Consider the following 53,843-nt stretch of genomic DNA (forward strand, 5'->3'; position numbering starts at 1 on the left):
GACCTTCCTGCGGGGCAGGATGAGTGACGAAGAAGGCGGGCCGAAGGGCCTCGACATCGACCGCTCGAACAGTGTCGTGGCGGTGACCTGCGAAGAGCAGGCACTGGCGTTTTGTTCGCTGGCATCGATCGTCGGGCGGCAGGGCAGCGGCTTGAGCCGGAGTTGACGCGCCTCTAAGGGTAAGTATTTGAAGTGATTGGGACGAGTACCGCCCCGACAGCCTGAACATCAGCAACGCCGACTTTTGGTTGGTCGTGAGGGCTTGGGCCTGGCGCCGAGTTCGACGCCCACCGAACTATCTCCTGGACGCGGGCCACCACGACATCAAGAGGTATATCCTCGGTTTTCATTGATCCGAACTCGCGTGCTTCCACTAGCCAATGATACGGGGTGAGCGGGCGCCAGAGGCGGGCTTTCGACGGGCCTGCCAAAGTAAGCAGTGCACCCTGCCGAGTGGCCGCCAGATGTCCAAGCCCGCTCTCCGCGGCAACAATGCAGATCGCACGATCGGCGAGAGCGTGGAACAGCCAAGGAAGCAACGCCGAATCCTGGATCGAACCGACATCGACAATCTTCGACACGCCGTCCTTTTCAATCCAGTTGCGCTGCTCGGTTTCTTGAGGCCCGAGCAGGAAAGCAGGAATGATGCCATCGCTGGCGATGTGTCTGGCCAGGTCCGTCCATTTTTGCCGATGCCAGAACTTATTCATGGTCGGGCCGGGAGACAGGCCTATGAAGCGCTCGCCCGACGGAATGAGACGCAAAGCCTCGTCGCGCGCCTTTTCGAACACGGGCAGTTTGGCGTCGAAAGGCAAGAGGCGGCCAGTGGCCAGTTCGACCATTCGATGCCATCGCAGGGCGTTGGTAGGGGGGCGAGGCTCAAAAAAGCCGGCAATATTGCGTCGCAGAGCGAAGCCTACCGAATTGGCAATGTAGCGCGCAGGCAGTCCTGCCGCTGCAACATAGCTCCGGGGCGTCTCCTTGCTTGAGCGAAGATCCAACACGAGGTCCACGGTGCCAAGTCGGCGTATCAGCGCACGCATCTGCGAAATGCTGGACAGGCGCTGATCGACTAGAATTTCATCGATAAGCTCCGGTTGAATGGGGGCCAATGTTGTGCGCCACACCGTGTCCAAATCCGATGCGCAGACGATCCGATGCGTGGGTAAAGCCAGCCTCAGCGCGCGGTAAACTGGAATCCGCAAAATCGCGTCCCCAAGCTTTTCATTGCGCGTCAGCACCAGGACTACTGGCTTTTTTGAAATCTTCATGTTCGCAGCGCCAAACCCCCGAAAATCTTCGCGCTAATGCAAGATGATGCAGAAGGCAAGCAGTGACCGCGCCACAAGCCAGGCATGTGGCGAATACTTTTTCCCTCGCGAATTCACATTGCGCGGCCAAGGGAACCCCTCAGAAGTAACCTCGGTCAAGATTTAGCCGCGCCGCGCAAGCCAGGGCGAAAGGCTTATGTCGGCATGAAAGAGCCTATTTTCGTGCGGGAAAGCATCGGTAACGACAGCGACAGCGGGCGGTAACGGGTTTCGAAATTTCCAAGGCAATTCAACGGGCTGTGAATCCGCCGCTTTAACGCGCCTTTAAACCGCCGCATCTACTCTGCAACCCGAGCGCCATAGGCACGGGACAAACAGCACAGCGCATGGCGAACCGCAGAGACAGTCGCATCGAACCCAGCTTCGAGGGGCCGTCACAGGCAAAAACCTCGGCCGGGTTTTCGGTGAGCGAGGAGGATCGCGTCGTGCCGGGCAATCGCAAATCCTCCACAGGGCGCAAGACCGCCAAGTCGAAATCATCGCGGCGTGGACGCGGCAGAAGCCGGCGCGGCCTGTTTGGCGTGCTTGGCCGCCTGGTCTACTGGTGCTTCGTGCTCTGCATCTGGGGCGGCATCGCGGCGGCCGGCATCGTCGTCTATTACGGCGCGAAAATGCCGGCGGCCACGACCTGGTCGATCCCCGACCGCGCGCCCAACATCAAGATCGTCTCGGCCGACGGACAATTGCTCGCCAATCGCGGCATGAGCGGTGGCGAGGCGGTCGGCCTGCACGAAATGTCGCCCTACATTCCCGAAGCCGTCATCGCCATCGAGGACCGCCGCTTCTATTCGCATTTCGGCATCGACCCGATCGGCCTGTCGCGCGCCATGGTCACCAATGTGCTCGGCGGGCATTTCTCGCAGGGCGGCTCGACGCTGACCCAGCAGCTGGCCAAGAACCTGTTCCTGACGCCGGACCGCACGCTTGAGCGCAAGGTGCAGGAAGTGCTGCTGGCGCTGTGGCTCGAGCACAAGCATACCAAGGACCAGATCCTCGAAATGTACCTCAACCGGGTCTATTTCGGTTCCGGCGCCTATGGTGTCGAAGCGGCGTCGCGGCGCTATTTCGGCAAGAGCGCGCGCGACGTCACCTTGTCCGAGGCAGCGCTTCTAGCCGGCCTGTTGAAAGCGCCGTCGCGGCTGTCGCCGGCGCGCGACCCGAAGGCAGCCGAGGACCGGGCGCAGCTCGTGCTCGCCGCCATGCGCGACGAAGGCAAGATCAGCGCCAAGGAACTGACCTCGGCGATGAGCGCGCCGGCAACGCGTGCGCCGTCTTACTGGACCGGCTCTGAAAACTATGTCGCCGACACCATCATGGAAGAATTGCCCGACCTGATCGGCGACGTGCGTGGCGATATCGTCATCGACAGCACCGTCGACCTGACGCTGCAGAAGCTCGCCGAACAGTCGATCCGGCGGCTGATCGACGAGAGCGGCAAGAAGCTCAATGTCAGCCAGGGCGCGCTGGTGTCGATCGACGATTCCGGCGCCGTGCGCGCCATGGTTGGCGGCTACGACTATTCGACCAGCCAGTTCGACCGCGCCTCCGAAGCACGCCGGCAGCCCGGCTCGGCCTTCAAGCCGTTCGTCTACATGGCAGCACTTGAAGCCGGGCGCACGCCCGACAGCGTGCGCAACGATGCGCCGATCAAGATCGGCAAATGGACGCCGGACAATTACGGCGGCAAGTATTTCGGCAAGGTGACGCTGGCGACGGCACTGGCGAAGTCGCTGAACTCGGTCGCGGCACAGCTGACGATGGAGGTCGGGCCCGACGCGGTGGTCGAGGCGGCGCACCGCATGGGCATCCAGTCCGAGCTGCAATCCAACACCTCTATCGCGCTCGGCACTTCCGAAGTGACGCCGCTGGAGCTGACGTCGGCCTATGTTCCCTTCGCCAATGGCGGCTATAAGCCGGACATCCATTTCATCCGCCGTATCACCACGACCGAAGGCAAGGTGCTCTATGACGCCAGCGGCGGCGGCGCGCCGCGCGTCGTCAAACCCGAGATCGTCGGCATGATGAACTCGATGATGACCGGCACGGTCGAGATCGGCACGGCCAAGAAGGCGGCCTTTGCCTGGCCGTCGGCCGGCAAGACCGGCACCAGCCAGAATTCGCGCGACGCCTGGTTCGTCGGCTACACCGCCAACCTGACCACCGGCGTGTGGTTCGGCAATGACGACGGCAGCGCGATGAAGAAGGTCACCGGCGGCGCGCTGCCGGCGCAAGCCTGGCACGAGTTCATGGTCGCGGCACATGAAGGCGTGCCGGTGCGGCCATTGCCCGGAACCTGGAAGTCGACGCCATCGGACACGATCGTGCCGGACGACATACCGTCTGCCGATGCCGGACCGGCGGCGGTGCCGCCGGCGTCGGTCGGCCAGTCCCAGCCGGCTGCCCATGCGCCTGCTCGCCCTGCACGGCCCGCCGAAACGGTCGATGCCGACGGTTTCGGCATGCCGGGCGACGGTGGAACCACCGCTTCGGTCGGGCATCCCGTGCCGCCCGGCAATGTCGGCGGCCCGACCAAGAAGCGGCAGACGTCGATCCTCGACATCCTCACCGGGGGGTAAAGTCTGATCCGAAAACCGGATTCCACTTTTCGGGATCATGGTCTAAGCGGCAACTCGCCCCTCGCCACGGCATCGGCGTTCCGCTAAATGTCCGGCTGGAGACCGCGACATGGCTGAACTCGACACCAGAAAGACCATCGTGCTGACCGGCGCCAGCCGCGGCATCGGTCATGCCACTGTCAAGCGTTTCTCGCGCGAGGGCTGGCGCGTCATCACCTGCTCTCGCCAGGCTTTTGCCGAGGACTGTCCGTGGCCGGCCGGGCCGGAGGACCACATCAAGGTCGATCTGGCCGACCAGGAAGATGTCGGCATCGCCGTTTCGGAAATCCGTCACCGGCTCGAGGCGCATGGCGGACACCTCAATGCGCTGGTCAACAATGCCGGCATTTCGCCCAAGCTTCAGGATGGCAACAGCCGCATGAACTCGATCGACACGCCGATGCATGTCTGGCGCGATGTGTTCCAGGTCAATTTCTTCGCGCCGATCATGCTGGCCAGAGGTCTGTTCAAGGAATTGGCGTCGGCCAAGGGCTCGATCGTCAACGTCACATCGATCGCTGGCACGCGCGTCCATCCCTTTGCCGGCACCGCCTATGCGACCTCGAAGGCCGCGCTCGGTTCGCTGACGCGCGAAATGGCGCATGATTTCGGTCCGCACGGCATTCGCGTCAATGCCATTGCGCCGGGCGAGATCGACACGGCGATCCTGTCGCCGGGCACCGACAAGATCGTCGAGACCATCCCGCTGAGAAGGCTCGGCACTACGGCTGAGGTCGCCGACATCATCTTCTTCCTGTGCTCGCAGCAGGCGTCCTATGTGACGGGTTCGGAAATCCATATCAATGGCGGCCAGCACGTGTGAGGCTTCAGGCTCTCATCCGGTCATGGTGAGAACAGCCTTGCCGCTGAAGCTGCGCTGTCGCAGTGCGTCCAGGGCTTGGGCGATGTCTGTCCACCGCACGGTCAAGGCCACGCGGGTTTCCAGCCGGCCAGCCGCGACCAGAGCGAGCAGCGATGCGATGTCCGCGCCAATGCCGGAGCCGGAAGTGTAGTACGCGAAAGTCTCAAGCCTCGCCCCCTCGTGACCCGGAACGAACTGGCGGAATCCAACGGGGGTGAGTTCGCCACTGCTCGAACCGAACATGACGATGGTCCCGCCAGGTGCGACGCGTTCGATCGCGTGTGCGAGGCTTTCACCGCCGACGGACTCAGTGATCAGCGAAAACGGGCCCCCAGCCAGCTCGATCGACTCGACAACCTGCTCGGCGCCCAGGCGGCGGAGATCCTCGCCGTGCCGGGAGGCGGCGACTGCGATCACGCATCCGCCCTGCTGGCGGGCGATCTGGATCTGGAAACGACCGACCGCGCCGCTAGCGCCGGTGATCAGGACCTGCTGGCCGGCCAGGTCGCCGCCATGGCGCAAAGTCCTCAGCGCCGTCGTGCCCGCGACTGGAAGCGTGGCTGCGGAAACGAAGCTGACGTCATCCGGCAGGACGGCGAGACGGTCGGTTGAAACGGCGACACGTTCGGCCCAGCCGGCCTGGTCGACCAAAGCCGCAACCCGAGCGCCCACGGCTGGCCCGGAGCCATTGGCTGCTGCCCGTTCGACAACCCCAACGATATCCTGGCCGGGTATCCAGCCGTTCGGACGTATGGTGAGCAGGCGCAGTTCGCCGCGGTTCAACGAGGTTGCATGGACCGAGACAAGCGCCTCGTTCGAGGCCGCTTGAGGCTCAGCGAGCTCCGCGATCCTCAGTCCGGTCGCGCTATCGGAAGAGATGACGAGGGCGAGCATAGTTCATACCTCATTGCTGCGCGGTGGACGCAAAGCCCTTCGGGCAGTTGCTATGCCCGGTTCTGCTGGTTCGACTTTGGAGCGCCGGCGGCCGCCGGCCGAAGAAAAGTTCGCCAGCTCCACACGCTCCAGACTTGTTCATTCGCAAGCGGAACCTAGCGATTTTCTCCATCGAATAATCTAGATATTGAAGCATTTGATCGCTAAAAACAGTCAATCATGAGACAACCGCTCCGCTACCCTTGGCTTGATCTCGATGTGGATGACCCTTCCGCGCCGGCGATTGCCGTGCGCGTTGACGTCCCCGATACCAGAGCGGAGGTCCCCGCCCATCGACACCGCAAAGGCCAACTCGTCTTCGCGCTCGGAGGCGGCGTCACATGCCACGTCCCCAGCGGCCTGTGGATGGTACCGCCTCATTGCGGGGTCTGGATTCCCGGCGACATGGAGCACAGCAATGTTGCGACGGCCAACGCCCGGATATTCTTCGTATACATCGAGCCGGGCTCTGCCGATCTGCCGGACCGGTGCTGCACACTTTCGATCTCGCCGCTGCTACGCGAACTGATCATCGAGCTGTCCGATGGCGTGCAGGACGATCAGGCGAGGGATGAGCTTTTGACCAAGACCCTGCTTATCGAATTGCCGCGCATGCCTGTTCAACAGCTACATCTGCCGATCTCGTCCGAGCCACGCTTGAGGAGGATCGCCGAAGCGTTGGCGCAAGACCCTGCCGACCGCAGCACCCTCGCACAATGGGCCAGTCGCGTTGCGCTCAGCGAGAGCAGTCTCGCCCGCCTCGTGGTCAAGGAGACAGGACTGAGCTTCGGGCGCTGGCGCTAGCAATTGCACTTGATCGTCGCAATTCGAGAACTGGCCTCCGGTGCGAGCGTGCAGCAAGTTTCGGGCGATCTCGGCTATGGTTCCGTCACCGCCTTCATCACCATGTTCAAGAAGGCGCTTGGGAAGCCGCCGGCAAAATACCTCAGCAGTGTCGCGCAAAACGGCGGCTCTGCATTCGTCGCTTGAACCGCATGCGAACGCAGTCGAGACGAATGCATTGACAGCACATGTGACGGCCTGGGCTTGTTCAGGCTGCGGACGGTTCAGCCGCCTCTGGCTTGTGGCCAAGCACCTCTTCCACGATGCCGCGGGCGATCTCGCGTTCGCCCATGATGACGGTGTCGGCGCCGAGCCCCTTGAGATGCTCGACTTCGGCATCGGAATGAGCCCGGGCGATGACGCTTATCGCGGGGTTGGCGGCTCGTGCGCGCAGCACGACCTGGCCAGCCTCGAATGCATTGGGGATGGCGAGGATCAGCCGCTTTGCGCTTTCCGGATTGGCGGCGGCAAACACATCGGCATTGGCCGCGTTGCCGGAGATGGTTTCAATGCCGTCGGCCTTGAGCTTGGCCAGCGTCTTGTCGGCGTCCTCGATCACGAGGAAGGGCATGGCGGCGTCCTTCAGCGCGGTGCCGACGAGGCTGCCGACGCGGCCGTAGCCGATCAGGATGGCGTGGCCGGTCAGCTTTGTCTTCGGCGGCGGCCCGTCCTCCGGCTCCGGCATCGCGACTGAGGCCACTTCTCCCGATGCCGTCGCCGGGCCGATCGGCTTTGCCTCGGCCGGCGGCGCTGCCTTGGCGGCGCGCGCCTCCAGCCATGGCTTCATCCAGTCGATGGCGAGGAACATCAGCGGATTGAGCACGATCGACAGGATGGCGCCGGCCAGGATCAGGTCGCGTCCCTGTTCGGGCAGCAGGCCCAGCCCGACGCCGAGTTCGGCCAGGATGAAGGAGAATTCGCCGATCTGGGCAAGGCTGGCCGAAATCATCAGTGCCGTCGCGATCGGATAGCCGAAGGCGATGACGATGACGAAGGCGGCGAGCGACTTGCCGATGACGATGATGGCCAGCGTCGCCAGGATCGGGAGACCATTGTTCATCAGGCTGAACGGGTCGAACAGCATGCCGACTGAAACGAAGAACAGCACCGAGAAGGCGTCGCGCAGCGGCAGCGATTCCTCGGCAGCGCGGTGGCTGAGCTCGGACTCGCTCATGATCATGCCGGCAAAGAAGGCGCCCAGCGCCAGCGAGACGCCGAACAGTTTTGCCGCACCGAAGGCGACGCCCAACGCGATGGCAAGCACAGCCAGCCGGAACAGTTCGCGCGAGCCGGTATGGGCGACATAGTGCAGGATCCAGGGAATGACCCGGCGGCCGACCACCAGCATGACGACGACGAAGGCGGCGACCTTGGCCAGGGTGATGCCGACGACGCCCCAGATGCCGTAGCTGGCGGGCAACGCCAGCAGACCGCTTGCGTGGCTGTCCACCTGTGGCTCGCCGCCAAGAACGCCGGCCAGCGCCGGCAGCAGCACCAGCGCCAGCACCATGGCGAGGTCCTCGACGATCAGCCAGCCGACGGCGATGCGGCCGCGCTCTGTCTCGATCAGCCGGCGCTCCTGCAAGGCGCGCAGCAGAACCACGGTGGAGGCGACGGAAAGCGCCAGGCCGAAGACCAGCCCGGCGCCCATCGACCAGCCGAGCAACCAGGCAAGTCCGGCGCCGAGGGCCGTGGCAAAGCCGATCTGCACGACGGCGCCGGGCACGGCGATGGCGCGGACCGACAAAAGGTCCTTCAGCGAAAAATGCAGGCCGACGCCGAACATCAAGAGGATGACACCGATTTCGGCGAGCTCGTTGGCGAGGCCGGCATCGGCAACGAAGCCGGGCGTGTTAGGCCCGACCAGCACGCCGGCAATCAGGTAGCCGACGAGCGGCGGCACGCGAAAACGGTTGGCGAGCGCTCCGAAGACGAAAGCCAGCCCCAGACCGGCGACGATGGTGGCGATAAGGGGCGTGTCATGCGGCATTGTCTATGGAGCGCCTTTCGAAAATCACGATGTCGGATAGGGCCGCCCGAGGCCGCCACCTTTTGCAATATGGGGGCTGTCATGGGCGCGAGGCAACCCGGGCTGCCGCGAAATGGCCGGCAGCGCCGACAAGAGCGAATAGAGGGCCGAATTGCGCGCGGGTCAGGCTGCCTGCAGAAGGCTCTCGATCTCGAAAATGGTGTGGTTGGTCAGCGTCTTCGGAATCTCCGCCTGCACCCTGTCGCCGACCTCCTTGTGCAGCTTCCGGCGCATCTCGCCCAGCACCTGCGGCGGCGCGATCAGCACGATCTCCTCGAAGGCGCCGCGATGCGCCAACCCGTAGAGCCGCTCGGCGATATCGTCGGCGAAGCGCTCCTTGCCGATACGGTGCCAATCGGTGTCCTGAACAGCGCTGCGATGGACGGACGGGCCGTCATTGTAGCGGCCCGGGCGGTCGCTACCCTGATCGCGGGTGGCGGGATTTTTCTGCTCCATTTCCTGCACCACTTGCAGGTCGGGGAATCGCGTGTCGCCCCGGTTGCGCAGGAACAGCGCCTTCTCACCGTCGGCGACCACAACCCATAGTCCGTGCTTCAGCTTAATGTCGCTCATATCGGCTCCTCCGTTTCCAGACCGACCCCGCGTGAGGCTGCATGGCCTGATGCCTTGCAGCCAGGGGCTTGCATGGCAAACGCCGGCTCCGGCAAATTCGTTCCGGGACGATGGCTCATCGCTGGTCAAAGACCGCCGTCAACGCCTTGCGACATTAATCTACTAATTTGGTAGAATTTAGAAAAAACTGTTTTGTGACGCCGAGCGCCGGTGGCTAAAAGGCCCGGAGACCAGGGCCCGCAACAGCATCTTGAATCCGCCCTTCTCCTGGGTGTGGAATAATTTTCTCCTGCCCTTCGCAGTTGCGAAAAAGCGATTGCCTGCCATCGCAGGATGCGCGAGTGCTTTCCTTCTGGTTTTTCGCGCCGCCGCGTAAAACTGGCAAACTGTTCCAGGATTGCGTTTCGTCATGCCGCAGGCCAATGCCAAGCTCAACGCGTTCCCCGTTTTCATGCGGGTCGAGGGCGAAGCTGTGGCCATCGTCGGCGGTGGCGAGGAGGCGTTGGCCAAGGCGCGGCTGCTCGACCAGTCAAGCGCGGTGCTGCGCATCATCACCAATGCCGCCGAAGCCGAGTTGCTGAGCTTCATCGCTGCCACCGGCGCTGTCCATATCGATGCCGCCTATGAGGCGGCGCATCTGGAAGGCGCGACCCTGGTGTTTGCCGCCAGCGGCGAGGAGGCACTGGACCGCCGCGTCGCCGCCGACGCACGCCGGCTGGGCATTCCGGTCAATGCCGTCGATCGGCCCGAGCTTTGCGATTTCTTTACGCCGGCGCTGGTCAACCGCGCCCCGGTTGCCATTGCCATCGGCACCGAAGGGGCAGGCCCGGTGTTGGCTCAAATCCTGCGCAGCCGCATCGACCGCATGCTGTCGCCGTCGCTCGGTGCGCTGGCGACGCTCGCCGCTTCGTTCCGAGGTGCTGCCGAGCGGCTGCCGAAGGGCAATGGTCGCCGCCGCTTCTGGAGCGATTTCTTCGCCGGCGCGCCGGCGCGTGCCGTGGAAGCCGGTGAGCTTTCGCAAGCGCATGATGCCGCCGTCGACTTGCTTGTCTCCAACGCACCGGCCGCTGGCCATATTGCACTGGTCGGCGCGGGGCCGGGCGCGGAAGACCTTTTGACGCTGCGGGCGCATCGGCTTTTGATGGAAGCTGACGTCATCGTCTATGACGCGCTGGTGCCGGAAGCGATCGTCGCCATGGGCCGCCGCGATGCCGAGCGCCTGCCGGTCGGCAAGCGTAAGGGCTGTCATTCGAAGAGCCAGGCCGAGATCAACGCGCTGCTGGTCGAGCTTGGCCATGCCGGCAAGCGCGTCGTGCGGCTGAAGTCGGGCGACCCGCTCGTGTTCGGCCGGGCCGGCGAGGAAATAGCCGCACTTCGCGACGCAGGCATCGCCTATGAAGTGGTTCCCGGCGTCACTGCGGCCTTCGCCGCCGCCGCCGATTTCGAGCTGCCGCTGACGTTGCGCGGCGTGTCCTCGTCGATGGTGTTCACGACAGGCCACGATCTCAAGGGCAATTCGCTGCCCGACTGGGCCAAGCTTGCCATCTCCGGCGCCACGGTCGCCGTCTATATGGGCCGCTCGGTCGCGGCCGAAGTTGCGGGACGGCTGATCGAAGCCGGCCTGTCGCCGGACACGGCGGTCGCCGTGGTCGAGAATGCCAGCCTCGGCAACCGCCGCCGCTTCCATGGCACGCTTGCCGATTTGCCGTCGCTGGAGGCACGCGCCGACCTCACCGGCCCGGTGATGACCATCATCGGCGACGCGGTCGCCGGCGCCAATTTTGAACGTTCCGAGCCGCTTGCGGCACACAGGCATGAGGGCGTTGCGAGTACCGCCGCCGACGGAGTTGAACAATGAAGGTGCTAACCGCAAACAGGCTCACGGACGGCATCGCCGTCTGGTACGCCGATGGCGGCTGGGCCGAGACGATCGGCAATGCCGACCTCGCCCATGACAAGGCGGCCGAGGACCGGCTGGAGGCGATCGGTGCCGCGGCCTACGCCAACAATGAGGTTGTCGACGTCAACCTGATTGACGTCACCGTGGCCGACGGCGTGGTCGAAGCGGTGCGGCTGCGCGAAAAGATCCGCGCCGCCGGCCCGACAATCCGTGGCGATCTCGGCAAGCAGGCCCATCCGGAAGCGATCCGGGCATAATGTGAAAGCGGGCGGACGCGCCCTGAAAGACGAAGTATGTATCGTTACGATGAGTTCGACCAAGATTTCGTCCAGGCCCGCGTCGCCGAGTTCAGCGACCAGGTGCAGAGGCGGCTTGCCGGCGAGATCACCGAGGACCAGTTCCGGCCGCTCAGGCTGATGAACGGCGTCTACCTGCAGCTGCACGCCTATATGCTGCGCATCGCGGTGCCCTACGGCACGCTGAACAGCCAGCAGCTGCGCATGCTCGGCCACATCGCCCGCAAATACGACAAGGGCTATGGCCATTTCACGACGCGCCAGAACATCCAGTTCAACTGGCCGGCGCTGTCGGACATCCCGGCGATCCTGGCGGATCTGGCCAGCGTCGAAATGCACGCCATCCAGACCAGCGGCAACTGCATCCGCAACGTCACAGCGGACCATTTCGCCGGTGCCGCCGCCGACGAGGTCGCCGATCCGCGCCCCTATGCCGAAATCCTGCGGCAATGGTCGTCGGTGCATCCGGAGTTTTCGTTCCTGCCGCGCAAGTTCAAGATCGCGGTGACCGGGGCCGAGCGCGACCGCGCCGCCATCCAGACGCATGATATCGGCCTGCATCTGAAGAAGAACGAAGCCGGCGAGCTCGGCTTCGCCGTCTATGTCGGTGGTGGCCAGGGCCGCACGCCTATGGTCGCCAAGAGGATCCGCGACTTCCTGCCGGAAGCCGACCTTCTGTCCTACTGCACCGCGATCCTGCGCGTTTACAACCTCTATGGCCGCCGCGACAACAAGTACAAGGCGCGCATCAAGATCCTCGTCCACGAGACCGGGGTCGAGGAGATCACCCGCCAGATCGAGGCCGAATGGCAGGAGCTGAAGGACGCCGAACTGAAGCTGCCGGAAGCCGACATCCGCGCCATCGACGCCTATTTCGCGCCGCCGCAGCTGACCGCGCGGCCGGAAGGCGACGCAGCGGTGAAGCTGGCACGGCTCGATTCCAAAAGCTTCTCCGAATGGCTTGACCAGAATGTCGTGACGCACCGCCACCCCGACTATGCGGCGGTGACGATCTCGCTCAAGGGCATCGGCGAGGTGCCGGGCGACGCATCCGACAGCCAGATGGAAGCGGTCGCAGACATCGCCGAGAAATACGCCTTCGACGAGCTGCGCGTCAGCCATGAGCAGAACCTGATCCTGCCGCATGTCGCGCGCGCCGATCTCAAGGCGGTCTATGACGCGCTGGTCGACATCGGCCTGGCGACGGCCAATTCCAACCTGATCAGCGACATCATCTCGTGCCCCGGCCTCGACTATTGCGCGTTGGCCACGGCGCGCTCCATTCCGGTGGCGCAGGAAATCTCGCAGCGCTTCGCCTCGCTCGAGCGGCAGCGCGAGATCGGTGAGCTGAAGCTCAAGATCTCCGGCTGCATCAATGCCTGCGGCCATCACCATGTCGGCCATATCGGCATTCTCGGTGTCGAGAAGAAGGGCGCCGAGCTCTACCAGGTCACGCTCGGCGGCTCGGCCGACGAGAACACCTCGGTCGGCGAGATCATCGGCCGCGGCTTCTCGTCGGAAGAGATCACCGACGCCATCGAGCAGATCGTCGAAACCTATCTCGGCCTTCGCCTCGATCCCTCAGAACGATTCATCGACGCCTACCGCAGAGTCGGTCCCGCGCCGTTCAAGGAGGCGCTTTATGCTGGCGAAACCAAGGCCGCTTGACCGTATCGTCGACGTCGAGGCCGGCATCGCCGCCGAGGCGGCGGGGCTCGACGCGCTGTATGGTCACCTCAATCCGCTCCAGATCATCGAGCGCTCGACGAGGGAGATCTTTCGCGGCGGTATCGCTGCGGTGTCCTCCTTCGGCGCCGATTCGGCTGTGCTCCTGCACATGATCGCCGAGATCGACCGCACGCTGCCGGTGATTTTCCTCGATACCGGCAAGCATTTCGAAGAGACGCTCGGCTATCGCGACGCGCTCGCCGCCGATTTCGGCCTGACCGACGTCAGGGTGATCAAGCCCGATGGGGCCGCACTCGAGCGGGTCGATCCGACCGGCAACCTCAACGAGACCGACACCGACGCCTGCTGCAATGTGCGCAAGGTCGAGCCGCTGGCGCGCGGCGTCGAACCGTTCCGCGCCTGGCTCACCGGACGCAAGCGCTTCCAGGCCTCGACGCGGGCGGCGCTTCCCGTCTTCGAGGCGGTCGGCTCGCGCATCCGCATCAACCCGCTGGCGCACTGGACGACGTCGGACCAGGCCGCCTACATGCGCGCGCATGCGCTGCGTGAAAATCCGCTGGTCGCCTATGGCTATCTGTCGATCGGTTGCTTCCCGTGCACGCAGCCGGTACAGCCGGGCGAGGATGCGCGCAGCGGCCGCTGGGCCGGCCATGCCAAGACCGAGTGCGGCATCCATCTGTCGGGACTGGAGAAGTCGCTGACCGACGCATCGCTTTAGGGTATGTTGGTGTTCAGCCGGCCTGCAAACGGTGGTTTCCTGCGCTTCCGGTGCTCACGTACCAAAAGCCGCTGACCGGCGCGCCGCTCCAGAAATTTTGTGCTTTAGGAACTTTTGATGACTGAATCGACGACGGAGACCCGCCTCTGGACCCCGACGGGTTTCCGCGAGGACGAGTGGATTCATGCCGAAAGCGCCGATGCACTTACCGGCAATGGCCGCTTCATCCTGCCGCTGCTGGCGTTTCTGGGGCTCGACGCGGACGTGCGCCGATCGGCGAAGGAGCGCCTCGGCGTCCAGCTTATGCCGGGCGACGAACTGGACAAGATCGCCGGGCTGCTCGACCAGCTGTCGCTGGTGGCGCTGGCCTTTCCGGCGTTCAATGACGGGCGGTCCTTCTCCAAGGGCGAATTGCTGCGCGCGCGCTATCATTTCCAGGGTGCCGTCCGCGCCACCGGCCAGGTTCTGGTCGACCAGCTGCCGCATATGCTGCGGCTCGGTTTCGACGAGTTCGAAGTGTCGAACCCGGTGCTGTTGAAGCGGCTCGAGGAAGGCCGTACCGGTGGCCTGCCGCTCTATTATCAGCCGGCCGCCGAGCCGGAGGCGAAGGGGCCGAAATATTCCTGGCGGCGCAAACGCACGGGCTGACCCTGCGGCAACGCGCTGACGTCTTTACAATGCTCGCAAGCAAGCCTTCTCTTGGGCATCCGGACGGAAACATCCGCCGGATGATCGGGAGGAGATCATGCGCTACGACTATGTCATCGCCGGTGGCGGTTCCGCCGGCTGCACGCTGGCTGCAAGGCTCTCTGAAGATCCCTCGAAGACGGTCTGCCTGATCGAAGCCGGCGGCGCCGGCAAGGACCTGTTCATCCGCGCGCCGGCGGGCGTCATTGCGCTGCTGCCGGGGCGGCCGAAGATCAACAACTGGGCCTTCGAGACGGTGCCGCAGCAAGGGCTTGGCGGCCGCAAGGGCTACCAGCCGCGCGGCAAGACGCTTGGCGGGTCCAGCGCCATCAACGCCATGCTCTATGTTCGCGGGCATCGCAGCGACTACGACGGATGGGCCGACCTTGGTTGCGACGGCTGGTCATGGGACGAGGTGCTGCCCTATTTCCGGCGCGCCGAAGGCAATCAGCGCGGCACCGACGCGTTGCATGGCGGGGATGGGCCGTTGCGGGTTGGCGAGCAGCAGGAGCCGCGTCCTGTCGCCCGGGCCTTTGTCGAGGCCTGCGGCGAAAACCAGATCCGGCGCAACGACGACTTCAACGGAGCCGAGCAGGAGGGGGCGGGGCTCTATCAGGTGACGCAATTCTGGGGTGAGCGCCGCAATGGCGAACGCTGCTCGGCCGCTGCCGCCTATCTGCATCCGGCCATGGACCGGCCGAACCTGACTGTTGTCACCGGGGCGCATGCGACACGGATCGTCCTCGACGGCAAGCGCGCCACGGGCCTGCGCTACCGTGCCGGCAAAACCGAGACCGTCGCGGAGGCAAAGCGCGAGGTCGTCGTCTGCGGCGGCGCCTTTGGCTCGCCGCAGCTGCTGCTGTTGTCCGGCATCGGCCCGGCGGCCGAACTGGCGATGCACGGCATTCCGGTCGTCCATGAGGTGCCAGGCGTCGGCAAGAACCTGCAGGACCATCTCGATTTCATCATGGCCTGGACGTCGGGGGATGCCGACATGATGGGCATCGGCCTGCGCGGCACGCCCGGATTGCTCGGGCATATGCTGCGCTGGCGCAAGAACGGCACCGGCATGATCGCCACGCCCTATGCGGAAGCCGGCGCCTTCCTCAAATCCGATCCGGCGATTGGAAGGCCCGACCTGCAACTGCATTTCTGCATCGCCATCGTCGACGACCACGGCCGCAAGCTGCATATGGGTTACGGCTTTTCCTGCCATGTCTGCGTGCTCCGGCCCTATTCGCGCGGCGAGGTCGGCCTGTCGTCGCCGGACCCGCTGGGGCCGCCGCGCATCGATCCGCGCTTTCTCGAGGACGAGCGCGATGCCGCCCTTCTGCTCAAGGGGGTCAAGACGATGCGCGGCATATTGGAGGCGCCGGCGCTGGCGAAATACCGCCGCAAGGAAATCTACACCGCCGGCGTTTCAAGCGATGCCGAACTGATGGCGCATATCAGGGCCCGCGCCGACACGATCTACCACCCGGCCGGCACCTGCAGGATGGGGGTCGACGACATGGCCGTCGTTGACCCGCAACTCAAGGTGAGGGGGATGCAGGGGCTGCGCGTCGTCGATGCCTCGGTGATGCCGACCCTGATCGGCGGCAACACCAATGCGCCGACAATCATGATTGCCGAGAAGGCGGCGGACATGATCCGCGCGGCCGCCTGATCGGTTTTGTTGGTCGGACCAGGATTGCCGTTCGGACGCCGGGAGCAAGGGCTTGGCCGGTTTCTTAACAAAGGCAACACAATCTGGTCAGACCAAATGCGCGATTTGCGCTTTTCCTTTCGCTGTCTTGCCCTTAGGATAGGTCCATTATTTCGAGATCCGAAATAAATGTCCAGCAAGGGAGGAACCGGAATGGCAGGCAAGAAGATATTGATGCTCGTTGGCGAGTTCAGCGAGGAGTACGAGATTTTCGTCTTCGAACAGGCCATGCACGCGGTTGGCCATACGGTGCATGTCGTGTGCCCGGACAAGAAGGCAGGCGACATATTGAAGACGTCGCTGCACGATTTCGAAGGCCATCAGACCTATACGGAAAAGCTCGGCCACGACTACATCCTCAACAAGACCTTTGCCGAGGTGAATCCGGCCGATTACGACGCCGTCTATGCGGCCGGCGGGCGCGGGCCGGAATATATCCGCATCGACAAGCGGGTGCAGGCGCTGGTCAGGCATTTCCATGAGACCGGCAAGCCGATCTTCACCATCTGCCACGGCGTACAGATCCTGATCGCGGTCGACGGCGTGGTGCGCGGCAGGGAAGTCGCGGCGCTGCAATATTGTGAGCCGGAGGTCACGCTGGCCGGCGGCATCTACATCGACGTCGCGCCGACCGGCGCCCATGTTGACGGCAATCTGGTGTCGGCCAAGGGCTGGCCGGGCCTCGCCGCCTTCATGCGGGAATGCCTGAAAGTGCTCGGCACCGAAATCCGCGACGGCAAGGCCCTGATGCGCGACGAGCGCAAGGCGGCCTGAACGGACCAAAGGGAGATACCCGCCGCACCGCTGGTGCGGCGGTCAATTCTACGCGGCCATCCGCGCTTCGCGGAACGACACCAGCTTGCGGCGGTTTTCATCCCACAGCGCCAGCTTGACGCAGCGCAGGCTGTCGAGGAGCGTGACGCGGCCGATGCCGCGCAGTTCCGGATAATCCCGCAGCACTTCCGGAAGCCGGTAGCAGGGCACCTTGGCCGAGAGATGGTGGACGTGGTGGACGCCGATATTGCCGGTGAACCAGTTCAGCACGGCCGGCAGGTCGTAGTAGGACGATCCATGCAGCGCGGCATGCTGGAATTCCCATTCGGAATCCTTCGCCCACTCGGTCTCCTCGAACTGGTGCTGGACGTAGAACAGCCAGACGCCGGCCGAACCGGCGAGGATGACGATCGGCAAGTGGACGACCAGGAATGCGCCTAGTCCGACGAACCAGATGAGGATCGCGGCGGCAAGCGCGATGCCGAGATTGGTCGTCATCGACGACACCCAGGGCGTCAGGCCGCCCCGCATCATGCCGACCGGCAGCCTTTGCTCGAAGATGAAAAGCCATATCGGCCCGAGGCCGAACATGACCAGCGGATGACGGTAGAGGCGGTAGGCAAGCCGACCCCGCCATGACATCTGCCGGTATTCGGCGACGGTCAGGGTCTTGATGTCGCCCATGCCGCGCTCGTCGAGATTGCCGGCGCTGGCGTGATGGGTGGCGTGGGCGCGCCGCCAGCAATCATAGGGCGTCAGCGTCAGGACGCCGAGCGCGCGGCCGATCCAGTCGTCCGCATAGCGATTGGCGAAGAAGGAGCCATGGCCGCAGTCATGCTGGATCATGAAGATGCGCACCAGAAACCCGGCAGCGGGAAGAATGAGGATCAAACCCCACCAGTGGCCGTAGGAATAGGCGGCCGAAGAGAGCGCCCAGAGTGTGACGAACGGAATGAGGGTGATGGCAAGTTCGAGGGCGCTACGCCGCCGGTCAGGCTTCTTGTAGCGCGCTAGTATCTTCAGCCAGGCGCGCTTGCTGTTGGCAACCGCCTCGGGGGAAATCATGTTCATCAGGAAGCATAAGCATCAGGCTCCGCCGCCGCAAGGCAAAGCTCACGCAAAATTACTGCGCGTAATTGTCGCGCGATGGCAGGCCATGACGGCTGCGACCGATGTTCCCGTCTTCAGGAATCCACGCCTAATGGCGCTCGCTGGCGGCGACGCTGGCCTCCGCCCCGTCAAGACGGTCGAGCAACTCCCTGAGATGCTCGGGCAGGTCGGCCTGCAGGCGGAATGCCGGCAGGGTGCGCAGGAACCGCTTCGTCGTCTCGGTGCCGACCTGGCGCTTGATATCGGCGGCGAGTTCCTCGCGCCTGTTGCGCTTGTTGCCTGTCATTGTCCCAAAATCCTGTGTTGGCTTCGAAACTCCTCCAGACCGGTAATGGTTCCCGCATTGCAGCGGCCTGGCAAGAAAAGCCGGCCGTTACGGTAAAATTTGAATTAATATCGAAAGACCATCGGCAGCCTCCAGTATGGCTTGCCCCTTGATTTTTGGCCGCCAAACCTCGATATCGGGCGCAAATCCAGACCATTTGAAAATGACGGGAAACGGCGATGAGCGACCAGGCAAAAGACGAACGCGCGCCCGAGGAAATCGAAGCCACTGAGGCAGCGGTGGGCGAACGGACCGAAGGCAGCGTCGACGGCGACTACGAAGCGCTTGTGCGGCTGCTGAAGGAAAACGAGGAACTGAAGGATCGCGCCCTTCGCGTTGCTGCCGAGATGGAGAATCTGCGCCGCCGCACAGCGCGCGACGTGCATGACGCGCGCACCTATGCGGTCGCCAATTTCGCCCGCGACATGCTGTCGGTGTCGGACAATCTGCGCCGCGCGCTCGATGCCGTCCCGGACGAGGCCAAGGCTGCGGGCGATGCCGGTTTCAAGGCGCTGATCGAGGGCGTCGACCTCACCGAACGTGCCATGCTGTCGGCACTGGAGCGACATGGCGTGAAAAAGCTCGCGCCGGAAGGCGAGAAGTTCGACCCCAATTTCCATCAGGCGATGTTCGAGGTGCCCAACCCCGAGGTTCCCGCCGGCACCGTCGTCCAGGTGGTGCAGCCGGGCTATTCGATCGGCGAGCGCGTGCTCAGGCCGGCGATGGTCGGCGTCGCCAAGGGCGGCCCCAAGCAGGCGGCAGGCGAAGCGCCGGTCGAGCCGGGGCCTGTCAATGAGCAGGCGGAAAAGGACGCATGAACGGGGAATAGCGCGCCATTTGGGCCGCAACCGCCATCAAAGCTGGAGGCATGATCGACCGCCCCGAAACCTGTCTGCTTCAAGGGCGATCAACCCAGTTGCCACTTCTGCTGTGCAGCGCTTGCCATGTCCTCAGCCAAGCAGTTCGCACCCATAGCGGCGGACCACATCGGGAAATGTCTCCATGTCCGGCATTCCTTCGCCGTCCGGAGGGATGCATCTGTCGCCGGCGGGCACGCTGGTCGCCCTCAAAAGGTCCTCGAAACCGCCGGGCGTGAAGAGGAACAGCATTCGGGCCGGCCCACGCTTGACCGTATAGCGGTGCGGCACATCGCGTGGCCCAAAGAGAAACGAACCGGGCCCAGCCATGATCTTCTTGCCGCCGATCTCGAACTCGATCTCGCCTTCCATCACCTGGAATGACTCGTCCTCGCGATGATGGACATGCAGCGGCGCCTCGCCTTCGTTCTCGAGCACTTCGACCAGCGTGAACTGGCCCGCCGTCTGGGCTGCCGTCGCCTTGATCACTGCCAGCGAGCCAAGCCACCAGCGCGCCTCTCCTTCCAGGGCGTGACTGCAAAAGGCGCTGGGGATTCCCCTGTCAGCTTCACCGCCAGCCACGGCCGCCACAGAGTGGTAGCCGACCTTCAGCGAGGCGATGTTGACCATCGAGCAATAGTTTTTGATGCCGGGCAGCGTGGACCAGACCTCTCTGGCCGCCTTTGCGCTGTCCATGTCCGCCCATTCGAATATTTCCGTCCAGCCTCCCTCGGATTTGAGGAGGCGACGATTGAGGAAACCCTCGAGCATCCGCACCTCATCATTCACTTCATCCTTGGTTTGCAGGAACATCTGCTCGGTGAATCCGGGCTTCAATGCAAATTCGGTGACTTCAACGACTTTCGTGTCCATGACTTCCTCCTTTGCTATCTGGCTTTCGCCCTTGTTTCGCCTCCCCCAATCTCTTCGTTCAAGACGTGCTCGTCCGGCCCTTGCCCTTGAGCCAGCAGAGCGCCATTCCCGTTGCCGTTTCGGCGGCGAGATCCATTGTCATGCCGCGTATCCGCATCGCGTTGAATGTCGGGAAGTCGAACAGGAAGCTGATTGCCTGAACGGCATCATCGCCAGGATCGTCCTTGGCGAGCGCCTCTCGCACGAAGCCGGCCACCATGTTCCGCAGATACTCTTCCCATTCCCGCATGACCGGAAGCTCCCGCTCGCGCAGGTCGCTCTCGAGATGCCGTCCGCCGCGGTGGTAGAAGGCGAACAGCGCGTTCGCGACCCGGCTTAACCGCTCTTTAGGGTCGGTCGCCCCGCCGATTATCTCCGTCACTGATTCAGGCGATGGAGGACGCAGGCGCTCCATCAGCAATTCGCCGCAGGCAGGCACCAGGTCATCCAGGGTAGGAAAGTGCTTGTAGACGGTGCCAACGGCGACATCGGCTTCCGTGGCGATGTCCTTCCAAGTCGTACCGAAGATGCCGTTCTGGGTGTGCAGCTTGATTGTCGCTTCGAGAATCCGCTGCCGCGTCTTCGCGAAGGCAGCAGTCCGGGAGCCCATGCTGTAGCGGCGAGGAGACATAGGCGTCTACCCACATAATTTGAATGAACTATTCAGTCATTTAATTTGCCCGAAGTCAATCTCATTTCGCGGGATTCGAGGAAGTTGCGGGCATCGGCAGCAATCGCCGCGAAACCCGTCCAGGAAACTTGATGGCCTTAGCGCGATGACAACTGACCGGTAGCAACCAGATGGCTTCGTGCTATTCGCCGCTCGCTATTGCCTACTCACTATTTCATTATTCACCCCATGAACCCGATCGAGCTTCTCGACTATGCCGATGTCGCCGTCTTCGCGGCGACCGGGGCGCTTGCAGCCTCGCGCAAGCAGCTCGACATTATCGGCTTCCTGTTCCTGGCCAGCGTCACCGCCATCGGCGGCGGCACGTTTCGCGACGTCATCCTCAACCTGCCGGTGTTCTGGGTCGCCAACTCCAGCTATGTGCTGATCTGCGCGGCGGTGGCGGTGCTGGTCTTCTTCAGCGCGCACCGCGTCGAGTCGCGCTGGAAACTGCTGCTTTGGCTCGACGCTATCGGCCTTGCCGCCTTTTCAGTGATGGGCGCGGCCAAGGGCCTGGCGATTACCGGTTCGCCGGTCGTCTCCGTCGTCACCGGCGTGCTGACGGCCACTTTCGGCGGAATACTGCGCGATCTGCTGGCCGGTGAGCCGTCGGTGCTTCTGCGGCCCGAGATCTACGTCACGGCCGCCCTTGCCGGCGCCACCCTCTTCACACTTGGCGATCTTGCGGGAATGCCGCCGCTGGCATCCGGTCTGGCGGGCTTTGCCGCGGCATTCCTGGTACGTGGCGGCGCGCTCAAATTCGGCTGGGCCTTCCCATCCTACAAGAGCCGGCCCGGCCGGCGGCCGGAAGATATTCCGTGAAAATCAGGGTGCTGAGCGAGATGCCTGCCAGGCCTTGAGCAGCGCCTTCGGCGCTTGCGCCACAAAGGTGCGTTCGAGCCGGTGACGCAATTCGTCGGGTGCGATCACATGCACCCTGACGAGAATCGCCGGCCAACCCTTGTAGTGATCGGTCTCGAAATAGATGTCCGGTGCTGCCTCGAGCAGCATCTCCTTCTCGTCGAGCGGACACATCAAGACGATGGTGTCGGCATCCTTGACCCTGGCCAACAGCTTCTTGCCGACCTTCAGCGCCGGCGTGCCATAGGATGTGGTTTCGATGACGTCCGGCAGGTCGCTCACGGCAAGCCGCAATGCCTGCAATGCGCCGGAAAGATCGTTGCCCAACGCCTCAGGCGGCGAAGCGCTGGGCTTCCCCGCCATAGTAGTTGACGTAGCGGGCGCCGATCTCCTTGACCGGCATGACCACGAACACGTCGACGGTCGAGAATTCGTGATCGATGACGCAGCCGTCGCCGATGCGGGCGCCGACGCGCAGATAGCCCTTGACCAGCGGCGGCATCGCCGCGATCGCCGCCTTGGCGTTGACCGCCTCGATCGGCATCAGGTCCATGGAGCAATAGCGGCCGGCGACCGCCCTGACGTCCCAGGCCGAGTCGGTGCGGCAGTGATGGGCAAGATAGGTTAGCGCCTCGGCATGCGCCGCCGGCACGATGCCGTGGAACGAAGCGCAGCCGGTCATCACGCCGATGCCGTAATGGTTGATATAGGCCCAGATGCCTTGCCACAGCGCCTCGATAGTGCGCTTGGAGCGATATTCCGGCAGGACGCAGGAGCGGCCGAGCTCGAGGAAGCGCTGGCCGGGGTGGCGCGCGATCAGCTTGGTCAGTTCGAATTCGCCTTCGGAATAGAAGCCGCCAGCCGTCGCCGCGATTTCCTGCCGCAGCAGCCGGTAGGTGCCGACGATGCGGCGGTGCTCGGGGCCGGCAAGCGAGGTGTCGAGGACGAGCAGATGATCGCAGAGCGGGTCGAAGCGGTCGGCGTCGCGACGATCCTGCGCCTGGAACAGATCCTTCCTGGCGCCAAGCTCATCATAGAATACCCGATAGCGCACTTCCTGGGCGGCGGCGATTTCGGCCGCATTGCGCGCCAGGCGCACTTCGAGGTTGCCGATGCGGCCCAGAGGTGCCCCATTTGCGACGGCGTCGGCGGTCCGCGCGGCGAGCAGGGCGCCGCCGGCGTTCGGCCGAGTGTCACATTCCGGCATAACTGTATGCACGAGTGATTCTCCTTCGAGCCATCCCTCTTGGCACGGGGATACGGTGTAGGTGCAACAGGATTGTGACAGTACCGTGATACGGCGCTACGGGCAATACTTCGTCGGCTGGCGAATACGCTCAACCGGCTACGTTTACGTGATGAGAGACAGCCGATGCGCGGTGTCAGGCCGCGACCTGACCCTCGACGGCATGGACCAGAGCGTCGGGGTCGAGAGGCTTGGTGACGAAGCCGCTGGCGCCGTGGGCGAGCACGGCGTGACGGGTCTTTTCCTGGCTATCGGCAGACAACACCATGATCGGGACCGGCGGCACGGCCATTTCCTCCTCATGGCGACGGATGGCGGCGATCGCGTCCAGCCCGTCCATGACCGGCATATGCAGGTCCATCAGCACCACGTCGAAGCGATGCTTGAGCCCTGCATCGGTGATGGCCTCGACGGCGGCCTTGCCATTGCCGACCACCTTGACGCGATGCCCTGCCTTGAGAAGCGTGGCGCGGGCAAGCATGGCGTTGATGTCGTTGTCTTCGGCGATCAGCACCGACAGGCCATGCTCGCGGCGGCCAGCGCCGGCACGCACGGGCGGGGCGCCTTGCCTGTCCGATTTCGGCTGGGGAAGGGCCGGCGCATGGCTGGTCAACAGCACGCGCAGCAGCGTCTCGCCGCGCACCGGCCTGGCCAGGAAGGTGGCATAGCCATTGGCGCGGAATTCGCCAAGCATGCCGCGATCCGTCGGCGCGATCAGCGTGATCGCCTCGCAATCGGTAAAGCCGTTTTGGCGCAAGCGCTTGAGCAGGCGCCCGTCACTGTTTTCCATCGCCGCATCGACCAGCAGCACGTCGCAGCCGGCGGCGAACGGTGTCGCCTGGGCAAGCGTCGTCGCCAGATCGACCGCGCCGCCATGGGCGCGGATGGTGCGGGCGATGGCGTCGGCCTCGATGGCGTTCTTCGAAACGATCACGGCGCGGCGGCCGGCCAAGATATTTTGCCGGTTCTGCGGCGGTTCGGTTGCCGAAGTGGCGGGGAGCTCGAAGACGAATTCTGATCCCTCGCCGAGCCGGCTCGACACCGAGATCGAGCCGCCCATGGCGTTGACCAGCCGCCTGGAGATGGCGAGGCCGAGGCCGGCGCCGCCATGCACCCGCGTCGAGGTGCCGTCAGACTGCTCGAACTCCTCGAAGATGCGCTCCATGTCCTCCTCGCGCAGGCCAGGACCGGTGTCGGAGACCGTGAAGCAGATACGGTCGGTGGTCTCGGTGCGCGCCCGCGCCACGCTCACCAGCACACCGCCGGTGTCGGTGAACTTGATGGCGTTGCCGATGAGGTTGAGCAGCACCTGCCGCACCCTGCCCGGGTCGGCGGTAATCATCTGCGGCACGTCGGGCTCGACGTGGCAACCAAGGCCGATGTTCTTGCCGAAGGCGCGCGCCGCCATGAGCTCGATGATGTTGTCGGCGATCTCGCGCAGCGATGTCGGCTGCGGTTCCGGGTCGAAACGCCCGGCCTCGATCTTGGAATAGTCGAGCAGGTCCTCGATGAGCGCCAGTAGGGCGCTGGCCGAGGTCGAGACGGCGCCGACATAGGTCCGCTGTTCGGGCGACAGGTCGGTATCGACCAGGAGCTTGGCCATGCCCATGATGCCGTTCATCGGCGTGCGGATCTCATGGCTGACCGTGGCCAGGAAGCGCGACTTGGCCTGGCTGGCATATTCGGCTCGCTCGCGGGCGGTGATCAGCGAGGATTCGGCGCGCTTGCGGGCGGTGATGTCGCGGGCGATGGCGCGATGCGAGACGGCGCCATTGTCCTTGTCGCGTACCGACAACTCGATCCAGGAAAACCAGCGCGGGCCGCTCGGCGTGCGAATGGCGACGTCGGTGGAGCTCAGGCATTCGTGATCCGAGAAGGCGGCGTCGGGAACGATGCCGACATCGATGCCAAGTTCGGATAAGGTCTTGCCGGAAAGGTGGCGCTGGTCGATCTCGACGAGATCGGCGAAAACCTTGTTGGCATAGACGATGTTGCCGTCGCGATCGCGATGGACGACGAGATCGCCGAGTGCGTCGATCAACCCGCGGAAGCGTTCCTCGCTCTCCTGCATCTCCCACATGCGGTCGGCCAGCGTCTCGATCTCGGCGCGGCTGCGCGCGGCGGTTTCATCGAGCAGGGCCGCCGCGCGGCGTTCATTGCGCTTGGCTCGCAGGTGCATGCCGAGGCCGGCCAGGCCGGTCGCCAGCAAACCGATGGTGACGAAGATCGGTGCGCCGGTCAGGTGAGCCAGCCCAGCCAGCACGGCGGTGGCGACGATCGTCAGGAAGGGCAGGCCTTCGGGATTGGCCGGCGGCGATGCCGGCACCAGCGGCGGCGCTGCGACAAGCAGCCGCTTTGGCACCTCGGGGCCGGGCCCGTCGACGCCTTTGGCACTGCCCGGGGCTCTGATGCCGGATTCCGCGATCATGCGGAAAGCCTTGCCATAGAGAGATTATGGAAGATTGCGGCGGATCGTTCGAATTTTAGCGGTCGCGCCGTTTTGCCTTGTCAGCGCTGCATATCGACCACGACACGGCCCCTGATCTTGCCGTCGACGATGTCGCGCGCGGCATCTATGATACCGTCGAATCCGATGGTCGTGGACAGCGTGGCGAGCTTCTTGTGGTCGAGATCGGTGCCGATGCGACGCCATGCCTCGAGGCGAACCGGCTTCGGCGCCATGACCGAATCGATGCCGAGCAGCGAGACGCCGCGCAGGATGAACGGCGCGACGCTCGCCGGGAGGTCCATGCCGCCGGCCAGACCGCAGGCGGCGACCGCGCCGCCATAGGAGGTCATCGACAGCACATTGGCCAGCGTATGGCTGCCGACCGCATCGACGCCGCCGGCCCAGCGCTCCTTGGCCAGCGGCTTTGCCGGCTGGGTCAACTCATCGCGCGAGATCACCTCGGCAGCGCCGAGATCGATCAGATAGGGGCTTTCGGCATTGCGGCCAGTCGAGGCGATGACATGGTAGCCGAGGCTGGACAGGAGCGAGACCGCGACCGAGCCGACGCCGCCGGCAGCACCGGTCACCACCACCGGGCCGCGATCGGGCACGATGCCGTGCCTTTCGAGCGCAATGACGCAAAGCATGGCGGTATAGCCTGCCGTGCCGACCGCCATCGCATCATGCGGGCTCATGCCCTCAGGCAACGGCACCAGCCAGTCGCCGTTGACGCGCGCGCGGCCGGCATAGGCGCCGAAATGCGTCTCGCCGACGCCCCAACCGTTCAGGATGACCTTGTCGCCCTTGCGCCAATCGGCGTGGGAGGAGGAGATGACCGTGCCTGCGAAATCGATGCCGGGCACCAGAGGCCAGCGGCGGATGACCGGCGCCTTGCCGGTGATGGCCAGCCCATCCTTGTAGTTCACCGTCGTCGCCTCGACCGCGACGGTGACGTCGCCTTCCATCAACTCGGCCTCGGTGAGGTCGGTCACCACCACCGACTGTTTTTTCTCTGCGTCGCGTGAAACGAGGATGGTTTTGAAGGTTTCGGGCATTTTGTCCCCTCGGTCTGGATACGCGGACTGTGCGTCGACGGCCCGGCGAGGTCAATCTTTCAAGGGAGTAGGGCTTTCAAGAGAGTCGGCCGTTCAGGCGTCCGGCCCCTGGGGTTTGGCCTCGCGCCGCCAGCCGATCAATTCGTCGAAGACGACGAGTGCTGCGCCAACCGAGATGAAGGCGTCGGCGAGGTTGAAGACGGCGAAGGACCACACCGGCGTATGAAACAGGATGTAGTCGATGACGTGGCCATAGACGGCGCGGTCGATCAGATTGCCGAGCGCGCCGCCGATGATCAGGGCAAAGCCAATCCGGGAAAGGACATGGCCGGCCGGCGTGCGCATTGCGAGATAGAGCACGAAAGCGACGACGAGGGCGGCAATCACCACCAGGCCGGTGTCGCCGAAGGACGAGAACATCGAGAAGGCGATGCCGGTGTTGTAGGTGCGAAAAAGCGCCAGGAAGGGCAGGACATCGACCTTCTCCTGAAAGGCGAGACCGGTCTCCACCAGCTGCTTTATCCACTGGTCGAGCCCGATTGCGACGACGACCAGCAGGGCGTAGGGGGACCATGACTTCACGATTTGGTGTCCTCTTGCCTTATCATGATCTTGTCCGAAAACCGGACGCCACTTTTCGGGATCATGGTCTAGTCCGGCCCCAACTTCAGCGCGCCGCGTCGGATCTCGAACAGCATGACGCCGGTGGCGACGGCAAGATTGAGCGAATCCGCGCGGCCGGCCTGCGGAATCCTGAGCAGCCGGTCGCAGCTTTCGGCGAGGCTGTCTGGCAGGCCCTGCTGTTCGTTACCCATCAGCAAGAGCACCGGGCCCCTGGCAAAGTCGACCGAGCGGTAGTCGACCGCGCCTTTCAGATGCGTCCCGGCGACGAGGCCGGAAAAGCTCTTTCGCCAGGCGAGGAACGATTCGGGCGTCGCCTTGGCAACAGGCACGGCGAAGATCGAGCCCATGGTGGCGCGCACGGTCTCGACGGAGAACGGATCGGTGGTTTCGCCGACCAGGATGACGCCTTTGGCGCCGACGGCATCGACGGTGCGGATGACGGTGCCGAGATTGCCGGGGTCGCGCACCCGGTCGAGCGCCACCCAGACATCGCCATCCCTGGCGCGGATGTCCTTGAGCGGCAGGATCTTTTGCGCAAAGACGCCGACCACCATTTGCGGATTGTCGCGGCGGGTAATCGCCGTCAGCACCTTTTCCGAAACTTCGAGCACGGTGCCGCCGGCGGCGACCGTGCGTGCCGCAACCTTTTCGACTGCAGCGTTGCCGCGCCCGGCCTTGGCGAAGACCAGCGTCTTGATCGACCAGCCGAGGTCGAGCGCGTCGATGACCAGCTTCAGGCCCTCGGCCATGAAGGCATTCTGCTGGTCGCGGAATTTCTTCAAGGCGAGCGCCTTGATGTCCTTGACCAGCGGATTGGCGAGGCTTGTGACTTCCTTCACCTGCCCCGGTGCGCCTGCGTGCCGCTCGCTCATTCAGGCCACCCAGCGAGAGAACAGCGAGGTCGACAGCGCCCGGCCGGCGGATTTCTCGCGGATGATCAGTTCGCCCGACTCCACCGTGCCGCCCATGCCGGCAAAGGTGTCGCGCATCAGAGCGTGGATGGCGAAGAAGGAGGCGCGGATCGAATAGGCGGTCAGCACCACGGCAAGCGGTTTTGGAGTCAGGATCGCGCGGCAAAGGTCGGTCAACCCGGGCAGATCCTCGAACAATTGCCAGACCTCGCCCTTGGGGCCGCGGCCATAGGCGGGCGGGTCGAACAGGACGATGTCGTAGCGGCTGCCGCGGCGTTCCTCGCGCTCGGCGAATTTCACCGCGTCGTCGACGATCCAGCGGATCGGCTTGTTGCCGAGCCCAGCCATTTCCTGGTTCTCGCGGGCCCAGCCGATCGCCTTCTTAGAGGCATCGACATGGGTGACCTCGGCCCCGGCGCGAGCCGCCACCAGCGAGGCAAGCCCGGTGTAGCCGAACAGGTTCAGCACCTTGACCGGCCGCTTGGCCGCCGCGATCAGGCCGGCCATGTGATCCCAGTGCGAGGCCTGCTCGGGAAAGACGCCGACATGGCGAAACGAGGTGAAGCGGCCGAGATAGTCGATGCCGTCATGCTTCATCGGCCAGGTCTCGCCGAGCGGCGTGCTGGGGAAGCGCCAGCGGCCGATGCCTTCCTCGTCGGTGTCGCCGGTGAAGATGGCGTCAGCGCGCTCCCAGTCTCTTGCCGGCAGCGCCTTCTGCCAGATCGCCTGCCCCTCGGGCCGCACGATACGATAGGGGCCATATTGCTCGAGCTTTTGCCCGGCCCCGCTGTCGAGCAGCGCATAGTCGGCGTTGGGAGCGACTTGGAGGATCAGCGGCAGCCGTTCGGCGGGCAGGACACCGTCGCGGCGGGAAAGGATGCGCGGCGTGTTTTTCGGTTCGGAGCGGTTCTGTGGCTCCGGTCTTCCCGTCGAGCCAGCCTCGCGCGGACGCGCCTGCGGAGCGCCGGCTTTGTCAGGCTGGCGCGGGCGTTTGTCGCGGTTTCGGTCGCGAAAGGATTTCAAGAAAAGTCTCCGGAAACGGCAGGCCGCTTTTGACATAGGGCCACCGGCTTCGCAACACGATGGTCGGCAGGCTTGGGCGCCGTTTGCGCCACCCCGCAATGGACCTCGCCTGAAGAAACAGGCAAATCTGCGTCGATGTCCCGCTCCGAACGCCTGCTTGACCTGATCCAGATCCTGCGCCGCCATCGCCGGCCGGTCAGCGGGCGCACGCTCGCGAGTGAAATGGGTGTCTCGATCCGCACGCTCTACCGCGACATCGCCACGCTGCAGGGGCAGGGCGCGTCGATAGAGGGCGAGGCAGGACTTGGCTATGTGCTCAAGCCCGGCTTCATGCTGCCGCCGCTGATGTTCACAGACGAGGAGATCGAGGCGATCGTGCTTGGCTCGCGCTGGGTAGCCAAGCAGCCGGATTCGCGGCTGTCGGCCGCCGCGACCGACGCGCTGGCCAAGATCGCCGCCGTGCTGCCGGACGATCTGCGCGAGGAACTCGATGCGAGCACGCTGCTTGTCGGGCCGGCCGCTGGCGCCGTCGAAGGCATAGATCTCGGCCTGGTGCGGCAGGCTATCCGCAACGAGCGCAAGCTCGGCTTCCTCTACCGCGACGCCGGCGGGGCTGCCTCGGAGCGCGTGGTCTGGCCGTTTGCGCTCGGCTTCTTCGACAAGGTGCGGGTCGTGGTGGCCTGGTGCGAGACGCGGCAGGATTTTCGCCACTTTCGCGCTGATCGGATCTCGGGGCTCAACGCCACCGACATCCGCTACCCGCGCCGGCGGCAGGCCTTGCTGAGGGAGTGGCGAGCGACGCTCGATGTGCCACGGCGCGGGCCGGGCGATTGATCCGGGTCGAGTTTTTTTCGTGTTCTTCCGATCGGCTGCTGCCAGAATCTGACAGTGGCCGCGCCTATGCTTCTCCAATCGAAATCTTGGAGAACAGACATGAATACCCCCAATTTCGTTATCCTCTATGTCGACAGCCCGGAGCGCAGCGGTGCCTTCTACGGGGCGCTGCTCGGACGCCAGCCGGTCGAGGCGTCGCCGACTTTCGTGCTGTTCGTGCTCGACGGCGGCTTCAAGCTCGGCCTGTGGTCGCGCCACACGGTGGAGCCGGCGGCCGCGGCGGCGGGCGGCGGTGCTGAACTCGTCTTTGCTCTGGACACGTCCTATGCGGTCGATGCTGCCCATCAAGGCTGGACCGAACGCGGCCTGAACATCCTGCAGGCGCCGACCGACATGGATTTCGGCCGCACCTTTGTCGCGCTCGACCCCGACAATCACCGGCTGCGCGTCTACTGGCTGAATGAGGCGGGCCAGTAGGGCAGTAGGGCAGTAGGGCAGTAGGGCAGTAGGGCAGTAGGGCAGTAGGGCAGTAGGGCAGTAGGGCAGTAGGGCAGTAGAAGGGCCCTATTCCCCTATTGCCTTACTGCCTTTCACTTGAGTGCCTTGTACACGGCGATGCCGGCGGCGAGGTCCTCGAGGGCGGCGCCGACCGATTTGAACAGCGTGATCTCGTCATCGCTCTGCCTGCCCTGCCTCTCACCGCGGGCCAGTTCATGCAGGTCGGCGACGATGGCTTCCGGCTTCAGTACGCCGGAGGCCAGCGGCTGGACGATGTCGCCCGCTTCCTTGGTGGCGCCGGCGCGGGTGTCGACATAGACGCGGGCGCGCTGAATGGCGTCGTCGTCGCTTTCGCGCATAGTCGGCGTGAAGCCGCCGACCAGGTCGACATGGGTTCCCGGCCGCAACAGCGCGCCCCTGATCAACGGCGCCGTTGTAATGGTCGCCGACGAAACGATGTCGGCCTCGCCGAGTTCGGCAGCGAGATCGCCAGCGGCGCTGGCCGGGAAACCCTCGGCGCGCAATTCGGCTGCGACCTTTTCGGCATTGGCCGGCGTGCGGTTCCAGATGCGGATGGTCTTGATCGGCCGCACCGCCGAATGTGCCTTGGCAAGGAAGGGCGACAGCGCACCGGCGCCGACCACCAGCAACCGCGAGGCGTCCTCGCGGGCCAGATAGGAGGCGGCCAGCGCCGAGGCGCAGGCGGTGCGCCACTGCGTCAGCCGTTGGCCGTCGATCATAGCCTCGGGTTCGCCGGTCGTGCCGTCGAGCAGGAGGTAGAGCCCCATCACCGCAGGCTTACCGATGGCGTTGTTGTCGGGTGAGACGGTGACGATCTTGACGCCGATATGCCCGCCCGCCGAGGTGCCAGCGGCGTTGAAATCGGTCCAGGCCGGCATCAGCAGCAGCGTCGAGGCCGCACCATCGGGCCGTTCGACGGTGTGATGGTGGCGGACCGGCTGCACGGCGCCGTCGCGAAAGGCGCTGCGCAACGTCTCGACCAGGCCCTTGAAGCTCAGGGCATGGTCGACCTCGGCGGCCGAAATGGTCAGCATGAAAAACTCCCCGGAAAAACGCCTGACGCACGGTCCGATATGGTTTTCGGAAGGGTCATGCGTGAAATCAAAATGCCCAGCGTCTTTTTGCGCGTCAAAAAAGGATGCGCGCGCTGTCCTGCTTCAGGCTGTAGGTTTCGGCAAGGCTGTCCCTTGAGCCGGTCCCTGCGGCGCGGCTGGTGCGCGGCTGACCGCCTGGCGCAGGTTCTCGGCCTCGACACCGCGCTGGCGCGCCAGCTTGCGGTAACGGCCCTGCTTGACCCATGTCGCCAGGCTGCCGACGACCATGCCGACGGCGAGAGCCAGGAACAGGAAGATGAAAAGCGGCAGCGTGAGCGTCAGTGCCGGGTTGCCGGGATTGAACGGATCCAGCGTGAAGGCGACCAGCTCGCGATTGGCGACGGCCAGCGCGATCAGGATAACGGCCAGCGGCACGAAGACCACGATGAGCATGAAGCGATTGAACATAAGGTTTCCTGTCGAAAGGCCGGGTTGACCCCGCGCGGCGCCTATTTGCCGCCGTTCAGCCTTTCACGCAACTCCTTGCCGGTCTTGAAGAACGGCACCCATTTCTCCTCAACCTCGACGGATTCGCCGGTGCGCGGGTTGCGGCCGGTGCGGGCGGGGCGGTTCTTAACCGAAAAAGCGCCGAAACCGCGCAATTCGACCCGGTTGCCTTCGGCAAGGGCATCGGTGATCTCGTCGAAAATGGCGCCGACGATGTTTTCGACATCGCGCAGGAAAAGATGCGGATTGCGCGTGGCAATGATCTGCACAAGTTCGGATTTGATCATGAGAACGGTCCCCGTGAAAGCACTGCGGTCAAATTATGAGGATGATTTTATTTGCTTTTTCATCCGTCCCAAACGGCCCGTCAAGGGTGCCAGACCGAAACGAGACCGTCAAGAAACAAGCGGTCCGCTCCAATTTCATGAATCACGTCGCCGCCGGCGTCGGGAAGGCCGAACGCGCTGGCGATCGTCCTGGCCATTGTCTTGGAGAACAGGAAACTGCCGCGCCCTTCCGTGTCCTTCCATTCCACCACCTTGAGCTTGGCGTCGACGCCCTTGGTCGCCAGCCAGTCGATCGCCTCGGTCTCGCCGCCGACGGCGTCGATGAGGTGGTTGGCAAGCGCCTGGCGGCCGGTGAAGATCGAGCCGTCGGCAAGCGCCAGCGCCTGCTCGCGGGTCATCTTGCGCCGTTCGGCGACGATGCCGACGAACCAGTCGTAGCTGTCGAGGATGAGCTTGCGGACCATGGCGCGCTCGTCGTCATTGGTCGGCTTGAAGGGCGAGGGCGAGGCCTTCAGTGGCGAGGATTTCACTTCCTCCAGCTTGATGCCGAGCTTGTCCATCAGGCCGCTGACGTCGGGATACTGGATCAGCACGCCGATCGAACCGACCATGGAGGATTTGCGGGCGACGATGTGGTCGGCGGCACTTGCGATCATGTAGCCGGCGGACGCAGCGAGCGTGCCGACCTCCGCCACCACCGGCTTGTCGGCGGCGAGCTTGCGCACCTCTTCGAAGATCGATTCGCCGCCAACCGTGGTGCCGCCGGGCGAATCGATCGACAGGATGACGCCTTTCACCTTCGCGGACTGGCGGATGGTTTCCAGCCGTTTGATCAGATCCTCGTCCTCGGTGATGGTGCCTTCGATCCTGACCTTGGCGATGTGGTCGACCGCCGAACCGGTGAAGTCGTCGTTGTAGACCCATGCCGACAGTGCGATCAGTGCGGCCGCGGCGACGCCGAGCGCGGCAACGCGCCAGAATGTCAGCTTGCGGCGCAAACGGCGGCGGTCGATCAGGTCGTCGGCTCTCAGTGCCATGGTCAGCCTCACGGTCGGTGGGAAGAGATGCTTTTAAAGCAAGCGCCAACGCCCGGCTACCGTTTCCTGAGGGCTTGCGCGAGACGCAAGATTGTCTGCGGCTGCGAAGCGGCGTTTCACGAAAAATTAACGCTGCCTGTCCGTATCTGCTATGAAGTGCGGAAATTGTGTCGCCTTCATTTCCGTTTGTAACACAGCGGCCGTCATATTTTTGCGGTTTTCCTCGGCTTGTGCTTGCTTGCGGGGACCGGCATCCCACCTATAGGCGGTGTTTTGGCGGGCAAGGGTTTATTAGAAAATAGTCATGCTAGCGCGATCGAACGAACAGACCAATGCCGAGACGGCTTTGGCGCCTGCGGCGCCAGCCGGCACGCGCGGTGACGCCTTCGACCTCGCGCAGCGGCATTCGCGCCGGGTGCGTGTGCTGAAATTCGCGGTGCCGCTGCTTGCGGCCATCATCGCCGTTGCCTTTCCGGTCTACTCCTATCTCGCCGCGCCCGCGTCCATCTCGGTGCAGGCCGACGGCAGTGCCTTCTCCGACGGCAAGCTGGTGATGGCCAATCCCAAGCTCAACGGCTTCACCAAGCAGAAGCTGCCCTATTCTCTGACGGCGCTGCGCGCCATCCAGGACGTCGGCAAGCAAGGCATCATCGACCTGGAAGGCATCAATGCCAAATTGCCGCTGGCGCCCGACAATGTGGCGACCGTCAACGCAACGCGCGGCATCTACGATCGTGACGGCAACACGATGAACCTGACCAGCGACGTCACCGTGACGACAACCGATGGCATCGAGGCCAAGCTCAAATCCATCTTCCTCGACATGGGCAAAGGCACTATGAAGACGAATGATCCGGTCCATGTCAGCCGCGGCGGCTCGCGGATCACGGCAGACACGATGTCGATCGAGGACAATGGCAAGGTCCTGGTTTTCGAAAACAGAGTGCGCGTCAACATCGACGCCGCCAGCCTGAAGGCGGCAGAGGCAAAGAGCGGAGATTCGAATGCGTCCCAGTAGTTCGGCACGGCTTGTGGGCGCGGCATCGGCGCTGCTGCTGCTCGGCCTGGTGCCTTCGTTCGCCCAGTCCGGCGCGACCAGCCAGTCCGGCCTCAAACTGTCGGGCGACCAGCCGATCCAGATCGAAAGCGACAAGCTGGAAGTCCGCCAGGCGGACAGCGTCGCCGTGTTCAGCGGCAACGTCACCGTCACGCAAGGGCCGACCATGCTCAAGGCCGGCAAGATGACGGTCTACTATGTCAAGGATCCCAATGCCGCAAAGGGCGCGGCCGCGGGAGCCTCGGCGATGACGGGCTCGGCCAATATCGACCATCTGGTGGTCGAGAACAAAGTCTATATGAAGTCGGATGACCAGATCGCCACCGGCGACAACGGCACTTTCGACATGAAGACCCAGGTGCTCGTTCTGTCCGGCAAGGAAGTGGTCCTGTCGCAAGGCCCCAACGTGCTGAAGGGCTGCAAGCTCACCGTGCAGATGAAGACCGGCCTTGCCAATGTCGACGGCTGCGGCGGGCGCGTCATCATGTCGATGACGCCGCCGCCGAAGCAGGGAGCGCCGAAGAACTAATGGCCGGCGTAGCGTCGCTGCTGGCCCGCCTTCCGGGGCGGGCCGCCGGCAAATTAGGAACACCGGCCACGGCCAATGTCGATTCCGCGAAGTTCAAGGGCACCTTGATCGCCAAGGGCCTGACCAAGAGCTATAAGGGCCGCAAGGTCGTCAGCGGCGTGACCATCGGCGTGCGCGCCGGTGAGGCGGTTGGGCTGCTCGGCCCCAACGGCGCCGGCAAGACGACCTGTTTCTACATGGTCACCGGCCTGGTGCCGGTGGATGAAGGCACGATCGAGATCGACGGCTTCGACGTTACCTCGATGCCGATGTACCGCCGTGCCCGGCTCGGCATCGGCTACCTGCCCCAGGAAGCGTCGATCTTTCGTGGCCTGAGCGTCGAACAAAACATCCGCGCTGTGCTCGAAGTGGTCGAAAAGAGCCGCAAGGAGCGCGAGCGCAGCCTCGACGAACTGCTCGAGGAGTTCCACATCAGCCATCTGCGCAAGGCGCCGTCGCTGTCGCTCTCCGGTGGCGAACGGCGTCGCCTCGAGATCGCCCGCGCGCTAGCGACGCGCCCGGCCTACATGCTGCTCGACGAGCCTTTCGCCGGCATCGACCCGATTGCCGTCGCCGACATCCAGCAGCTTGTGCGCCATTTGACGGCGCGCGGCATCGGTGTGCTGATCACCGACCATAATGTGCGCGAGACGCTCGGCCTCATCGACCGCGCCTATATCATCCATGCCGGCCAGGTGCTGACGCATGGCCGCGCCGACGAGGTGGTCGCCAATGCGGATGTGCGGCGTCTCTATCTCGGCGAAGGTTTCACGCTCTGAGCGTAAAATACGTTTCCCCGCGGTGAATTTTGGCAATTCTCGGTTGTTTTTTGAGATTTTTCGTTCGGATAACGCTCCGGTAAGCGACTCTTGCTAGCGTTTCGCTTGACAAGCAAAAGCCGGGCCAGTCTCTATGCCCGGTCGGAAAAATTCGCTCCGGCTGTTCCGATGCGTAGACTTCCCAGTGGGTAGAGAAGGCGTTTGAAACCGAACCATGGCTCTGGCGGCAAAGCTACAGCTACGACAGTCCCAGTCGCTGGTGATGACGCCGCAGCTGATGCAGTCGATTCGGCTGCTGCAGCTTACCCATGTCGAGCTGGAACGCTTCATCGACGACGAGATCGAGCGCAATCCGCTGCTTGAGCGCGCCGAGCCGCAGGACGATGCGGCGAGCGACCAGGCGCAGAAGAGCGATGCCGCGCCTGAGCCCGCTGCTGACGGGGACTGGTTCGAAGCCGAGACGCAATGGAGTGCCGAGGCGATCTCGGACAAGCTCGACTCCTCGCTGGAGAACCTTTTTCCTGACGATCCCGGCACCAGCGAACGGCTTGGACCCGACCTTACGGCGCAATGGAAATCGGCCTCCGGCAACGGCGCCGGCGGATCGTCGTCCGAAGGCTTCGACGTCGGCGACATGGCGGCCACGGCGATCACGCTGCGCGAGCATGTCGGCGAGCAGATCGCCCTTGCCTTCGCCGATCCAGCGGCGCGGCTGATCGCCGGCGAGCTTGCCGACGGCCTCGACGAGGCCGGCTACCTGCGCGCCGATACCGCCGAGATCGCGGCCCGTCTCGGCACGAGCGGGGCGGCGGTGGCCAAGGCGCTTGGCGTTTGCCAGACATTCGAGCCCGCCGGACTGTTTGCCCGCGACCTTGCGGAATGCCTGTCGCTGCAGCTGGCCGTGCGCGACCGGCTCGATCCGGCGATGAAGGCGCTGGTCGCCAATCTGGAACTTTTGGCGCGCCGCGATTTCCAGACGCTGAAACGCATCTGCGGTGTCGACGAGGAGGATCTTCTCGACATGCTGGCCGAAATCCGGGCGCTCGACCCGCGGCCGGGCACGGCGTTTCTGGGCGGCGCCAGCGATGCGATCGTCGCCGATGTCGAGGTGCGGGCGGCCAATGACGGCAGCTGGACGGTGGAGCTCAATGCCGAAACGCTGCCGCGCGTGCTGGTCGATCATATCTACTTCGCGCGGGTTTCCGGCCACGCGAAAAACCAGACGGAAAAGGATTTCCTGGCCGAGTGCCTGCAGAACGCCAACTGGCTGACGCGCAGCCTTGATCAGCGGGCCAAGACCATCCTCAAGGTGGCGTCGGAAATCGTGCGCCAGCAGGACGCGTTCCTGGTCCATGGCGTGCGTCAATTGAAGCCGCTCAATTTGCGTACGGTGGCCGATGCCATCGGCATGCACGAATCGACCGTCAGCCGGGTCACGGCGAACAAATACATGCTGACGCCGCGCGGCGTGTTCGAGTTGCGCTATTTCTTCACCGCTTCGATCGCCTCGGCGGGCGGCGGCGATGCCCATTCCTCGGAAGCGGTGCGTGACCGCATCAAGCAGCTGATCGACGAGGAAAAGCCCGTCGACGTGCTTTCCGACGACGCCATCGTCGACATGCTGAGGGAAAGCGGCGTCGATATCGCCCGGCGCACCGTTGCCAAGTACCGGGAAGGCATGAACATTCCCTCGTCGGTGCAGCGCAGGCGCGAAAAGCGGGCTTTGGCCAGCGTCGGGCGTTGATACGGCCCTCAAAGCAGGCCCTGCGACGCGGTCGGATTTCCACAGCTTTCGTGCTTCATTGACAAGCCGCAATGAAGTGGCTAGAAGCCCGCCCGCATGAGACGGGCTCGAAGCCCGCATGCGATGGTCCGTCACGGCGAAGGCTACGGACGGCCAAGAAGGCGGCTTGTGATCAATCGGAAAGTCCGGATTTAAAAACAGCGGGAGTGCCGCCGCAAAGCTTGTGCGCACGGACCACGAGTATAAACTCGGGGCAGTTTGAAGCCTGAGCAGGGAAGGTCAGTTTTCAGATGAAACTGCGCATATCGGGAAAACACATGGATATCGGCGATGCGTTTCGTACGCGCATCAACGATCGTGTCGGCGAGGCGATTGGAAAATATTTCGATCGTGGTTTTTCAGGGCATGTCACGGTCATCAAATCAGGGTCGCGCTACTCCGCCGACTGCATGATCCGGCTCGATTCCGGCGCTTCGCTGCAGGCGACCGGCGACGCCCAGGATCCGACGCTGGCCTTCGAGGCCGCGGCAGACCGCCTGGAAACGCGGCTTCGGCGCTACAAGCGCCGGCTGAAGTCGCACAATTCAGGCAATGGCAATGGCGAAGAACTCACCGACATCGCCTATACGGTGATGGCGCCGCTTGCTGACGATGACGAGGAGATACCGGACAATTTCGCGCCGGCCATCGTCGCCGAATCGACCATGACGCTGCGCACCATGTCGGTGGCGTCGGCGGTCATCGAGCTCGACACCAAGGACAGCCCGGTTTTCGTCTTCCGCAATGCCGGGAACGATCATCTCAACATCGTCTATCGCCGGCCGGATGGGAACATCGGCTGGATCGATCCGTCCACGACCAAAGTCGCACAGGGATAAGAAGCCAGCCGCGCGAGGGGGCGAGGACTGGCGGGCGGCGGCGAACAAGGGAATTTCAAGCATGGATCTGAGCGATCTGATCAACGTTCCGGCGATCATGCCGGCGTTGAAGGCGAACTCAAAGAAGCAGCTGCTGCAATTGCTGTCCGAAAGGGCGGCGGCGATTTCCGGCATTCCGGAGCGGGAGGTGTTCGACACCATCTTGCAGCGCGAGCGGCTGGGTTCCACCGGCGTCGGCAACGGCATCGCCATTCCGCACGGCAAGCTGGCCGGGGTGAAGCGCATTGCGGGTGTCTTTGCGCGGCTGGAGACGCCGGTCGATTTCGAGGCGCTGGACGACCAGCCGGTCGATCTGGTGTTCCTGCTGTTGGCGCCAGAAGGTGCTGGCGCCGACCACCTCAAGGCCTTGTCGCGCATCGCGCGCGTGCTGCGCGATGCCGACACGGTTGCCAAGATCAGGGGCACGCGCGACGCGGTCGCGATCCATGCGCTGTTGTCGGACACACAGGCTTCGCACGCGGCCTGAAGTTTCTTTGGGATAAATCTTCCAAGGGCCGCCGCGGGCGGCCCTGTCCATTTCAGTGGCCAGCAGTCGCTTTAGTGAATAGCCACGGTGGTCAGGTCGTTCTCAAGCGCGCCCGCCAGAGCCCGGTCGCGGGCGTCCGAAAGCAGGATCGGCTGGCCGTTGGCGGCAAACAGCGCCCATAGCTCCATGCCGGGCGCGATTTCGCCGAGGCCAGGGAAGCGCCCGCGCAGATCGTCGCTCGACACTTTCCTCAGATAGGCGACGGTACCTTCGCCGAGATGGGCGAATTCACCGCTGGTCATGGTGAGATTTTCGTCAGTTCTGGTCATTTCAAGCCTCCTTGGCGCGAGGACGCCGCTCAAGGCCGCCTCGCATGAGAGCCATCGGTGAGGATCAGTCTTTCACCGATATGTTTATTTTCCGTACCAGCCGCTCGGCCTCCGGTCGGTCGAGATCGATCGACAGCAGGCCGTTCTTAAGCTCCGCCGCAATCACCCGCATGCCGTCGGCCAGCACGAAACAACGCTGGAACTGGCGCGCGGCGATGCCGCGGTGGAGGAATTCGCGCTCGGTGTCGTCATTCTGACGGCCGCGCACGATCAACTGGTTCTCCTCCGTGGTGACATCGAGATCGCATTCGGCGAAGCCCGCGACGGCGAGCGTGATGCGCAGCCTTTCGGCCATGCCGTCAGCCCCGCTGAGGCGCTCGATGTTATAGGGAGGGTAGCTGTCGCCGGACTTCGCCAGGCGTTCGAGCGTCTTTTCCATGGCGTCGAAGCCCAGGAGAAGCGGACTCGAAAAGGGCGTCATTCGGCTCATGTTACAGTGTCCTCTCAAGAGCGACATAAAGTGGAAAAACCCAGATGGCATTTTTCCCGATGGTCTTGATATGGTCTGCCCCACGGCCAAGTTCAAGCCATCAAAAACCCCGCCCAAAAAGACTCCCCAGACAAGGAATTGAAATGCCCCAATCCCGCAAGATCATCATCGACACGGATCCCGGCCAGGATGATGCCGTCGCCATATTGCTGGCGCTCGGCAGCGCCGAGCTGGACATCGTCGGCATATCAGCAGTTGCCGGCAACGTGCCGTTGAACCTTACCGAAAAGAATGCCCGCAAGATCTGCGAACTGGCCGGGCGGCCCGATATCAAGGTCTATGCCGGCGCCGTCCGGCCGCTGGCGCGCGAACTGGTCACCGCCGAGGAAGTGCATGGCAAATCCGGCCTCAACGGGCCGCAGCTGCCGGACCCGACGATGAAGCTGCAGGACCAGTATGCGGTCGATTTCATCGTCGAGACGCTGATGAACGAGCCAAGCGGCTCGATCACGCTCTGTGCGCTCGGGCCGCTCACCAACGTCGCGCTGGCGCTGATCCGCGAGCCGAGAATCGCGCCGCGCATCAAGGAGATCGTTTTGATGGGCGGCGGCTTCTTCGAGGGCGGCAATGTCACCCCGACCGCCGAATTCAACATCTATGTTGACCCGCATGCCGCCGACGTCGTGTTCAAAGCCGGTATTCCGATCGTCATGATGCCGCTCGACGTCACCCACAAGGCGCTGACCACCGCCACACGCACGCAGGCCTTCCGCAAGCTCGGCACCAGGGTCGGCACGGCGACGGCGGAGATGCTGGAGTTCTTCGAGCGCTTCGACGAGGAGAAATACGGCACCGATGGCGGGCCGCTGCATGACCCTTGCGTCATCGCCTATCTGTTGAAGCCGGAGCTGTTCAAGGGCCGCAACTGCAATGTGACGGTCGAAGCCTCGTCCGAGCTGACTATGGGCATGACGGTGATCGATTGGTGGGGCGTGACCAAGCGGCCGCAGAACGCCATGGTGATGCGCGACATCGACCATGACGCGTTCTTCGCGCTGCTGCTGGAGAGGCTGGGGCGGCTTTAGGGCCGCCTATCAACCGCTTAGCAATCGATAGGTGTCGGTCCCGTTCTTGTGGTGCTGACGTTCAAGAGGGAGCACCGAACCCACGGGATGCGGCGCTCCCACGTCATCGTCGATGAATATCAGCGCGTTGCTGTCCTCAAGGCGTACGTCATAGGTGTAGTACAGCCCGCGGCCCGCAGCGGCTTTCGGATTGAGAGGCATCAACCTGATATATTCGACCACACCCATCCCGCGCTGAGTTGCAACGATCGGATTGTTTTGCAGTTGCACGAAGGGAATAATTCGAACCAGCGCAAATGCGCAAAAGAAAGCAATGCCGATCACGGCGTCGCTGTACTCATATTGCAAGATAAGCAAGCGATTCCTAAAGGAAACGTTTAACTTTTTCATACTGTATATTTGTGAGGCTGTGCATAGTTATTCAATATGCGCAGAAAAGAAAAACGAACGCCTCTTGCGATCTTTACGTTCTGCCGCGAGCCGGGCTTTTGCGATCCGGCTCATTCTGGAAACCGATAGAAGATGAAGCCATTGTCGCGCGTGACGCGCTCAATGCTCACGTGGGAATCGATGAGGTGAGGGCGATCGTCATTGATGAGAACAGGCGAACCGTTCTCGAGAAAAAGTACATAGATGGTGCCGTGAGAACCCTTGCCCCATTGAGCACTTTTGACCGTTGCGTCGATTGCTTCAACTGTCCGGATCGGACTTGCGTCATTGGCCCAGTCGTTGCGAGCCAAGGCAAACAACATCGCGAAAAAACAGCCAGAAATGACCAGGCCAAGCGCGTTCCGCTTCAAACCAGCATAAGTCCACGGCATAGACATGAATCCCCAGCCCGGATTCATGTGGTGGCCGGACGGCTGACTTTCAATCAGCCGTCTTTAGCTACAAAGCGATCTAGTTGCGCGGCTCGCAGCTATTGGCGTTACTTCGCCTTCGAGAATGCGAGCCACAGGCCGCCGCCGACCAGGAAGCTGCCACTGATCCGCGACAGCAGCCTGACCCGGCTGGCCGACAGCAGGCGTCCGGCGCGGGCGGAGGCGAGCGCGTAGGTCGAATCCGACACGGCGGCGAAGATCATGGCGGTGAGGCCCATGACCGTGATCTGCAGCGCATAGTTGCCTTCCGGAGAAATGAACTGCGGGAAGAAAGCGCCGAAGAACACCAGGGTCTTGGGGTTGCTGAGCGCCACCAGCAGGCCCTGCAAGAAGAAGCCGCCGCGCGGCTTCCTCGCCGTTCCGTCGGCGTTCAGCGTGCCCTTCGAGCGAAACATCTGCACGCCCATCCAGATCAGGTAGGCGGCGCCGATCAGCCTCACCCATTCGAACCAGTGACCCATGCCCGCGATCAGCGAGGTCAGGCCGATGCCGACAATGGCGATCATGATGGCGAGACCGGCCTGTGTGCCTGCGACGTTGGCAAGGCCGGCACGCGAACCGTGGCGGATGCTGTTGGCGATGATCAGCGTCACCGTCGGTCCGGGCACCAGGATGATGACGAGACAGGCAAGCAGATAGGCGGCGTAAAGTTCCAGCGACATGGGGGTTTCCTCGACAGAATGCCGCTATGCGACGCGGCCAAGTCTAATCAATGCATGGGATCGCCGTCGGCGCAAGCCGGTGGAATTGGCACCGATAGAACCAGGCTGGCTTCAGGAGGCGCCGACCTGCAATGGCAGCGTCGCCTCATAGGCCGCTCCCGCCTTGAGCACAGCGAGGTCGCCGCGCGGCCGTCCGATCAGCTGCATGCCCATCGGCCGGTCCTTGCCGTCGAAGCCGACCGGTACGTTGAGTGCCGGACAGCCGCCCAGCGTGGCGAAGGCCGAGACCTGCATCCAGCGGTGATAGCTGTCCACGTCGCGCCCGGCCACCTGGCTCGGCCAGTGGGTGGAGACCGCGAAGGGAAAGACCTGCGCGGACGGCAGCGCGACGAGGTCGAAGCGCTCGAACAGCGACAGCAGCGTTTTATGCCAGGACGAGCGCCGCACCGTGGCGGCATGGACTTGCGGCGCTGTCAGGCGCAGCGCCTGCTCCACTTCCCACACCGCTTCCGGTTTCAGAAGCTGGCGCTTGGCCGGATCGTCGTAATGCGCCTTGAGCGCGCAGCCGCTGCTGGCCTGGCGCAGCGTGACGAAAGCCTGCCACAGCGCCTCGAAGTCGACATCCGGCACCAGCGCCTCGCTTTGGAACGACGCGCCGGCGAACCTGCCGAGAGCCGCCTCGCAGAGATCGAGAATGCCCGGCTCGACCGGGAGATGGCCGCCGAGATCGCCGAGCCAGGCGATGCGGCCGCCGACTGCCGGCGTTTGCAGTCCCTGCAGGAACGAGCCCTGCTTGTGATGCGAGAGCGGCGCGCGCGGATGGTAGCCGGCCTGCTCGTCGAGCAGCAGCGCGATGTCGCGCACATTGCGGCCCATCGGACCTTCCACGCCCATCTGCGCATGGAAGACATCGATGTCGGGACCGGCCGGGACAAGCCCCTGCGATGGGCGGAAGCCATAGACATTGTTGTAGGCGGCTGGATTGCGCAGCGAGCCACCAAAATCGCTGCCGTCGGCGACCGGAAGCATGTCGAGCGCCAGCGCGACGGCGGCACCACCGCTCGAGCCGCCGGCGGTCAAGGCCGGGTCGAAGGCATTGAGCGTCGGGCCGAACACGCTGTTGTAGGTATTCGAACCCAATCCGAATTCGGGAACATTGGTCTTGCCGATGATGATGGCGCCGGCCTTGCGCACGCGCTCGACGAAGAAATCGTCCTCCGCGGGGACGAAATCGGCAAAGATCGGCGAGCCGAAGGTGGTTCTGAGGCCCTTGGTCAAGGCAAGGTCCTTGATGGCGATCGGCAGGCCGAATAGGGATCCAGCCTCGCCGCCGCGCGCAAGGTGGGCATCGGCCGTGTCGGCTTCAGCCAGGATGTCGGCGGGGTCACGCAGCGAAACGATGGCGTTGACCTGCGGGTTCACCGCCTCGATGCGGTCGAGGAAGGCCGCGACCACCTCGCGCACGGAAAGCTGCCGGCGTCGGATACGGTCAGCCAACTCCACCGCGGACAGGCGGCAGATCTCGCCGGCCGCTGGCACGGCATGTTTTGTCGCGGGTCTCATGGCTGTCATCCCCTCAAGCTGGCTGTTCTAGCCCGCAGGTCTAGCTGGCAGGTTTTTGCAAGGCGGCGTCGACATCTTTTGCCAGCGGGATCGCCGGCTGGGCGCCGGGCTTCAGACACGCGAGCGAGCCTGCAGCGGCGGCGCGAGTAAGCGCCTGTCCGAGCGGCAAGCCGGATGACAGGCCGGCACCGAAATAGCCGCAAAAGGTGTCGCCGGCGCCGACGGTGTCGACCGGGGTGATCTTCAGCGCCGACACCGTCAGGAAATTGTCCGGCGTCGCGGCCAGCACGCCGTCGCCGCCGAGCGTGACGACGATGGTGCGGCCGGTCTTGCCGGCATAGTCGCGCATCCGCGTCGGGCGGTCGCGGCCGGCGAGCGACAGCGCCTCGCCATAGAGGTCGAATTCGGTTTCGTTGGCGACCGCATAGTCCGCCTTGGAGAGAAGGCTGGATGCCTCGGCGCGGAAAGGCGCGGTGTTGAGCACGCTGACCGCGCCTGCCGCCCGGGTCGCGTCGAGCGCGGCCTCGACGGTCTGCAGCGGGATCTCGTGCTGCAGCAGCACCACGTCGTTCTTTTTCAGCAGGGCTTTGGCAATGTCGGCCGGCAGCACCGAATCGTTGGCGCCCGCCACTACGGCGATGACGTTCTCGCCGTCGGCGCCGACCAGGATCAGCGCCGTGCCGGTCGAGGCGAAGCTCTCGCCCACGCCGGACAGATCGACCTTGCCGTCCTTGAGCAAAGCGAGGGCCTCGGCGGCGAAACTATCCTTGCCGACCGCGCCCACCATGCGCACCTTGGCGCCGGCGCGCGCGGCGGCCAGCGCCTGGTTGGCGCCCTTGCCGCCCGGCGCCGTAGTGAAACCGGAGCCGCGCACCGTCTCGCCAGGTGCTGGCAAACGGTCGACATTGGCGATGAGGTCGAGGTTGATCGAGCCGACAACGATAATCAAGAAGTGCCTCCTGCTGAATGCGCGGGAGGCTAACCCGTAAGAATGCCGGTTGCCAGTCCATCCGGGTGCCGCCTCCCGTCATTCGCAACGCACCGTGACCATGCCCTGATAATTGCCGGCTGGAAAGATGCCTGAAGATTTGGTGGCGGTGAGGTCGACCTGGATGGTGTGGGTGCCGTTGGTGACGCGCTGCGGCGAACTGCCTGGGATGTCGGTGCCCGAGCCATCGAGGCGGAAGACGGTGGCGAAAGTGGTGTTGGTGTCGCCGCCGCTTGGCGCGGAGGTGAAGGCGATAGGTGACGGCGCCGAAACCGAAAAGCAATCGAGCAAATTTAGTATGGAGCAGAGCAGGGAGCTTGCGGTGATGGTGGCGCCTGCGCTCGACCCGCCCGCCTGCTTGGAGCCGAAGATGTTGATGGCGGGGTTCGGCGTCATCGTTCCCGAGGCGCCGATCATGATCGTGCAGGTGCCGATGATCGCCGACTGTGCCGGCAGGCAGAGGCAGGCGAGCGCGGCGAAGGCAAGCAGCGCGCTGCTATTTCTTCTTCTTCTTGCCACTGCCGTCTCTGATGCTCCAGCCTTCATTGGCCCATGCTGGTGATGTGGCCGGGGGTGCGGCGGCGGTCACGCTTGCTGTCTGGCCATCGGCGCCGAGGCCCATCTTCAGCAGCTTCAGCTCCAGCTGCAGGCGCTCGACCTCGAGTTCGTAGAGGCGGCTGCAATCGATGCGCTTCGGCTTCCGCCCGATCGGGACCACCACGCGGCCGTAAGTGGCGAGGTCACTGTTCGATTGGCTGTTGCTGTTGCCTCTGATGACGCCGACGTCGAGATAGGCGCCGCTGCCGGAAACGGCGGAGCGGCAGGTGGTGCCGTCGGAAGCATGAACCTCGTCCTGGCCCTGGGGTAAGGTGACGCCGGGCAGAGTGAAGCCAGTCTGGTTCTGGTTCAGGTTCAGTATATCCTCGGCAAACCCCTGACTTACGACCGCCCAAGCGGGCAGCAAGGAGAGGGTCAGAACCTGCGATGCCCGAAAAACTTTCCGCATATCTGTGCCCTTATTTGCGTCTGCTCGCTTGGAAAGGGGATACTCTCGGTACAGATACGCACTTTACGCTCGGTCGCGCCGTCGAACGGCACGACCACCAGAACCGGGCGCGATGCCTGGCCAGCCAAGAGGAAGGCGTTCGGCGTGATCCTGGCCTCGACGGGTTGGAAATCCTGGTCATAGACATGGATTTCGACGCGTATGCGCTGGTTATACGGGTTGCCCGGGAAGACCCGCACGGCGAAAGCGTCGGTAAAGGACCTGACCTCGCCGCGCATCGGCGTCATCGACTGGCCCGACGCGGCAATGGGAACGAGGGCGACAGCCAGCGCCACCGCAAGAATTCCACCTTGAGTCAAAGCTCCCTCCTTTCGCGAGGGGTCATTCGCAGCGAAGCGTGACCGTTGCCTGATAGTTGCCGGCGGAGAAGCGGTTGCTGCCGCCTTTGGTGCCGGCGAGATTGACCGCGACGGTCGATGTGCCGGGCGCGGCAAGCGCGGTCGTGGTGCCGGTTTCCGCGATGGTGTGAGCACCGGTGGAAGCGAAGGTCGGTGTCCAGGTGGTGGCCGTGACGTCCGCGGCCGGCACGGTGGTGGAGGTGACCGGATCGACGCTTAGCGAGACACCGCCCGTGGTGTCCACCTGGACGCTGCCGGCCGAGCCGCCGGCATTGTGGGAGCTCAACGACTGGAGATTGGTGCTGACCGTCATCGTGCCGTTGGAGTTCACTGTCAGCGTGCAGGTCGCGGTTATGGTGCCGTTGAACAGGACGTTTCCGGTAGCGGCCGATGCGGTCTGGTCGATACAGGCGACCAGAACAGCTGCACCTATGGCGGTGCGGAAGAACTTCATCGAGACCTCCTATCAAGCCGGACAGTCCGACCCAACCCAAAGGTATCCTCTCTTTATCGTGGTTAATTTAGGGTAAACTTAAATAGTATTGATTCGGCGTAACAAAGAAAACCGGCGAAACCACAGGTTGTCGCCGGTTGTATCGCTTCTAATCGCTGAAGAATAATTATAGGAATACTTGTTGATACTGCTATCTGCGGTTTTATGCAACAGAAACGGAAAAAATCGACATTTCAGGATGCGACCTGTCCAGCTTCCCAGCCGAGGATGGCGCGCTTGCGCGTCAGGCCCCAGTGATAGCCGGTAAGCGCTCCGGATTTGCCAAGCGCGCGATGGCACGGCACGACGAAGGACATCGGGTTGGCGCCGACCGCCGCGCCCACCGCCCGGCTGGCGTTCGGTGCGCCGATCCTGGCGGCGATCGAGGAGTAGGTACAGGCCTTGCCCATCGGGATGCGCAGCAGGGCTTCCCAGACGCGCAGCTGAAAGTCGGTGCCGATCATCACCACGCGCAGCGGCTGGTCGGCGCGCCACAACGTCGGATCGAAGATGCGCGCCGCATAAGGCGCTGTGGCGCTCATGTCCTCGACATAGTTGGCGTTCGGCCAGCGGCCGGACATGTCGGCGAAGGCTGCCCGCTCGCCGCCCGGATCGTTGAAGGCAAGGCCGGCGAGCCCGCGGTCGGTGACCATGATCAGGGCAATGCCGAAGGGCGAGATATGGTAGCCGTAGCGGATTGTGAGGCCTGCCCCGCGCGTCTTGTAGTCGCCTGGCGACATTGCTTCGTGGGTGACGAAGAGATCGTGCAGCCGGCCGGGGCCGGACATGCCAAGCTCGAACGAGGTTTCGAGCAGCGGCATGCCGGAATCGAGCAGCTTGCGCGCATGGTCGAGCGTGACCGCCTGCAGGAAGGCCTTGGGCGACAGGCCGGCCCAGCGCGTGAACAGTTTTTGCAGACCGGTCGGCGTCTCGCCGACGTCCTCGGCCAGAACCTCCAGCGAAGGCTGGTCGCGGTAGTCGAGGCTGATCTTCTCGATGGCGCGGCGGACCACCTCATAGTCGCTGCCTTCGGGCGTGATGTCGTTCTGCAGGATGGCTGACGGTTTCATCCGGGTATTCATGGTCATCTGGGCGTTCATGGCAATATCTCCTTGACCGCGAATATCGTTCTTCCCGCCCTTTGCCACCACCCGAAACTTGCCTTCCCACTCCCATTACCCAGATAGAGTCGGCTTCGAACCGACGAGGACAATCATGGCCGGCGAAAAGGTAAATTTGACCGGGGCAAGAGAGACCTTGCTGTTGACGCTGTACGGCAAGGCGCTGGAGAGCCAGCTGCCCCATTCGCTGCTTGAGGATCACTTTGCCGACGCGGCGGTGCGCAAGATCGACTATGATTTTTCCAGGCTAAAGGTCGACGACAATCTCGGCATCGGCTTGGCGATCAGGGCAAAGACGCTGGACATCGGCGTTCAGGACTTTCTCGCCAAAAATCCTGACGCCATCGTGCTGCATCTGGGGTGTGGGCTCGATACGCGCGTCTTCCGTGTCGATCCGCCACAGAGCGTGGATTGGTTCGATGTCGACTTTCCGGACGTCATCGCGCTCAGGCGAGCTTTACCCGTCCCGGGAGCATTACCATTTGATCGCTTCGTCGGTGACCGAACCGGACTGGCTGACTGAGGTGCCTCGCAACCGCCCGGCCATAGTGGTGGCGGCAGGATTGACGCCCTATCTCGCCGCCGAGGAGGGGCCACGTTTGTTTTCAGGGCTTGTCTCGCATCTTGCCGGTGGTGAGCTGATGTTCGACGCCTATAGCCATCTCGGCCTGAAGCTGCTTCGCCTCAATCCGTCCGTCAGGGCGACCGGCGCCGAGGTCCACTGGGCTATCGAGGATCCGCACGAACTGGAGCAAGCCGTGCCGAAGCTGCGGTTCGTCGAGGATATCTCGGCCTATAAGCCGGAACGCGCCGCCCGTATGAGCAGGGTCGCGAAACTGTTCGTTCGCCTTTGGAAATACATTCCCGCGCTGCGCAAGATCGGCAGGCTTTTGCGCTACCGGTTCTGAAGCACTGGCTCAGCGCGCCTTGGCGGCTGCCAGCGCGCGCGAAAAGGCGTCGGCAAAACTCTCGCGGTCGTCAGGATTGAGGAAACCGCCGATAGAAACGGTCTTCCCTTGAGCCTCCACCGCCATTCTGGTGATGCCGATCTCGGCGTGGCGGGCGATCGAGAAACGCGACCAGAACGGATTGAAGCGATGCGCTTCCGATTTGCCTGACGGCGCCGTCTTGCGGATGTCGAGGCTGGTGCGGGACACCGACACTTCTTCGCGGGCGCGGGCGGCGCGGTAGTTGGCGCGGAAGGCGATGTAGACGCCGATCACGTCGAGGCCGAAGAAGCCGAACACCGGCCATGCGCCGCGCGACAGGAAGAACGCCCCGGTCACCAACCAGCCGAACAGCAGCGCGCCCATTAGCACAAAAAAGCCGGTGCGGCCGAGCGAGCGGTGCGGTGTCAACAGGGCGTGGAAGAAGGGCTCGTCGGCCTGGAAAGAGGCGTTTGTGTCGCTCATGCCGGGATATTATAGGAAGGGTATGGCGAGCCCCAAGTCCAAAAAATCCTCGATGCCCAAAAATTCCCCGATGCCCAAGAAGGAATTGCCGCCCGGTAGGCGCGACGGCTCGAACGCCAAGCCGCGACCGCGGCCGGCGCGGCCCCGTTCGCTCTACAGCCAAGCCGAGGTGCATGAGATCTTCCGGCGCTTTTCCGTGCAGCGGCCGGAGCCGAAGGGCGAGCTCGAGCATGTCAACGCCTTCACGCTGCTGGTGGCGGTGGTGCTTTCGGCTCAAGCCACCGATGCCGGCGTCAACAAGGCGACGCGGGCCCTGTTCAAGGTCGCCGACACGCCGCAAAAGATGCTGGCGCTGGGCGAGGCAAAGGTCGGCGATTACATCCGCACGATCGGGCTCTGGCGCAACAAGGCCAAGAATGTAATTGCGCTGTCGCAGGCGCTGATCGCCGACCATGGCGGCGAGGTGCCCGACGAGCGGGAGCAACTGGTCAAGCTGCCGGGAGTTGGACGCAAGACCGCCAATGTCGTGCTCAACATGGCCTTCGGCCAGCACACGATGGCAGTCGACACGCATATACTGCGCATCGGCAACCGGCTCGGCCTGGCGCCCGGCAAGACGCCGGAGCAGGTCGAGCAAGGGCTGCTGAAGATCATACCGGACGAGTACATGCGCCACGCGCATCACTGGCTGATCCTGCATGGCCGCTATGTCTGCAAGGCGCGCAAGCCGGACTGCCCGGCCTGCGTCATCGCCGATATCTGCAAGGCGGCGGAGAAGACGACCGACATGCCGGCGCCTTTGGTGCCGATCGGGCCGCTCGGCCCGGCGGACGAAGTGGCTTAATTCTCCTCCACAAACACCTCTTCGCGCTTCTTCTTGACCGCGGGCAGGAAGACGATGACGAGCAGGGCGAGCGCAATGAAGAGCAGGCCGGCACTGATCGGTCTCGTCACGAAGGTGCTCGGGTCGCCGCGCGAAAGAATCATGGCGCGGCGCAGGTTTTCCTCGAGCAGTGGGCCGAGCACGAAGCCGAGCAGCAGTGGCGCGGGTTCGCAGCGCAGCTTGGTCAGGAGGTAGCCGAGGGCGCCGAAGAAGGCGACGGCGTAGAGGTCGTAGACATTGGTGTTGACGCTGTAAACGCCGATCGAGCAGAACGCCATGATGATCGGGAAGAGCACGTAATAAGGGATCGTGAGCAGCTTCACCCAAAGCCCGATCAGCGGCAGGTTCAGCACGATCAGCATCAGATTGCCGATCCACATCGAGGCGATGATGCCCCAAAACAGCGCCGGCTGTTCGGTCGCGACATTGGGGCCGGGCACGATGCCCTGGATGATCATCGCGCCGATCATCAGCGCCATGACCGGGTTGGCTGGAATGCCGAGCGTCAGCATGGGGATGAAGGAGGTCTGCGCGCCGGCATTGTTGGCCGATTCCGGTCCGGCGACGCCTTCGATGGCGCCTTTGCCGAACTCCCCGGGGTTTTTCGATACGCGCTTTTCGACCGTGTAGGAGGCAAAGGCGGCAAGGATCGCGCCGCCTCCCGGCAGGATGCCGAGCGCCGAACCGATGATCGTTCCGCGCACGATGGGCGCCGCCATGCGCCGAAAATCCTCGCGGGTCGGCATGAGGCCGGAGACCTTGCGGATCAGCACCGAGCGCTCGTGCTCGTTCTCGAGGTTGCGCAGGATCTCGGCGATGCCGAAGACGCCGACCGCCACCGCCACGAAATTCAGCCCGTCCGCATATTCGGTGATGCCAAGCGTGAAGCGCGGCGTGCCGGTGTAGATGTCGGTGCCGACAATGCCGAGCAGCAGGCCGAGCACGACCATCGCCAGCGCCTTGACGATCGAGCCGTGGGCGAGCGCGACGGAGGAGACGAGGCCGACGATCATCAGCGAAAAATACTCGGCCGCGCCGAATTCCAGCGCGATCGCCGTCAGCGGCGGGGCAAAGATGGCGACGAGGAAGGTCGAAACCGTGCCGGCAAAAAACGAGCCGATCGCCGCGATCGCGAGTGCTGCCCCGGCGCGGCCGTTCTTGGCCATCTGATAGCCGTCGATTGCGGTGACGGCCGAGGAGGATTCGCCGGGCATATTGATGAGAATGGCGGTGGTGGAGCCGCCATATTGCGCGCCGTAATAGATGCCGGCGAGCATGATGAGGGAGGACACCGGGTCGCCGATCTGGAAGGTGATCGGCAAGAGCATGGCGATGGTTGCGGTGGCGCCGATGCCGGGCAGGACGCCGATCAGCGTGCCGAGAAGGACGCCGATCAGGCAGAAACCGAGATTTGTCAGCGATGAGGCCGTCGAAAAGCCGAGCGCCAGATTGTCGAGGAGTTCCATGTCATCCCCTCACAATGGCAGCCACGGACCAAAGCGCCGGAACGGCAGGCCGAGCGCGTAGCTGAAGACCAGGAACGCAAACAGCGTCAGGCCGGCCGACAGTACGAGCGCGGTCAGCGGTTTCATGCGGCCGCTGGCAAATGATGCGATCAGCGCCGTCAGGAAGATCGACGGGATGAAGCCGAGGCCGCGCACCGTCAGGCCGAAGAAGATCGGAGCGGGAAGGATGAACAGCATGCCGCGCCACGCTATGTGGCCGATCGGCTCGCTCTCGAAGCGCACCGCCTGGACGAGGATGACGACGCCAAGCAGGATCAGCACGACCGCCAGGGCCAACGGGAAATAGCCTGGTCCCATGCGGAAGGCGGTGCCGATTTCGAGGCCGAGTGACTGCAACGCGAAAAATGCGCCGAAAGCGATGAACAGCGCGGCGCATAGGCCGTTTGTCTTGTCGATTGCGAAAGGTTTCATGGCATTCCTCCCAGGCCCGCGCCTGTAGCGCGAGGCGACGCAATGCGAAAACGGGGCCGAAGCGAAAACGGGGCGCTGGTGGCGCCCCGTTCGAAACATCAGTCGGCGTACTGGCCGGCGGCTTCGATGATCGGCTTCCAGCGCCCGATCTCGCTTTCCAGCTTGGCCTTCAGCGCGGCCGGCGTCGCATCGGCCTCGGACGACGGCTTGGTGCCGAGTTCGGCGAAGCGGGCGGCGACGTTCTGGTCCTTCAGCGCGACCTGCAGCGATTTCGACAGCCGTTCGGTGATCTCGGCCGGCGTGCCCTTGGGGGCATAGATGCCGTGCCAGATGCCAACCTGCACCTCGGGAAGGCCGCCTTCCGTCGTCGTGGGGACGTCCGGCAGCACATCGAGGCGTTCCGGCGAGGTCACGGCGTAGGCCTTAATCGTGCCGCCCTTGATCTGCTTGGTGGTATTGGTCGTCTGGTCGCACATGATGTCGACCTGGCCGCCGAGAAGGTCGGTCATCGCTGGGCCGGTGCCCTTGTATGGCACGGTGACCAGCGGCGTCTTGATGCCGCTCATGAACAGCATGCCGCACAAATGCGAGGCAGCACCTATGCCGGCATTGGCCACGGTGATGCTATCCTTGTTGGCCTTTGCGTACTCGACCAGCCCCTTCAAATCGGTCGGCTCGAGGTCTTTGCGGCCAACAATGGTCATCGGCACCTCGGTGACGAGGCCGACATATTCGAAGGCGTTCAGCGTGTCGTATGCGAGCTTCCGGTATAGCGTCGCACTGGTCGCCATGCCGATGTGATGGAGGAGCAGCGTATAGCCGTCAGGCTCGGCCTTCGCGACGCGACCGGCGCCCAGCGTGCCGCCGGCGCCGCCGACATTCTCGACGATGACCTGCTGGCCGAGATCCTTCGACATGGCTTCCGCGACGAGGCGCGTGACCGTGTCGGTCGGACCACCGGCTGCAAACGGCACCACGACAGTAATGGTGCGTTCGGGATAGGTCTGGGCGCCCGCGGCGAACGGGTAAAGCGTGACGGCCGCGGCGGCAGCCAGAGCGGCGACAAATTTTCTCATAGTGGTTCCTCCCAGAAATTCGAATCTGCAACCACTGCGCGGAGTTCCTCTCAACACCGGCTGCGGATAGAGCAATAATTAGCGCAAGCTAGCAGATTGCAATCGCAAACAGCGATTATCCGCAACTGTCCGCACTCGATGGGTGAAAAGGTGCTTGGGGGGTGAAAAGGAGTTTTGAGCCCGGTGTGGCCCCGGGATGCGCAATCTAGTAGCCGTAGCCGCGTGCCATCGCTGCCGCAAACACCGGGATCAGCAGGAAGATGAACGCTTCGGCGCGCACATAGCTGCGCACGGATGCGAGTTCCGCCGCCGGCACCTGGAAGCCGGGGCTGGCGGCGGCCTGCCTGTTCCAGGAGATGAAGCGGATGGTCGGGATGATCGACAGCAGGCCGACGGCGGCGAAGGCCGCCATCTTCGCCCAGAACACCCAGTTGTAGACATAGAATTCCCAACCCTTCAGGCCATAGAAGACACGGCCGATACCGACCATGATGATCAGCGTGGCGATGATGCCGTAGTGACGATCGATGCCGGCGAGCCGCTTGAGCGTCGCGGCGGGCAACTCGCTGCGGATCAGCACAAACTCGGCGCCAATGATGCCGGCCAGCGAAAACACCAGCAGATGATGGATGATGGCCAGCACGAGGTCGGTGGTATCCATGCTTTCTCCCTTCGATCGGACGGCGCGGCAGGGCGCGCCTGAACCGGCACCGGCCGAAGAGTAGCATCGTCGATCAAAATTCCCAGATAC

General features: G+C 63.8%; 61 protein-coding genes and 1 pseudogene (1 of these 62 only partly in view). 25 read left to right on the forward strand and 37 right to left on the reverse strand.

Features of this window, described 5'->3' with window-relative positions:
- Positions 1-166: the 3' portion of a YncE family protein gene (locus D3227_RS09905; protein ID WP_120013937.1), read on the forward strand. 830 nt of this gene lie to the left of the window's left edge; 166 of the gene's 996 nt are visible here — the last part of the coding sequence; its start codon lies beyond the left edge, outside the window; the stop codon is at positions 164-166.
- Positions 167-173: 7 nt separating this feature from the next.
- Here D3227_RS09905 and D3227_RS09910 read toward each other — a convergent pair whose 3' ends face one another.
- Positions 174-1,271, reverse strand: coding sequence for a glycosyltransferase family 9 protein (locus tag D3227_RS09910; protein WP_120013938.1), 1,098 nt, complete (start codon positions 1,269-1,271; stop codon positions 174-176).
- Positions 1,272-1,657: 386 nt separating this feature from the next.
- Between D3227_RS09910 and D3227_RS09915 the strand changes: the two genes are divergently transcribed.
- The gene (locus D3227_RS09915) at positions 1,658-3,907 is read left to right on the forward strand and encodes a transglycosylase domain-containing protein (RefSeq protein ID WP_120013939.1); all 2,250 of its coding nucleotides are present in this window, start codon (positions 1,658-1,660) and stop codon (positions 3,905-3,907) included.
- A gap of 109 nt (positions 3,908-4,016) precedes the next feature.
- Complete coding sequence (locus D3227_RS09920; RefSeq protein ID WP_120013940.1) at positions 4,017-4,769, forward strand: SDR family NAD(P)-dependent oxidoreductase; 753 nt, start codon at positions 4,017-4,019, stop codon at positions 4,767-4,769.
- Between the two features lie 12 nt (positions 4,770-4,781).
- Here D3227_RS09920 and D3227_RS09925 read toward each other — a convergent pair whose 3' ends face one another.
- Positions 4,782-5,702, reverse strand: coding sequence for a zinc-binding dehydrogenase (locus tag D3227_RS09925; RefSeq protein ID WP_120013941.1), 921 nt, complete (start codon positions 5,700-5,702; stop codon positions 4,782-4,784).
- Positions 5,703-5,921: 219 nt separating this feature from the next.
- Between D3227_RS09925 and D3227_RS09930 the strand changes: the two are divergent.
- Positions 5,922-6,731 (forward strand): annotated as a pseudogene (locus D3227_RS09930) (AraC family transcriptional regulator).
- A 61-nt stretch (positions 6,732-6,792) separates the two neighbouring features.
- On the opposite strand, the gene D3227_RS09935 reads toward D3227_RS09930, so the two are convergent.
- The 3 genes from D3227_RS09935 to D3227_RS41075 form a co-directional block, all read right to left on the reverse strand.
- Positions 6,793-8,574, reverse strand: a complete 1,782-nt coding sequence (locus tag D3227_RS09935; RefSeq protein WP_120013942.1) for a cation:proton antiporter domain-containing protein — start codon at positions 8,572-8,574, stop codon at positions 6,793-6,795.
- A 162-nt stretch (positions 8,575-8,736) separates the two neighbouring features.
- A complete protein-coding gene (locus D3227_RS09940) occupies positions 8,737-9,186 on the reverse strand; it encodes a baeRF12 domain-containing protein (protein WP_120013943.1) in 450 nt (149 codons plus the stop codon).
- Between the two features lie 177 nt (positions 9,187-9,363).
- Entirely contained in the window at positions 9,364-9,597 is a 234-nt protein-coding gene (locus tag D3227_RS41075; protein WP_147377591.1) for a hypothetical protein, read from the reverse strand.
- Here D3227_RS41075 and cysG point away from each other — a divergent pair.
- From cysG to D3227_RS09975, 7 genes are all read left to right on the forward strand, one after another.
- Positions 9,596-11,044: a siroheme synthase CysG gene (gene cysG / locus D3227_RS09945; protein WP_120013944.1), complete on the forward strand. Its 1,449-nt coding sequence runs from the start codon at positions 9,596-9,598 to the stop codon at positions 11,042-11,044. The genes D3227_RS41075 and cysG overlap by 2 nt on opposite strands.
- A complete protein-coding gene (locus D3227_RS09950; RefSeq protein ID WP_120013945.1) occupies positions 11,041-11,343 on the forward strand; it encodes a DUF2849 domain-containing protein in 303 nt (100 codons plus the stop codon). The genes cysG and D3227_RS09950 overlap by 4 nt, the downstream gene beginning before the upstream one ends.
- Before the next feature lie 36 nt (positions 11,344-11,379).
- A complete protein-coding gene (locus tag D3227_RS09955; RefSeq protein WP_120013946.1) occupies positions 11,380-13,050 on the forward strand; it encodes a nitrite/sulfite reductase in 1,671 nt (556 codons plus the stop codon).
- On the forward strand, positions 13,025-13,789 hold the full coding sequence (locus D3227_RS09960) for a phosphoadenylyl-sulfate reductase (RefSeq protein ID WP_120013947.1): 765 nt from the start codon (positions 13,025-13,027) through the stop codon (positions 13,787-13,789). Before D3227_RS09955 ends, D3227_RS09960 begins: the two co-directional genes overlap by 26 nt.
- Before the next feature lie 117 nt (positions 13,790-13,906).
- On the forward strand, positions 13,907-14,437 hold the full coding sequence (locus tag D3227_RS09965) for a DUF934 domain-containing protein (RefSeq protein ID WP_120013948.1): 531 nt from the start codon (positions 13,907-13,909) through the stop codon (positions 14,435-14,437).
- Positions 14,438-14,534: 97 nt separating this feature from the next.
- The gene (locus tag D3227_RS09970; RefSeq protein ID WP_120013949.1) at positions 14,535-16,142 is read left to right on the forward strand and encodes a GMC family oxidoreductase; all 1,608 of its coding nucleotides are present in this window, start codon (positions 14,535-14,537) and stop codon (positions 16,140-16,142) included.
- 192 nt (positions 16,143-16,334) lie between these two features.
- Positions 16,335-16,955 (forward strand): DJ-1/PfpI family protein, encoded by a 621-nt coding sequence (locus D3227_RS09975; RefSeq protein WP_008874278.1) that lies wholly within the window; start codon positions 16,335-16,337, stop codon positions 16,953-16,955.
- Between the two features lie 48 nt (positions 16,956-17,003).
- Here D3227_RS09975 and D3227_RS09980 read toward each other — a convergent pair whose 3' ends face one another.
- Together D3227_RS09980 and D3227_RS09985 are read right to left on the reverse strand one after the other, a co-directional pair.
- Positions 17,004-18,026 (reverse strand): fatty acid desaturase, encoded by a 1,023-nt coding sequence (locus D3227_RS09980; protein WP_120013950.1) that lies wholly within the window; start codon positions 18,024-18,026, stop codon positions 17,004-17,006.
- Between the two features lie 127 nt (positions 18,027-18,153).
- The gene (locus tag D3227_RS09985; RefSeq protein ID WP_120013951.1) at positions 18,154-18,351 is read right to left on the reverse strand and encodes a hypothetical protein; all 198 of its coding nucleotides are present in this window, start codon (positions 18,349-18,351) and stop codon (positions 18,154-18,156) included.
- 218 nt (positions 18,352-18,569) lie between these two features.
- On the opposite strand from D3227_RS09985, the gene grpE reads away from it, so the two are divergent.
- A complete protein-coding gene (grpE, locus tag D3227_RS09990) occupies positions 18,570-19,208 on the forward strand; it encodes a nucleotide exchange factor GrpE (protein ID WP_120013952.1) in 639 nt (212 codons plus the stop codon).
- Between the two features lie 132 nt (positions 19,209-19,340).
- On the opposite strand, the gene D3227_RS09995 is transcribed toward grpE, so the two are convergent.
- The gene (locus D3227_RS09995; protein WP_208646355.1) at positions 19,341-20,120 is read right to left on the reverse strand and encodes a quercetin 2,3-dioxygenase; all 780 of its coding nucleotides are present in this window, start codon (positions 20,118-20,120) and stop codon (positions 19,341-19,343) included.
- A gap of 58 nt (positions 20,121-20,178) precedes the next feature.
- Entirely contained in the window at positions 20,179-20,790 is a 612-nt protein-coding gene (locus D3227_RS10000) for a TetR/AcrR family transcriptional regulator (RefSeq protein WP_120013953.1), read from the reverse strand.
- Positions 20,791-21,018: 228 nt separating this feature from the next.
- On the opposite strand from D3227_RS10000, the gene D3227_RS10005 reads away from it, so the two are divergent.
- Positions 21,019-21,651, forward strand: a complete 633-nt coding sequence (locus tag D3227_RS10005) for a trimeric intracellular cation channel family protein (protein ID WP_120013954.1) — start codon at positions 21,019-21,021, stop codon at positions 21,649-21,651.
- Positions 21,652-21,654: 3 nt separating this feature from the next.
- Here the strand turns inward: D3227_RS10005 and D3227_RS10010 are convergent, their stop codons facing one another.
- From D3227_RS10010 to D3227_RS10040, 7 genes are all read right to left on the reverse strand, one after another.
- Complete coding sequence (locus D3227_RS10010; protein WP_120013955.1) at positions 21,655-22,053, reverse strand: MmcQ/YjbR family DNA-binding protein; 399 nt, start codon at positions 22,051-22,053, stop codon at positions 21,655-21,657.
- Entirely contained in the window at positions 22,022-22,897 is an 876-nt protein-coding gene (gene olsB / locus D3227_RS10015) for a l-ornithine N(alpha)-acyltransferase (RefSeq protein ID WP_167480665.1), read from the reverse strand. The genes D3227_RS10010 and olsB overlap by 32 nt, the downstream gene beginning before the upstream one ends.
- Positions 22,898-23,072: 175 nt before the next feature.
- Complete coding sequence (locus tag D3227_RS10020; RefSeq protein ID WP_120013957.1) at positions 23,073-25,364, reverse strand: PAS domain-containing hybrid sensor histidine kinase/response regulator; 2,292 nt, start codon at positions 25,362-25,364, stop codon at positions 23,073-23,075.
- Between the two features lie 80 nt (positions 25,365-25,444).
- Positions 25,445-26,440, reverse strand: a complete 996-nt coding sequence (acuI, locus tag D3227_RS10025) for an acrylyl-CoA reductase (NADPH) (RefSeq protein ID WP_120013958.1) — start codon at positions 26,438-26,440, stop codon at positions 25,445-25,447.
- Between the two features lie 93 nt (positions 26,441-26,533).
- Positions 26,534-27,022, reverse strand: coding sequence for a signal peptidase II (lspA, locus tag D3227_RS10030; protein ID WP_120013959.1), 489 nt, complete (start codon positions 27,020-27,022; stop codon positions 26,534-26,536).
- Between the two features lie 68 nt (positions 27,023-27,090).
- Positions 27,091-27,936 carry a TrmH family RNA methyltransferase gene (locus tag D3227_RS10035; RefSeq protein WP_120013960.1) on the reverse strand — a complete coding sequence of 282 codons (846 nt, stop codon included), beginning with the start codon at positions 27,934-27,936 and terminating at the stop codon, positions 27,091-27,093.
- Positions 27,937-28,998 carry an RsmD family RNA methyltransferase gene (locus D3227_RS10040; protein WP_120013961.1) on the reverse strand — a complete coding sequence of 354 codons (1,062 nt, stop codon included), beginning with the start codon at positions 28,996-28,998 and terminating at the stop codon, positions 27,937-27,939.
- A gap of 135 nt (positions 28,999-29,133) precedes the next feature.
- Between D3227_RS10040 and D3227_RS10045 the strand changes: the two genes are divergently transcribed.
- Both D3227_RS10045 and D3227_RS10050 read left to right on the forward strand, forming a co-directional pair.
- Positions 29,134-29,832 carry a helix-turn-helix transcriptional regulator gene (locus D3227_RS10045; RefSeq protein WP_120013962.1) on the forward strand — a complete coding sequence of 233 codons (699 nt, stop codon included), beginning with the start codon at positions 29,134-29,136 and terminating at the stop codon, positions 29,830-29,832.
- Between the two features lie 99 nt (positions 29,833-29,931).
- Positions 29,932-30,309 carry a VOC family protein gene (locus D3227_RS10050; protein ID WP_120013963.1) on the forward strand — a complete coding sequence of 126 codons (378 nt, stop codon included), beginning with the start codon at positions 29,932-29,934 and terminating at the stop codon, positions 30,307-30,309.
- Between the two features lie 113 nt (positions 30,310-30,422).
- Here the strand turns inward: D3227_RS10050 and lhpI are convergent, their stop codons facing one another.
- The 4 genes from lhpI to sppA all read right to left on the reverse strand — a co-directional run bounded on the left by lhpI (position 30,423) and on the right by sppA (position 33,216).
- A complete protein-coding gene (lhpI, locus tag D3227_RS10055) occupies positions 30,423-31,385 on the reverse strand; it encodes a bifunctional Delta(1)-pyrroline-2-carboxylate/Delta(1)-piperideine-2-carboxylate reductase (protein ID WP_120013964.1) in 963 nt (320 codons plus the stop codon).
- A gap of 123 nt (positions 31,386-31,508) precedes the next feature.
- Positions 31,509-31,853, reverse strand: a complete 345-nt coding sequence (locus D3227_RS10060; RefSeq protein WP_120013965.1) for a DUF1049 domain-containing protein — start codon at positions 31,851-31,853, stop codon at positions 31,509-31,511.
- A gap of 41 nt (positions 31,854-31,894) precedes the next feature.
- Positions 31,895-32,179, reverse strand: a complete 285-nt coding sequence (locus D3227_RS10065) for an integration host factor subunit beta (protein WP_006200394.1) — start codon at positions 32,177-32,179, stop codon at positions 31,895-31,897.
- 80 nt (positions 32,180-32,259) lie between these two features.
- Complete coding sequence (sppA, locus tag D3227_RS10070; RefSeq protein ID WP_120013966.1) at positions 32,260-33,216, reverse strand: signal peptide peptidase SppA; 957 nt, start codon at positions 33,214-33,216, stop codon at positions 32,260-32,262.
- Between the two features lie 304 nt (positions 33,217-33,520).
- On the opposite strand from sppA, the gene lptC reads away from it, so the two are divergent.
- The 6 genes from lptC (at position 33,521) to ptsN (ending at position 38,768) form a co-directional block, all read left to right on the forward strand.
- On the forward strand, positions 33,521-34,234 hold the full coding sequence (gene lptC, locus D3227_RS10075; protein WP_120013967.1) for an LPS export ABC transporter periplasmic protein LptC: 714 nt from the start codon (positions 33,521-33,523) through the stop codon (positions 34,232-34,234).
- Positions 34,221-34,802, forward strand: a complete 582-nt coding sequence (locus D3227_RS10080) for an LptA/OstA family protein (protein ID WP_120013968.1) — start codon at positions 34,221-34,223, stop codon at positions 34,800-34,802. Before lptC ends, D3227_RS10080 begins: the two co-directional genes overlap by 14 nt.
- On the forward strand, positions 34,802-35,620 hold the full coding sequence (lptB, locus tag D3227_RS10085; protein WP_006200390.1) for an LPS export ABC transporter ATP-binding protein: 819 nt from the start codon (positions 34,802-34,804) through the stop codon (positions 35,618-35,620). The genes D3227_RS10080 and lptB overlap by 1 nt, the downstream gene beginning before the upstream one ends.
- A gap of 214 nt (positions 35,621-35,834) precedes the next feature.
- Entirely contained in the window at positions 35,835-37,364 is a 1,530-nt protein-coding gene (rpoN, locus tag D3227_RS10090) for an RNA polymerase factor sigma-54 (RefSeq protein ID WP_120013969.1), read from the forward strand.
- A 290-nt stretch (positions 37,365-37,654) separates the two neighbouring features.
- Positions 37,655-38,242 (forward strand): ribosome hibernation-promoting factor, HPF/YfiA family, encoded by a 588-nt coding sequence (gene hpf, locus D3227_RS10095; protein ID WP_120013970.1) that lies wholly within the window; start codon positions 37,655-37,657, stop codon positions 38,240-38,242.
- Between the two features lie 61 nt (positions 38,243-38,303).
- On the forward strand, positions 38,304-38,768 hold the full coding sequence (gene ptsN, locus D3227_RS10100) for a PTS IIA-like nitrogen regulatory protein PtsN (RefSeq protein WP_006200387.1): 465 nt from the start codon (positions 38,304-38,306) through the stop codon (positions 38,766-38,768).
- A 71-nt stretch (positions 38,769-38,839) separates the two neighbouring features.
- Here ptsN and D3227_RS10105 read toward each other — a convergent pair whose 3' ends face one another.
- A complete protein-coding gene (locus tag D3227_RS10105; protein ID WP_120013971.1) occupies positions 38,840-39,097 on the reverse strand; it encodes a BQ00720 family protein in 258 nt (85 codons plus the stop codon).
- A 64-nt stretch (positions 39,098-39,161) separates the two neighbouring features.
- The gene (locus D3227_RS10110; RefSeq protein WP_120013972.1) at positions 39,162-39,587 is read right to left on the reverse strand and encodes an Hsp20 family protein; all 426 of its coding nucleotides are present in this window, start codon (positions 39,585-39,587) and stop codon (positions 39,162-39,164) included.
- A gap of 143 nt (positions 39,588-39,730) precedes the next feature.
- Here D3227_RS10110 and D3227_RS10115 point away from each other — a divergent pair, with 143 nt between their 5' ends.
- Positions 39,731-40,672: a nucleoside hydrolase gene (locus tag D3227_RS10115; RefSeq protein WP_120013973.1), complete on the forward strand. Its 942-nt coding sequence runs from the start codon at positions 39,731-39,733 to the stop codon at positions 40,670-40,672.
- 9 nt (positions 40,673-40,681) lie between these two features.
- Here the strand turns inward: D3227_RS10115 and D3227_RS10120 are convergent, their stop codons facing one another.
- The 10 genes from D3227_RS10120 to D3227_RS10165 form a co-directional block, all read right to left on the reverse strand.
- Positions 40,682-41,062, reverse strand: a complete 381-nt coding sequence (locus D3227_RS10120; protein ID WP_120013974.1) for a hypothetical protein — start codon at positions 41,060-41,062, stop codon at positions 40,682-40,684.
- Positions 41,063-41,172: 110 nt separating this feature from the next.
- The gene (locus tag D3227_RS10125) at positions 41,173-41,520 is read right to left on the reverse strand and encodes a hypothetical protein (RefSeq protein ID WP_245451718.1); all 348 of its coding nucleotides are present in this window, start codon (positions 41,518-41,520) and stop codon (positions 41,173-41,175) included.
- 80 nt (positions 41,521-41,600) lie between these two features.
- Positions 41,601-42,215 carry a LysE family translocator gene (locus tag D3227_RS10130; RefSeq protein WP_120013975.1) on the reverse strand — a complete coding sequence of 205 codons (615 nt, stop codon included), beginning with the start codon at positions 42,213-42,215 and terminating at the stop codon, positions 41,601-41,603.
- Positions 42,216-42,326: 111 nt separating this feature from the next.
- On the reverse strand, positions 42,327-43,787 hold the full coding sequence (locus D3227_RS10135) for an amidase (protein WP_120013976.1): 1,461 nt from the start codon (positions 43,785-43,787) through the stop codon (positions 42,327-42,329).
- A 31-nt stretch (positions 43,788-43,818) separates the two neighbouring features.
- Positions 43,819-44,727: a ribokinase gene (locus tag D3227_RS10140; protein WP_120013977.1), complete on the reverse strand. Its 909-nt coding sequence runs from the start codon at positions 44,725-44,727 to the stop codon at positions 43,819-43,821.
- 78 nt (positions 44,728-44,805) lie between these two features.
- Positions 44,806-45,312 (reverse strand): hypothetical protein, encoded by a 507-nt coding sequence (locus D3227_RS10145; RefSeq protein WP_120013978.1) that lies wholly within the window; start codon positions 45,310-45,312, stop codon positions 44,806-44,808.
- Positions 45,263-45,772 (reverse strand): hypothetical protein, encoded by a 510-nt coding sequence (locus D3227_RS10150; RefSeq protein ID WP_120013979.1) that lies wholly within the window; start codon positions 45,770-45,772, stop codon positions 45,263-45,265. The genes D3227_RS10145 and D3227_RS10150 overlap by 50 nt, the downstream gene beginning before the upstream one ends.
- Positions 45,739-46,131: a hypothetical protein gene (locus D3227_RS10155; RefSeq protein ID WP_120013980.1), complete on the reverse strand. Its 393-nt coding sequence runs from the start codon at positions 46,129-46,131 to the stop codon at positions 45,739-45,741. Before D3227_RS10155 ends, D3227_RS10150 begins: the two co-directional genes overlap by 34 nt.
- A gap of 22 nt (positions 46,132-46,153) precedes the next feature.
- A complete protein-coding gene (locus D3227_RS10160) occupies positions 46,154-46,624 on the reverse strand; it encodes a hypothetical protein (RefSeq protein WP_120013981.1) in 471 nt (156 codons plus the stop codon).
- 233 nt (positions 46,625-46,857) lie between these two features.
- Positions 46,858-47,763, reverse strand: coding sequence for a methylated-DNA--[protein]-cysteine S-methyltransferase (locus D3227_RS10165; protein ID WP_167480659.1), 906 nt, complete (start codon positions 47,761-47,763; stop codon positions 46,858-46,860).
- A gap of 115 nt (positions 47,764-47,878) precedes the next feature.
- Here D3227_RS10165 and D3227_RS42610 point away from each other — a divergent pair, with 115 nt between their 5' ends.
- On the forward strand, positions 47,879-48,307 hold the full coding sequence (locus D3227_RS42610; RefSeq protein ID WP_245451719.1) for a class I SAM-dependent methyltransferase: 429 nt from the start codon (positions 47,879-47,881) through the stop codon (positions 48,305-48,307).
- Positions 48,267-48,692 carry a hypothetical protein gene (locus tag D3227_RS42615; protein ID WP_245451720.1) on the forward strand — a complete coding sequence of 142 codons (426 nt, stop codon included), beginning with the start codon at positions 48,267-48,269 and terminating at the stop codon, positions 48,690-48,692. Before D3227_RS42610 ends, D3227_RS42615 begins: the two co-directional genes overlap by 41 nt.
- A gap of 9 nt (positions 48,693-48,701) precedes the next feature.
- Here D3227_RS42615 and D3227_RS10175 read toward each other — a convergent pair whose 3' ends face one another.
- Entirely contained in the window at positions 48,702-49,196 is a 495-nt protein-coding gene (locus D3227_RS10175; RefSeq protein WP_120013982.1) for a DUF2244 domain-containing protein, read from the reverse strand.
- A 22-nt stretch (positions 49,197-49,218) separates the two neighbouring features.
- Here D3227_RS10175 and nth point away from each other — a divergent pair, with 22 nt between their 5' ends.
- Positions 49,219-50,040, forward strand: coding sequence for an endonuclease III (gene nth, locus D3227_RS10180; protein ID WP_120013983.1), 822 nt, complete (start codon positions 49,219-49,221; stop codon positions 50,038-50,040).
- Here the strand turns inward: nth and D3227_RS10185 are convergent.
- The 4 genes from D3227_RS10185 to D3227_RS10200 form a co-directional block, all read right to left on the reverse strand.
- Positions 50,037-51,545 (reverse strand): tripartite tricarboxylate transporter permease, encoded by a 1,509-nt coding sequence (locus D3227_RS10185; RefSeq protein WP_120013984.1) that lies wholly within the window; start codon positions 51,543-51,545, stop codon positions 50,037-50,039. The two genes, nth and D3227_RS10185, sit on opposite strands and share 4 nt — an antisense overlap.
- A gap of 9 nt (positions 51,546-51,554) precedes the next feature.
- Positions 51,555-52,016: a tripartite tricarboxylate transporter TctB family protein gene (locus D3227_RS10190; RefSeq protein WP_120013985.1), complete on the reverse strand. Its 462-nt coding sequence runs from the start codon at positions 52,014-52,016 to the stop codon at positions 51,555-51,557.
- Between the two features lie 98 nt (positions 52,017-52,114).
- On the reverse strand, positions 52,115-53,092 hold the full coding sequence (locus tag D3227_RS10195; RefSeq protein WP_120013986.1) for a tripartite tricarboxylate transporter substrate-binding protein: 978 nt from the start codon (positions 53,090-53,092) through the stop codon (positions 52,115-52,117).
- Positions 53,093-53,297: 205 nt separating this feature from the next.
- Positions 53,298-53,753, reverse strand: a complete 456-nt coding sequence (locus tag D3227_RS10200) for a DUF2214 family protein (protein ID WP_120013987.1) — start codon at positions 53,751-53,753, stop codon at positions 53,298-53,300.
- Positions 53,754-53,843: the final 90 nt, after the last annotated feature.

This window comes from Mesorhizobium waimense (assembly GCF_003601975.1).
Lineage (GTDB): Bacteria > Pseudomonadota > Alphaproteobacteria > Rhizobiales > Rhizobiaceae > Mesorhizobium > Mesorhizobium waimense.

What these genes read in the sequence shown, in the direction of transcription:
- D3227_RS10145 (WP_120013978.1), bottom strand. Translation starts at nt 45,312, where the DNA reads ATGAAGGCTGGAGCATCAGAGACGGCAGTGGCAAGAAGAAGAAGAAAT.
- D3227_RS09995 (WP_208646355.1), bottom strand. Translation starts at nt 20,120, where the DNA reads ATGGACACGAAAGTCGTTGAAGTCACCGAATTTGCATTGAAGCCCGGA.
- D3227_RS09960 (WP_120013947.1), top strand. Translation starts at nt 13,025, where the DNA reads ATGCTGGCGAAACCAAGGCCGCTTGACCGTATCGTCGACGTCGAGGCC.
- D3227_RS10195 (WP_120013986.1), bottom strand. Translation starts at nt 53,092, where the DNA reads ATGAGAAAATTTGTCGCCGCTCTGGCTGCCGCCGCGGCCGTCACGCTT.
- D3227_RS42610 (WP_245451719.1), top strand. Translation starts at nt 47,879, where the DNA reads ATGGCCGGCGAAAAGGTAAATTTGACCGGGGCAAGAGAGACCTTGCTG.
- D3227_RS10035 (WP_120013960.1), bottom strand. Translation starts at nt 27,936, where the DNA reads ATGAGCGAGCGGCACGCAGGCGCACCGGGGCAGGTGAAGGAAGTCACA.
- D3227_RS10060 (WP_120013965.1), bottom strand. Translation starts at nt 31,853, where the DNA reads ATGTTCAATCGCTTCATGCTCATCGTGGTCTTCGTGCCGCTGGCCGTT.
- D3227_RS10120 (WP_120013974.1), bottom strand. Translation starts at nt 41,062, where the DNA reads ATGAAAAAGTTAAACGTTTCCTTTAGGAATCGCTTGCTTATCTTGCAA.
- D3227_RS10160 (WP_120013981.1), bottom strand. Translation starts at nt 46,624, where the DNA reads ATGAAGTTCTTCCGCACCGCCATAGGTGCAGCTGTTCTGGTCGCCTGT.
- D3227_RS10065 (WP_006200394.1), bottom strand. Translation starts at nt 32,179, where the DNA reads ATGATCAAATCCGAACTTGTGCAGATCATTGCCACGCGCAATCCGCAT.
- D3227_RS10115 (WP_120013973.1), top strand. Translation starts at nt 39,731, where the DNA reads ATGCCCCAATCCCGCAAGATCATCATCGACACGGATCCCGGCCAGGAT.
- D3227_RS10050 (WP_120013963.1), top strand. Translation starts at nt 29,932, where the DNA reads ATGAATACCCCCAATTTCGTTATCCTCTATGTCGACAGCCCGGAGCGC.
- D3227_RS10125 (WP_245451718.1), bottom strand. Translation starts at nt 41,520, where the DNA reads ATGAATCCGGGCTGGGGATTCATGTCTATGCCGTGGACTTATGCTGGT.
- D3227_RS10110 (WP_120013972.1), bottom strand. Translation starts at nt 39,587, where the DNA reads ATGAGCCGAATGACGCCCTTTTCGAGTCCGCTTCTCCTGGGCTTCGAC.
- D3227_RS10020 (WP_120013957.1), bottom strand. Translation starts at nt 25,364, where the DNA reads ATGATCGCGGAATCCGGCATCAGAGCCCCGGGCAGTGCCAAAGGCGTC.
- D3227_RS09965 (WP_120013948.1), top strand. Translation starts at nt 13,907, where the DNA reads ATGACTGAATCGACGACGGAGACCCGCCTCTGGACCCCGACGGGTTTC.
- D3227_RS10080 (WP_120013968.1), top strand. Translation starts at nt 34,221, where the DNA reads ATGCGTCCCAGTAGTTCGGCACGGCTTGTGGGCGCGGCATCGGCGCTG.
- ptsN (WP_006200387.1), top strand. Translation starts at nt 38,304, where the DNA reads ATGGATCTGAGCGATCTGATCAACGTTCCGGCGATCATGCCGGCGTTG.
- D3227_RS09985 (WP_120013951.1), bottom strand. Translation starts at nt 18,351, where the DNA reads ATGACAGGCAACAAGCGCAACAGGCGCGAGGAACTCGCCGCCGATATC.
- D3227_RS09980 (WP_120013950.1), bottom strand. Translation starts at nt 18,026, where the DNA reads ATGAACATGATTTCCCCCGAGGCGGTTGCCAACAGCAAGCGCGCCTGG.
- cysG (WP_120013944.1), top strand. Translation starts at nt 9,596, where the DNA reads ATGCCGCAGGCCAATGCCAAGCTCAACGCGTTCCCCGTTTTCATGCGG.
- lptB (WP_006200390.1), top strand. Translation starts at nt 34,802, where the DNA reads ATGGCCGGCGTAGCGTCGCTGCTGGCCCGCCTTCCGGGGCGGGCCGCC.
- hpf (WP_120013970.1), top strand. Translation starts at nt 37,655, where the DNA reads ATGAAACTGCGCATATCGGGAAAACACATGGATATCGGCGATGCGTTT.
- D3227_RS10130 (WP_120013975.1), bottom strand. Translation starts at nt 42,215, where the DNA reads ATGTCGCTGGAACTTTACGCCGCCTATCTGCTTGCCTGTCTCGTCATC.
- D3227_RS09915 (WP_120013939.1), top strand. Translation starts at nt 1,658, where the DNA reads ATGGCGAACCGCAGAGACAGTCGCATCGAACCCAGCTTCGAGGGGCCG.
- olsB (WP_167480665.1), bottom strand. Translation starts at nt 22,897, where the DNA reads ATGCCGGAATGTGACACTCGGCCGAACGCCGGCGGCGCCCTGCTCGCC.
- D3227_RS09970 (WP_120013949.1), top strand. Translation starts at nt 14,535, where the DNA reads ATGCGCTACGACTATGTCATCGCCGGTGGCGGTTCCGCCGGCTGCACG.
- grpE (WP_120013952.1), top strand. Translation starts at nt 18,570, where the DNA reads ATGAGCGACCAGGCAAAAGACGAACGCGCGCCCGAGGAAATCGAAGCC.
- D3227_RS10150 (WP_120013979.1), bottom strand. Translation starts at nt 45,772, where the DNA reads ATGCGGAAAGTTTTTCGGGCATCGCAGGTTCTGACCCTCTCCTTGCTG.
- D3227_RS10005 (WP_120013954.1), top strand. Translation starts at nt 21,019, where the DNA reads ATGAACCCGATCGAGCTTCTCGACTATGCCGATGTCGCCGTCTTCGCG.
- D3227_RS10185 (WP_120013984.1), bottom strand. Translation starts at nt 51,545, where the DNA reads ATGGAACTCCTCGACAATCTGGCGCTCGGCTTTTCGACGGCCTCATCG.
- D3227_RS10045 (WP_120013962.1), top strand. Translation starts at nt 29,134, where the DNA reads ATGTCCCGCTCCGAACGCCTGCTTGACCTGATCCAGATCCTGCGCCGC.
- D3227_RS09920 (WP_120013940.1), top strand. Translation starts at nt 4,017, where the DNA reads ATGGCTGAACTCGACACCAGAAAGACCATCGTGCTGACCGGCGCCAGC.
- D3227_RS09940 (WP_120013943.1), bottom strand. Translation starts at nt 9,186, where the DNA reads ATGAGCGACATTAAGCTGAAGCACGGACTATGGGTTGTGGTCGCCGAC.
- D3227_RS10135 (WP_120013976.1), bottom strand. Translation starts at nt 43,787, where the DNA reads ATGACAGCCATGAGACCCGCGACAAAACATGCCGTGCCAGCGGCCGGC.
- D3227_RS09955 (WP_120013946.1), top strand. Translation starts at nt 11,380, where the DNA reads ATGTATCGTTACGATGAGTTCGACCAAGATTTCGTCCAGGCCCGCGTC.
- D3227_RS10165 (WP_167480659.1), bottom strand. Translation starts at nt 47,763, where the DNA reads ATGAACGCCCAGATGACCATGAATACCCGGATGAAACCGTCAGCCATC.
- sppA (WP_120013966.1), bottom strand. Translation starts at nt 33,216, where the DNA reads ATGGCACTGAGAGCCGACGACCTGATCGACCGCCGCCGTTTGCGCCGC.
- lhpI (WP_120013964.1), bottom strand. Translation starts at nt 31,385, where the DNA reads ATGCTGACCATTTCGGCCGCCGAGGTCGACCATGCCCTGAGCTTCAAG.
- D3227_RS10000 (WP_120013953.1), bottom strand. Translation starts at nt 20,790, where the DNA reads ATGTCTCCTCGCCGCTACAGCATGGGCTCCCGGACTGCTGCCTTCGCG.
- D3227_RS10190 (WP_120013985.1), bottom strand. Translation starts at nt 52,016, where the DNA reads ATGAAACCTTTCGCAATCGACAAGACAAACGGCCTATGCGCCGCGCTG.
- D3227_RS10010 (WP_120013955.1), bottom strand. Translation starts at nt 22,053, where the DNA reads ATGGCGGGGAAGCCCAGCGCTTCGCCGCCTGAGGCGTTGGGCAACGAT.
- lptC (WP_120013967.1), top strand. Translation starts at nt 33,521, where the DNA reads ATGCTAGCGCGATCGAACGAACAGACCAATGCCGAGACGGCTTTGGCG.
- D3227_RS09950 (WP_120013945.1), top strand. Translation starts at nt 11,041, where the DNA reads ATGAAGGTGCTAACCGCAAACAGGCTCACGGACGGCATCGCCGTCTGG.
- D3227_RS09935 (WP_120013942.1), bottom strand. Translation starts at nt 8,574, where the DNA reads ATGCCGCATGACACGCCCCTTATCGCCACCATCGTCGCCGGTCTGGGG.
- D3227_RS10105 (WP_120013971.1), bottom strand. Translation starts at nt 39,097, where the DNA reads ATGACCAGAACTGACGAAAATCTCACCATGACCAGCGGTGAATTCGCC.
- D3227_RS10175 (WP_120013982.1), bottom strand. Translation starts at nt 49,196, where the DNA reads ATGAGCGACACAAACGCCTCTTTCCAGGCCGACGAGCCCTTCTTCCAC.
- D3227_RS09910 (WP_120013938.1), bottom strand. Translation starts at nt 1,271, where the DNA reads ATGAAGATTTCAAAAAAGCCAGTAGTCCTGGTGCTGACGCGCAATGAA.
- nth (WP_120013983.1), top strand. Translation starts at nt 49,219, where the DNA reads ATGGCGAGCCCCAAGTCCAAAAAATCCTCGATGCCCAAAAATTCCCCG.
- D3227_RS09925 (WP_120013941.1), bottom strand. Translation starts at nt 5,702, where the DNA reads ATGCTCGCCCTCGTCATCTCTTCCGATAGCGCGACCGGACTGAGGATC.
- D3227_RS41075 (WP_147377591.1), bottom strand. Translation starts at nt 9,597, where the DNA reads ATGACGAAACGCAATCCTGGAACAGTTTGCCAGTTTTACGCGGCGGCG.
- D3227_RS09975 (WP_008874278.1), top strand. Translation starts at nt 16,335, where the DNA reads ATGGCAGGCAAGAAGATATTGATGCTCGTTGGCGAGTTCAGCGAGGAG.
- rpoN (WP_120013969.1), top strand. Translation starts at nt 35,835, where the DNA reads ATGGCTCTGGCGGCAAAGCTACAGCTACGACAGTCCCAGTCGCTGGTG.
- D3227_RS10200 (WP_120013987.1), bottom strand. Translation starts at nt 53,753, where the DNA reads ATGGATACCACCGACCTCGTGCTGGCCATCATCCATCATCTGCTGGTG.
- acuI (WP_120013958.1), bottom strand. Translation starts at nt 26,440, where the DNA reads ATGCCCGAAACCTTCAAAACCATCCTCGTTTCACGCGACGCAGAGAAA.